65 protein-coding genes (2 of these 65 cut by a window edge) are annotated in these 57,671 nt (G+C 27.0%); 30 read left to right on the top strand and 35 right to left on the bottom strand.

Annotation, left to right across the window (positions count from 1 at the left end; translation table 11 throughout):
• On the bottom strand, positions 1-1,242 hold the 5' portion of the coding sequence (locus ABVS04_RS08125) for a PLP-dependent aminotransferase family protein (protein ID WP_368030191.1). 135 nt of this gene lie to the left of the window's left edge; only the first 1,242 of its 1,377 coding nucleotides appear in the window; the start codon lies at positions 1,240-1,242; its stop codon lies beyond the left edge, outside the window.
• A gap of 90 nt (positions 1,243-1,332) precedes the next feature.
• Here ABVS04_RS08125 and ABVS04_RS08130 point away from each other — a divergent pair, with 90 nt between their 5' ends.
• Complete coding sequence (locus ABVS04_RS08130) at positions 1,333-1,932, top strand: pyridoxamine 5'-phosphate oxidase family protein (protein WP_368030192.1); 600 nt, start codon at positions 1,333-1,335, stop codon at positions 1,930-1,932.
• Positions 1,933-1,939: 7 nt separating this feature from the next.
• On the opposite strand, the gene ABVS04_RS08135 is transcribed toward ABVS04_RS08130, so the two are convergent.
• Positions 1,940-2,806: a LysR substrate-binding domain-containing protein gene (locus tag ABVS04_RS08135; RefSeq protein ID WP_368030193.1), complete on the bottom strand. Its 867-nt coding sequence runs from the start codon at positions 2,804-2,806 to the stop codon at positions 1,940-1,942.
• Between the two features lie 109 nt (positions 2,807-2,915).
• Between ABVS04_RS08135 and ABVS04_RS08140 the strand changes: the two genes are divergently transcribed.
• Positions 2,916-3,917, top strand: a complete 1,002-nt coding sequence (locus tag ABVS04_RS08140; RefSeq protein ID WP_368030194.1) for a YeiH family protein — start codon at positions 2,916-2,918, stop codon at positions 3,915-3,917.
• Between the two features lie 36 nt (positions 3,918-3,953).
• On the opposite strand, the gene ABVS04_RS08145 is transcribed toward ABVS04_RS08140, so the two are convergent.
• The 4 genes from ABVS04_RS08145 to ABVS04_RS08160 all read right to left on the bottom strand — a co-directional run bounded on the left by ABVS04_RS08145 (position 3,954) and on the right by ABVS04_RS08160 (position 7,212).
• Positions 3,954-4,688, bottom strand: a complete 735-nt coding sequence (locus tag ABVS04_RS08145; RefSeq protein ID WP_368030195.1) for a DsbC family protein — start codon at positions 4,686-4,688, stop codon at positions 3,954-3,956.
• A 66-nt stretch (positions 4,689-4,754) separates the two neighbouring features.
• Positions 4,755-5,903, bottom strand: a complete 1,149-nt coding sequence (locus tag ABVS04_RS08150) for a DUF3095 domain-containing protein (RefSeq protein ID WP_368030196.1) — start codon at positions 5,901-5,903, stop codon at positions 4,755-4,757.
• Positions 5,904-5,906: 3 nt separating this feature from the next.
• Positions 5,907-6,806, bottom strand: coding sequence for an AEC family transporter (locus ABVS04_RS08155; RefSeq protein ID WP_368030197.1), 900 nt, complete (start codon positions 6,804-6,806; stop codon positions 5,907-5,909).
• Between the two features lie 28 nt (positions 6,807-6,834).
• Positions 6,835-7,212, bottom strand: coding sequence for a winged helix-turn-helix transcriptional regulator (locus ABVS04_RS08160; RefSeq protein ID WP_368030198.1), 378 nt, complete (start codon positions 7,210-7,212; stop codon positions 6,835-6,837).
• Between the two features lie 128 nt (positions 7,213-7,340).
• Between ABVS04_RS08160 and ABVS04_RS08165 the strand changes: the two genes are divergently transcribed.
• From ABVS04_RS08165 to ABVS04_RS08190, 6 genes are all read left to right on the top strand, one after another.
• The gene (locus ABVS04_RS08165; RefSeq protein ID WP_368030199.1) at positions 7,341-8,369 is read left to right on the top strand and encodes an NADH:flavin oxidoreductase/NADH oxidase; all 1,029 of its coding nucleotides are present in this window, start codon (positions 7,341-7,343) and stop codon (positions 8,367-8,369) included.
• A gap of 22 nt (positions 8,370-8,391) precedes the next feature.
• Positions 8,392-8,973: an NAD(P)H-dependent oxidoreductase gene (locus ABVS04_RS08170; RefSeq protein WP_368030200.1), complete on the top strand. Its 582-nt coding sequence runs from the start codon at positions 8,392-8,394 to the stop codon at positions 8,971-8,973.
• 15 nt (positions 8,974-8,988) lie between these two features.
• The gene (locus tag ABVS04_RS08175) at positions 8,989-9,738 is read left to right on the top strand and encodes a nitroreductase family protein (RefSeq protein WP_368030201.1); all 750 of its coding nucleotides are present in this window, start codon (positions 8,989-8,991) and stop codon (positions 9,736-9,738) included.
• Positions 9,739-9,756: 18 nt separating this feature from the next.
• Complete coding sequence (locus ABVS04_RS08180) at positions 9,757-10,050, top strand: putative quinol monooxygenase (protein ID WP_368030202.1); 294 nt, start codon at positions 9,757-9,759, stop codon at positions 10,048-10,050.
• Between the two features lie 15 nt (positions 10,051-10,065).
• Complete coding sequence (locus ABVS04_RS08185; protein WP_368030203.1) at positions 10,066-10,695, top strand: NAD(P)H-dependent oxidoreductase; 630 nt, start codon at positions 10,066-10,068, stop codon at positions 10,693-10,695.
• A gap of 122 nt (positions 10,696-10,817) precedes the next feature.
• Entirely contained in the window at positions 10,818-11,432 is a 615-nt protein-coding gene (locus ABVS04_RS08190) for an NAD(P)H-dependent oxidoreductase (protein ID WP_368030204.1), read from the top strand.
• 29 nt (positions 11,433-11,461) lie between these two features.
• Here ABVS04_RS08190 and ABVS04_RS08195 read toward each other — a convergent pair whose 3' ends face one another.
• The 18 genes from ABVS04_RS08195 to ABVS04_RS08280 all read right to left on the bottom strand — a co-directional run bounded on the left by ABVS04_RS08195 (position 11,462) and on the right by ABVS04_RS08280 (position 28,066).
• Positions 11,462-12,373, bottom strand: coding sequence for an NAD(P)-binding protein (locus ABVS04_RS08195; RefSeq protein WP_368030205.1), 912 nt, complete (start codon positions 12,371-12,373; stop codon positions 11,462-11,464).
• 10 nt (positions 12,374-12,383) lie between these two features.
• Positions 12,384-13,871 (bottom strand): ABC1 kinase family protein, encoded by a 1,488-nt coding sequence (locus tag ABVS04_RS08200; protein ID WP_368030206.1) that lies wholly within the window; start codon positions 13,869-13,871, stop codon positions 12,384-12,386.
• Positions 13,872-13,936: 65 nt separating this feature from the next.
• Positions 13,937-14,200 (bottom strand): hypothetical protein, encoded by a 264-nt coding sequence (locus ABVS04_RS08205; protein WP_368030207.1) that lies wholly within the window; start codon positions 14,198-14,200, stop codon positions 13,937-13,939.
• 77 nt (positions 14,201-14,277) lie between these two features.
• On the bottom strand, positions 14,278-14,586 hold the full coding sequence (locus ABVS04_RS08210; protein ID WP_368030209.1) for a TIGR03643 family protein: 309 nt from the start codon (positions 14,584-14,586) through the stop codon (positions 14,278-14,280).
• Between the two features lie 2 nt (positions 14,587-14,588).
• Positions 14,589-15,110, bottom strand: coding sequence for a lipocalin family protein (locus ABVS04_RS08215; RefSeq protein ID WP_368030210.1), 522 nt, complete (start codon positions 15,108-15,110; stop codon positions 14,589-14,591).
• Positions 15,111-15,177: 67 nt separating this feature from the next.
• Positions 15,178-15,906, bottom strand: coding sequence for a TIGR03915 family putative DNA repair protein (locus tag ABVS04_RS08220; protein WP_368030211.1), 729 nt, complete (start codon positions 15,904-15,906; stop codon positions 15,178-15,180).
• Complete coding sequence (locus tag ABVS04_RS08225; protein WP_368030212.1) at positions 15,903-17,138, bottom strand: putative DNA modification/repair radical SAM protein; 1,236 nt, start codon at positions 17,136-17,138, stop codon at positions 15,903-15,905. Before ABVS04_RS08225 ends, ABVS04_RS08220 begins: the two co-directional genes overlap by 4 nt.
• A 43-nt stretch (positions 17,139-17,181) precedes the next feature.
• The gene (locus tag ABVS04_RS08230; RefSeq protein ID WP_368030213.1) at positions 17,182-18,579 is read right to left on the bottom strand and encodes a cryptochrome/photolyase family protein; all 1,398 of its coding nucleotides are present in this window, start codon (positions 18,577-18,579) and stop codon (positions 17,182-17,184) included.
• Between the two features lie 109 nt (positions 18,580-18,688).
• Entirely contained in the window at positions 18,689-19,084 is a 396-nt protein-coding gene (locus tag ABVS04_RS08235) for a PAS domain-containing protein (RefSeq protein ID WP_368030214.1), read from the bottom strand.
• Between the two features lie 9 nt (positions 19,085-19,093).
• Positions 19,094-20,494 (bottom strand): methyl-accepting chemotaxis protein, encoded by a 1,401-nt coding sequence (locus ABVS04_RS08240; RefSeq protein ID WP_368030215.1) that lies wholly within the window; start codon positions 20,492-20,494, stop codon positions 19,094-19,096.
• A 134-nt stretch (positions 20,495-20,628) separates the two neighbouring features.
• Positions 20,629-21,684 carry an EAL domain-containing protein gene (locus ABVS04_RS08245; protein WP_368030216.1) on the bottom strand — a complete coding sequence of 352 codons (1,056 nt, stop codon included), beginning with the start codon at positions 21,682-21,684 and terminating at the stop codon, positions 20,629-20,631.
• Between the two features lie 2 nt (positions 21,685-21,686).
• Entirely contained in the window at positions 21,687-22,214 is a 528-nt protein-coding gene (locus tag ABVS04_RS08250) for a DUF3833 domain-containing protein (RefSeq protein WP_368030217.1), read from the bottom strand.
• On the bottom strand, positions 22,211-23,440 hold the full coding sequence (locus ABVS04_RS08255; RefSeq protein WP_368030218.1) for a class I SAM-dependent methyltransferase: 1,230 nt from the start codon (positions 23,438-23,440) through the stop codon (positions 22,211-22,213). Before ABVS04_RS08255 ends, ABVS04_RS08250 begins: the two co-directional genes overlap by 4 nt.
• Position 23,441: 1 nt before the next feature.
• Positions 23,442-24,194: a DUF1365 domain-containing protein gene (locus ABVS04_RS08260; protein WP_368030219.1), complete on the bottom strand. Its 753-nt coding sequence runs from the start codon at positions 24,192-24,194 to the stop codon at positions 23,442-23,444.
• The gene (locus ABVS04_RS08265; protein ID WP_368030220.1) at positions 24,191-25,429 is read right to left on the bottom strand and encodes an NAD(P)/FAD-dependent oxidoreductase; all 1,239 of its coding nucleotides are present in this window, start codon (positions 25,427-25,429) and stop codon (positions 24,191-24,193) included. Before ABVS04_RS08265 ends, ABVS04_RS08260 begins: the two co-directional genes overlap by 4 nt.
• A complete protein-coding gene (locus tag ABVS04_RS08270; RefSeq protein ID WP_368030221.1) occupies positions 25,426-25,938 on the bottom strand; it encodes a lipocalin family protein in 513 nt (170 codons plus the stop codon). Before ABVS04_RS08270 ends, ABVS04_RS08265 begins: the two co-directional genes overlap by 4 nt.
• Before the next feature lie 59 nt (positions 25,939-25,997).
• A complete protein-coding gene (locus ABVS04_RS08275) occupies positions 25,998-27,263 on the bottom strand; it encodes an MFS transporter (protein WP_368030222.1) in 1,266 nt (421 codons plus the stop codon).
• 44 nt (positions 27,264-27,307) lie between these two features.
• Complete coding sequence (locus ABVS04_RS08280) at positions 27,308-28,066, bottom strand: SDR family NAD(P)-dependent oxidoreductase (protein ID WP_368030223.1); 759 nt, start codon at positions 28,064-28,066, stop codon at positions 27,308-27,310.
• Positions 28,067-28,265: 199 nt separating this feature from the next.
• Here ABVS04_RS08280 and ABVS04_RS08285 point away from each other — a divergent pair, with 199 nt between their 5' ends.
• Together ABVS04_RS08285 and ABVS04_RS08290 are read left to right on the top strand one after the other, a co-directional pair.
• On the top strand, positions 28,266-29,762 hold the full coding sequence (locus ABVS04_RS08285; RefSeq protein WP_368030224.1) for a hypothetical protein: 1,497 nt from the start codon (positions 28,266-28,268) through the stop codon (positions 29,760-29,762).
• An 87-nt stretch (positions 29,763-29,849) separates the two neighbouring features.
• Entirely contained in the window at positions 29,850-31,442 is a 1,593-nt protein-coding gene (locus tag ABVS04_RS08290) for an ABC-F family ATP-binding cassette domain-containing protein (protein ID WP_368030225.1), read from the top strand.
• An 80-nt stretch (positions 31,443-31,522) separates the two neighbouring features.
• On the opposite strand, the gene ABVS04_RS08295 is transcribed toward ABVS04_RS08290, so the two are convergent.
• From ABVS04_RS08295 to ABVS04_RS08305, 3 genes are all read right to left on the bottom strand, one after another.
• Entirely contained in the window at positions 31,523-31,996 is a 474-nt protein-coding gene (locus ABVS04_RS08295) for an acyl-CoA thioesterase (RefSeq protein ID WP_368030226.1), read from the bottom strand.
• A 143-nt stretch (positions 31,997-32,139) separates the two neighbouring features.
• Positions 32,140-33,318, bottom strand: a complete 1,179-nt coding sequence (locus tag ABVS04_RS08300; protein WP_368030227.1) for a glutathionylspermidine synthase family protein — start codon at positions 33,316-33,318, stop codon at positions 32,140-32,142.
• A complete protein-coding gene (locus tag ABVS04_RS08305; protein WP_368030228.1) occupies positions 33,319-33,993 on the bottom strand; it encodes a UPF0323 family lipoprotein in 675 nt (224 codons plus the stop codon).
• Positions 33,994-34,257: 264 nt separating this feature from the next.
• Here ABVS04_RS08305 and ABVS04_RS08310 point away from each other — a divergent pair, with 264 nt between their 5' ends.
• Positions 34,258-35,130: a hypothetical protein gene (locus tag ABVS04_RS08310; RefSeq protein ID WP_368030229.1), complete on the top strand. Its 873-nt coding sequence runs from the start codon at positions 34,258-34,260 to the stop codon at positions 35,128-35,130.
• A gap of 30 nt (positions 35,131-35,160) precedes the next feature.
• Here ABVS04_RS08310 and ABVS04_RS08315 read toward each other — a convergent pair whose 3' ends face one another.
• The 3 genes from ABVS04_RS08315 to ABVS04_RS08325 are packed head-to-tail and all read right to left on the bottom strand — an operon-like array spanning position 35,161 to position 36,902.
• Entirely contained in the window at positions 35,161-35,964 is an 804-nt protein-coding gene (locus ABVS04_RS08315) for a shikimate dehydrogenase (RefSeq protein WP_368030230.1), read from the bottom strand.
• A gap of 13 nt (positions 35,965-35,977) precedes the next feature.
• Complete coding sequence (locus tag ABVS04_RS08320; protein ID WP_368030232.1) at positions 35,978-36,265, bottom strand: DUF3144 domain-containing protein; 288 nt, start codon at positions 36,263-36,265, stop codon at positions 35,978-35,980.
• Positions 36,266-36,290: 25 nt separating this feature from the next.
• The gene (locus ABVS04_RS08325; protein WP_368030233.1) at positions 36,291-36,902 is read right to left on the bottom strand and encodes a class I SAM-dependent methyltransferase; all 612 of its coding nucleotides are present in this window, start codon (positions 36,900-36,902) and stop codon (positions 36,291-36,293) included.
• Positions 36,903-36,974: 72 nt separating this feature from the next.
• Between ABVS04_RS08325 and pgeF the strand changes: the two genes are divergently transcribed.
• From pgeF to ABVS04_RS08365, 8 genes are all read left to right on the top strand, one after another.
• A complete protein-coding gene (gene pgeF, locus ABVS04_RS08330) occupies positions 36,975-37,670 on the top strand; it encodes a peptidoglycan editing factor PgeF (protein ID WP_368030234.1) in 696 nt (231 codons plus the stop codon).
• A 155-nt stretch (positions 37,671-37,825) separates the two neighbouring features.
• Positions 37,826-39,085: a malic enzyme-like NAD(P)-binding protein gene (locus tag ABVS04_RS08335; RefSeq protein WP_368030235.1), complete on the top strand. Its 1,260-nt coding sequence runs from the start codon at positions 37,826-37,828 to the stop codon at positions 39,083-39,085.
• A gap of 90 nt (positions 39,086-39,175) precedes the next feature.
• Positions 39,176-40,009 (top strand): formyltetrahydrofolate deformylase, encoded by an 834-nt coding sequence (purU, locus tag ABVS04_RS08340; RefSeq protein WP_368030236.1) that lies wholly within the window; start codon positions 39,176-39,178, stop codon positions 40,007-40,009.
• Positions 40,009-40,473 carry a tRNA (cytidine(34)-2'-O)-methyltransferase gene (locus tag ABVS04_RS08345; protein WP_368030237.1) on the top strand — a complete coding sequence of 155 codons (465 nt, stop codon included), beginning with the start codon at positions 40,009-40,011 and terminating at the stop codon, positions 40,471-40,473. Before purU ends, ABVS04_RS08345 begins: the two co-directional genes overlap by 1 nt.
• Entirely contained in the window at positions 40,473-40,733 is a 261-nt protein-coding gene (locus ABVS04_RS08350; RefSeq protein ID WP_368030238.1) for a hypothetical protein, read from the top strand. Before ABVS04_RS08345 ends, ABVS04_RS08350 begins: the two co-directional genes overlap by 1 nt.
• 73 nt (positions 40,734-40,806) lie before the next feature.
• Entirely contained in the window at positions 40,807-41,466 is a 660-nt protein-coding gene (locus ABVS04_RS08355) for a response regulator transcription factor (protein ID WP_368030239.1), read from the top strand.
• A complete protein-coding gene (locus ABVS04_RS08360) occupies positions 41,456-42,307 on the top strand; it encodes an ATP-binding protein (protein ID WP_368030240.1) in 852 nt (283 codons plus the stop codon). Before ABVS04_RS08355 ends, ABVS04_RS08360 begins: the two co-directional genes overlap by 11 nt.
• Positions 42,304-42,663 (top strand): hypothetical protein, encoded by a 360-nt coding sequence (locus ABVS04_RS08365; RefSeq protein ID WP_368030241.1) that lies wholly within the window; start codon positions 42,304-42,306, stop codon positions 42,661-42,663. The genes ABVS04_RS08360 and ABVS04_RS08365 overlap by 4 nt, the downstream gene beginning before the upstream one ends.
• Positions 42,664-42,683: 20 nt before the next feature.
• Here the strand turns inward: ABVS04_RS08365 and ABVS04_RS08370 are convergent, their stop codons facing one another.
• The 3 genes from ABVS04_RS08370 to ABVS04_RS08380 form a co-directional block, all read right to left on the bottom strand.
• Positions 42,684-43,112, bottom strand: a complete 429-nt coding sequence (locus tag ABVS04_RS08370; RefSeq protein ID WP_368030242.1) for a hypothetical protein — start codon at positions 43,110-43,112, stop codon at positions 42,684-42,686.
• 191 nt (positions 43,113-43,303) lie between these two features.
• Complete coding sequence (locus ABVS04_RS08375) at positions 43,304-43,732, bottom strand: hypothetical protein (RefSeq protein ID WP_368030243.1); 429 nt, start codon at positions 43,730-43,732, stop codon at positions 43,304-43,306.
• Positions 43,733-43,840: 108 nt separating this feature from the next.
• Complete coding sequence (locus ABVS04_RS08380; protein WP_368030244.1) at positions 43,841-45,001, bottom strand: hypothetical protein; 1,161 nt, start codon at positions 44,999-45,001, stop codon at positions 43,841-43,843.
• Positions 45,002-45,147: 146 nt separating this feature from the next.
• Here ABVS04_RS08380 and ABVS04_RS08385 point away from each other — a divergent pair, with 146 nt between their 5' ends.
• From ABVS04_RS08385 to ABVS04_RS08415, 7 genes are all read left to right on the top strand, one after another.
• Entirely contained in the window at positions 45,148-45,999 is an 852-nt protein-coding gene (locus ABVS04_RS08385; protein ID WP_368030245.1) for a hypothetical protein, read from the top strand.
• A 106-nt stretch (positions 46,000-46,105) separates the two neighbouring features.
• On the top strand, positions 46,106-46,810 hold the full coding sequence (locus tag ABVS04_RS08390; RefSeq protein WP_368030246.1) for a peroxiredoxin: 705 nt from the start codon (positions 46,106-46,108) through the stop codon (positions 46,808-46,810).
• Between the two features lie 173 nt (positions 46,811-46,983).
• On the top strand, positions 46,984-49,113 hold the full coding sequence (locus ABVS04_RS08395) for a TonB-dependent receptor (RefSeq protein ID WP_368030247.1): 2,130 nt from the start codon (positions 46,984-46,986) through the stop codon (positions 49,111-49,113).
• Positions 49,114-49,123: 10 nt separating this feature from the next.
• Positions 49,124-50,557, top strand: a complete 1,434-nt coding sequence (locus ABVS04_RS08400) for a 4Fe-4S binding protein (protein WP_368030248.1) — start codon at positions 49,124-49,126, stop codon at positions 50,555-50,557.
• A complete protein-coding gene (exbB, locus tag ABVS04_RS08405; protein WP_368030249.1) occupies positions 50,554-50,979 on the top strand; it encodes a TonB-system energizer ExbB in 426 nt (141 codons plus the stop codon). Before ABVS04_RS08400 ends, exbB begins: the two co-directional genes overlap by 4 nt.
• On the top strand, positions 50,960-51,337 hold the full coding sequence (gene exbD / locus ABVS04_RS08410; RefSeq protein ID WP_368030250.1) for a TonB system transport protein ExbD: 378 nt from the start codon (positions 50,960-50,962) through the stop codon (positions 51,335-51,337). The genes exbB and exbD overlap by 20 nt, the downstream gene beginning before the upstream one ends.
• Positions 51,334-52,161, top strand: coding sequence for an energy transducer TonB (locus ABVS04_RS08415; protein WP_368030251.1), 828 nt, complete (start codon positions 51,334-51,336; stop codon positions 52,159-52,161). Before exbD ends, ABVS04_RS08415 begins: the two co-directional genes overlap by 4 nt.
• A 26-nt stretch (positions 52,162-52,187) precedes the next feature.
• Here ABVS04_RS08415 and ABVS04_RS08420 read toward each other — a convergent pair whose 3' ends face one another.
• A complete protein-coding gene (locus ABVS04_RS08420) occupies positions 52,188-52,478 on the bottom strand; it encodes a hypothetical protein (protein ID WP_368030252.1) in 291 nt (96 codons plus the stop codon).
• 7 nt (positions 52,479-52,485) lie between these two features.
• Positions 52,486-52,761, bottom strand: coding sequence for a type II toxin-antitoxin system Phd/YefM family antitoxin (locus ABVS04_RS08425; protein WP_368030253.1), 276 nt, complete (start codon positions 52,759-52,761; stop codon positions 52,486-52,488).
• A 154-nt stretch (positions 52,762-52,915) separates the two neighbouring features.
• Here ABVS04_RS08425 and ABVS04_RS08430 point away from each other — a divergent pair, with 154 nt between their 5' ends.
• The 4 genes in view from ABVS04_RS08430 to ABVS04_RS08445 are tightly spaced (at most 30 nt apart) and all read left to right on the top strand, a layout consistent with a single transcriptional unit that may run on beyond the window.
• Positions 52,916-54,034 carry an exonuclease SbcCD subunit D gene (locus tag ABVS04_RS08430; protein WP_368030254.1) on the top strand — a complete coding sequence of 373 codons (1,119 nt, stop codon included), beginning with the start codon at positions 52,916-52,918 and terminating at the stop codon, positions 54,032-54,034.
• Positions 54,021-56,390, top strand: coding sequence for an AAA family ATPase (locus ABVS04_RS08435; protein WP_368030255.1), 2,370 nt, complete (start codon positions 54,021-54,023; stop codon positions 56,388-56,390). The genes ABVS04_RS08430 and ABVS04_RS08435 overlap by 14 nt, the downstream gene beginning before the upstream one ends.
• A 30-nt stretch (positions 56,391-56,420) precedes the next feature.
• Positions 56,421-57,311 (top strand): hypothetical protein, encoded by an 891-nt coding sequence (locus tag ABVS04_RS08440; protein ID WP_368030256.1) that lies wholly within the window; start codon positions 56,421-56,423, stop codon positions 57,309-57,311.
• A gap of 1 nt (position 57,312) precedes the next feature.
• Positions 57,313-57,671: the beginning of an RNA-directed DNA polymerase gene (locus tag ABVS04_RS08445; RefSeq protein WP_368030257.1), read on the top strand. It continues 1,384 nt past the right edge of the window; 359 of the gene's 1,743 nt are visible here — the first part of the coding sequence; the start codon lies at positions 57,313-57,315; its stop codon lies off the right edge, out of view.

Consider the following 57,671-nt stretch of genomic DNA (forward strand, 5'->3'; position numbering starts at 1 on the left):
TATTTTTTCTTTTAATGCTTCTTCTTTTAGTTTATTTAAGTCTAAATTTACAGTTGGCTTTATTAAGATTGATAATCCTCCTCCTTGAACCAGTATTTCCATAGTTTCTTTTAAATATTCTTTCAGTAAATCTCTCATAAGATTATGTTTTTTTCTATTTAATGTACGAATTTTTCTTAAATGTTTATCCCAATGTCCATCTTTTATAAAAAGCTCAAGTGTTTTTTGAGTAAATAATGAAACTTTTGAAAAATATGAATCAAAATATTTATCAACTTCTTGAAGTAAAAAAATGGGTAATACCATATATGAAACCCTAAGTGCAGGTGAAAGCGACTTTGAAAATGTTCCTAGATAAACTACTTTTTCATTGTCATCTAAACCTTGTAAGGAAGGTATTGGTCTATTAGAGTAAGAAAGTTCGCTATCATAATCATCTTCTAATATAATTCCATTTTGAGTGTTTGCCCATTCTAATAGTTTCAATCGATTTGATATAGGGATTGAAACTCCTGTTGGGTATTGATGAGATGGAGTTACATAAACAATTTTTGCTTTTGATTTATTAAGTTCATCTATGTTTATTCCATTTTCATTTATAGATATTTTATCTATTTCATATCCATAGTTTTCAAATACTTGGGAAGCCACATAATAACCAGGATTTTCTATGGCAAAAAGATTATTGTCATTTTTTAACATTTTTGCTAATAAGTTCATTGAATCACCAAATCCATTTGTAATTATTACTTGCTCTGCATGACATCTTACACCTCTCGATGAAATAAGATATTTTGCTATTTCTTCTTTTAATCCAAATTCACCTTTTCCATTGGTGTATGCTCCTAAATTAATAGACTCATCAATAGCTTTGTTAAAAACTCTTTTCCATAGTTTTAAAGGAAAAGAATTTTTTGAAAGCCTTGCTGGTGCAAAATCATATTTATAGTTTATCGTTTTTGTATTTTTTTGAATAATAATTGAGTTTTTAGAAGTAAATTCTTTATAAATGGTATCACAAACTATATATCCACTTTTTGGATAACTTTCTATATAACCCTCTGCATAAAGTTGAGTATATGCAGATTCAACAGTAGTTTTACTAAGATTGTAAAGTGAAGATACTTTTCTTATAGAAGGAAGTTTATCCCCAATATTTAGATTGTTTATTATGTCATTTTTTATTTCATTATAAAGTTGAATATGAAGTGGTATTTTATTATTTGCATCTATTATATACATAACTGTCCTTGTAAAATATTAAAAATTTGTCACTTGTAGTAAGTACAGATAAATGTTATATTAACACAAATAAATAAAAAGGTATTTAAAATGAAATCAGTTTTTCAAATAAGAGATTCAATAATTATAGATGATGTTTTATCAAGTGTTGAATATGGAACACTTGCTCTTTGTGTTGATAATACTCCTTATAGTATTCCACTTAATTTTGTTCATGATAAGGAAAGTATTTATTTTCATGGAAGTAAAAAAGGTAAAAAAATGCAAATGATATATGAAAATACAAATGCTTCTTTCAGTGTTGTTCAAAGTTATTCTATTATTCAATCATACTTTAGTTCAAATGACCTTTTAGCTTGTCCAGCAACTCATTTTTTTAAATCTATAATTATAAATGGTCAAATAGAAATAATTGATTCATATGAAGAGAAAGTAAAAGCTATGTCCTTATTAATGGAAAAACTTCAAAAAGAGGGTGGATATAAACCCTTTACTGATAAAGCCTATGAAAAAATGTTAAATGCTGTTGCTGTATATAAATTAAATAAAAAGAACTTAACTGCAAAGTTTAAATTTGGACAAAATCTATCAGATGAACGATTTGATATGGTAATTGAACATTTGAAAAAACGTAATACAAAAATAGATAATGCAACAATAGAAATGATGCTTAATCAAAGAATCTTATAGTTTTTTATTAAAACTTACTTTTTAAAAATTCAATAAAAGTTTCAAAGAGTAGGTTTTTTGATTTATCTTTGTGATAAACAATTTGAAGTTCTCTTTTAAATTCAAAGTTTTTTAACTTTATTTGAAAAAGTTGTTTTTGCTCTAACTCTTTTTTTACAGCATGTTTTGAGATCGCTGTTATGGTGTCTTTATTATCTATCAAAATAGTTTTAATCTCTTCAAAGTCTTGAAGTTCCATAAAAATACTTATGTCTTGCGCATATTTTCCAAGAGTGTTTATAAAAACTTCTCTTGTTCCTGAGCCAGTTTCTCGAAGTATCCATTTTTTATTTATTGTATCTATAAAGACTTCTTTGGGTGCATTTTTATCACTTGTTACAATTATTAGCTCATCATCACAAAGTTTTTGTTTTATTAGATTTGAGTTATTTATATCTATTTCTATTAATCCTATATCTAAATTAGAGTTTAAAATATTTTCAATAATTTTTGTGGAGTTTATAGTTGAAATATCAAATTTTACATCGCTGTATTTTGATAAAAATTCATAATAGATATCTGGCATTAAGTAGTTTGATATGGTTTTACTTGAAGCTATTTTCATATTTCCAGCAAGTTTATTTTTTTGAAATAATTTTTGACTATCTATGATTGCTAAATAGTGTGGGAGTGTTTTTTCTTTGAAAAATCTTCCTCTTTCATTTAATATTAGTTTTTTACCAACCCTATCAAATAGTTGTTCTTCTAATTTATTCTCTAAAGATTTTATAGCTAAGGATATTGCAGATTGGCTGATTTTAAGTTCAAGGGCTACTTGTGTTACTTGGGGATTATCACTTAATTTATAAAAAAAGTTTAATTCTTTTAGTGTCATACATCTATCCTTATTAATTTAATATATCATTATAATAAAAATAATATATTTTACAAATTAAAATCATAAGAATATACTGCTAAATATAAAAAACAAAAGGAAATTTAGTATGGTAGGTATAGTGATAGTTTTATTTTTCACACTTTTAGCAACATTAATATCAGATTTCTCTTTTTTTAAGAACTTAGCAATTAGTCCTTTGATTATTGGTATTTTACTTGGCATTCTTTATGCAAACAGTATTAAAAAGTACTTTCCTCAAAGTTTTGATAAAGGTATTGCTTTTTGCACAAAAACAGTTTTAAGAGCAGGAATTGTTTTATATGGATTTAGATTAACTTTCCAAAACTTAGAAGAAGTAGGGATAGCAGGAATATTAACAGCTTTTTTAATAGTTTCAAGTACTTTTATAATTGGATATTTTGTTGGAACAAAACTTTTAAAACTTGATAGAGAAATTACTATCTTAACAAGTGCCGGAAGTGCTATTTGTGGAGCTGCTGCTGTATTAGCAACCGAGAGTGTTTTAAAAAACCCAGCTTATAAAAGTGCAATTGCTGTTTCTACTGTTGTTGTTTTTGGAACTATCGCTATGTTTTTATATCCATTCTTATTTAAACTTGGGATTTTAGATTTAAGTGATGCAAATATGGGAATATACATAGGTGCAACTTTACATGAAGTGGCACATGTTGTTGGGGCTGGTCAATCTTTGGGAGAAGATGTATCTCAAAATGCAGTAATTGTAAAAATGATTAGAGTTATGATGTTGGCACCATTTTTAATAATACTAAGTATTTGGTTGCTAAAAACAGCTGCTAATAGTACAAATGAAGATGGCACAAAAAGTAAAATTGTAATTCCATGGTTTGCTGTTATGTTTATAGTAGTAGTTGGTTTTAATTCATTTGACTTATTATCACTTAAAATCGTTGAATCAATAAATTACTTAGATGGTTTTCTTTTAACAATAGCAATGACTGCATTAGGTATGCAAACAAGTTTTGATAAGTTTAAAAATGTTGGGCTAAAACCAATTTATTTAGCAAGTATATTGTTTATATGGTTGATTTTTGCAGGTTATATTGTAATTAGTTTTTTATTTTCTTAAGAAAAGAAGTATCTTTAAAAGATACCTCTTTTTAATTTATTTTACTTGAATTCCAAATTTTTCTAATAAATTTACCCAAACAACACTTTTCCCATCTTTATCAAAAATAGTTGGTGTTCCTTGTACGTTTAACTTCATTCCAATTTGAATTTGTTCTTCTAATGTTTTTTCAAGTTTTGCAAGCTCAGATTGAGTATATTTAGCATTTTTTGCTTTATCTAAATTATCTGTTCCACTAAACATTGCTTGAATTTTTTCAGAAGCTGTTTTTTGATTTAAGATATATAAAGATAAATCTTTTGCATTTTCATGTGATTCTAAAGGAAAGTAAAATACTCTAATTTTAACTTTATCTTCAATTTGGGGAAGATATTCTTCAAATTTTTTACAATATGGACATTCTGGATCTGTAAATAAGAAATACTCTTCTGTTCCTTTTCCATATACAAAAGCTTCTTTCCCTCTAACTCCTGTTAAATCAGCAGGTGCAGTAATTTTCATTCCATTACTTACATCAATCAAATCTCCAGAAAGGATAAGTTTTTTATCTTTTGTTAAATAAATTTCATCTGCATTCCCTTGTACATTGATATTTAGTATATACAAACTTCCGATATCATAAGCTTTTGTGATTTTAATTTGCGCTCTTTTTAACAATTCTAATTGTTCCATTTGAGCAATTTCATTTTTTGACACTTCTTTATTTGCAGCATTTAAAGCACTAGTAAAAAGAAGAGAACCAATTATTACTTTTTTTGTAAATTCAAACATTATAAGGATCCCTAATATTAATTTTTGCGTATTGTATCTAGTTTATATTTAGAGAGTGTGTATTATTTAGATAAATTTGATTCTATTTTTCAATTCTTTTGCGGCAAGTGCATATCCACCTTTTGAACTATCTACAAAATGTATGTGTTTGCCATGTCTTTGAAAGATTAAACAAGTCATTAACGCAGAGTTTGATTTGTGTATTCCATAAACTAAATTTTTATTTTGATACTCTTTTTCTAAGTATTTTTCTAATTCTATGCTTTGGTTTGTATTTGTTGAGATTACCATTCTTAGCATATCATCAAATTTTTCTGTATCTGTAGTTTTTAGAATTATATTTTTATATTCACCCCAATTTCCAATTGAGTATTTCATTAATATTAATCCTAAAAAATTTTCAATCATTAATCTTGAAATAGTAAAAAATTTAGAGATTATATTTTTTGAAAATATTGAAGCTTCAGTATTTAAAACTCTTGGATTAAAAGATAGATGAAGTTGATTTTTTGTTTTTAATGGATTCCTATCACTATGAATTCCTGCTATTTCTTCTATAATTTTTATGCAATTTGTATAAACTATATTATCATTTTCTTGATTGATACTTTTTATTAGAATAGAAATGGTTTCATCTTTTGGGGTTTTAATATCTTCCCAACGACACTCTAATCCTTCAAAATTTGCAGTATAATCATTTTTAAAACTATCTTCAATTTTATATTTTTCATATTCATTTTTTAATAATTCTTCTGCCAACTCTAAACCATTTCCTCTCACAATTGCTTGAATGTTTGAATCTACTTTTAACTTTGTAAGTTCTATAAAAGAGCCTTTTTCTTCGATAGTTTTTACACTAATTGCGGCAACTCTTAATTCTAAATCAAAAGCTTCTTTTGCTCTTTTTGAAGTTTCAAGTAAAACTTTCTTTGATTTTTCAAGTAAAGAAGGAGGTATAAGTAAACTAGCACCATCTCCACCAAAAATATATGGAAATTCTTCATCTCTATTGATGTTTAGTATTCCAATTATTGTAAGAGCTGCTATAAAATTTACTTGTTTGTACATTCCTTGCTCGATTGATTTTGTAGAATCTTTGATATCTGAAACTAAAATATACCAATCGTTAGGAATCTTTGAGTAATTACTATTTTCCATGATTTTTGAGAAGTCTGTTATTTCTTTTAAGTTCTTGTAAAAATCATTTGAACTCATTTTTTATCCTATTATTTTAAATAAAACTGCTGTAGTGAAAAAAGAAATAATTATACCATAACCAACAATCGAAGTACTTAATCTTGGAGCTAATCCTGTCATTGAAGCAATTACTCCAGCAGTTATCATAGATGCCATTCCTGCTTCCATAATAGATACAATAGCAGCTTGATTGTTCCAATTAAACAACTTACAAATTAAAATAGCAATGGTAGGAGCCATTATAAGTTTTATCACTAATGCTACACTAAAGGGTTTTATCTCATCTTTTGGAAGTCTAAATTGTAATTGTAAACCAACAGCTACAAGAGCTAGAGGAACTATAGTATTAGCAAAATTACTTAAAACTTTTGTAATAGTATCATTAAATTCAACACCCATTAAAAATAGTGCAACTATCAAAGATATAAATGGTGGAAAGGTTAATATTTTAAAAATAATAATTTTAAAACCAGTTTTACTTTTATTAGAATAGTAAGAAGCAATAAAAGTTCCATAAGTAGCAACTGCAATTGAATTACCTAACTGATCATAAACAAGGACATAAGGAAGGGAACTCTCTCCCATAAATGCATTTATGATAGGAATACCTAAAAAAGATGAATTACTTAAAGTAGCAACAAGCATAAGAGAACCTGTAACTTCTTTTGAAAATGAAAAGAATTTTGATAAAAATAAAACCAAAATAGCACTTATAATTATAACACTCCAAGATATTACAATAGGAATAATTGTATCAACTGAGAAGGTGAGTTTTGGGATTTGTAGTAATACCATTGCAGGAAGTGAAATATATATTACAAATTGGTTTAAAATAATAGGTGCTTCTTTTGAAAAGATATTTAATCTATTTATTCCGTAACCAATTGTTATTGCTAATAATATTAATACAAAATTATCCATGACTTACTTTTTATAGTTTAATTGCTAATTAATTTTTTAAGCAAGTTTCAGCTTCACAAGTGTTTTTACCTGAGATTTTTCCAAACTCTTCAACATAATTAATTCCCCATTTAAACATTTCTTGAAGAACTGGTTTTAATCTTTTTCCACAAGGAGTTAAACTATAAACAACTTTTGGAGGAACTTCTGCAAAAACTTCTCTGTGAATAATATTTTTTTCTTCTAATTCTTTTAATTTTACAGTTAATGTTTTTTGAGTTATTTCATTTATTGTTTCATGTAAATCTTTAAATCTTAATTCAGTATCTAATAAATGCCAAATAATTGCTAATTTCCATCTATCATTAAAAATATCAAGGGTTACTGCAACTGAGCATTTGTATTCTTTGTCGTTTATATAATACATATTTTTCCTTTTTGATTAAGGAATTATAGCATAAGTAAAATAAATATTTATTACTTACCTAAAATAAAGTAAGGTAAGATTAAGTTCATTAGGTTTATAATTTTCAAAATATTTTAAAGGCTTGCAAAATGTCACATTTATTTCAAAGTAAAAATATTGGAAAAGTTTCTTTAAAAAATAGTATCATCATGGCACCTATGTGTATGTACAAAAGTGATAATAGCGGAAAAATAAATACTTTTCATAAGTATCATTATGCATCAAAAGCTTTAGGTGGAGTTGGACTTATAATTGTAGAAGCAACTGCAATTGAACCAAGAGGACGAATTTCATCAAATGATTTAGGCCTTTGGAATGATGATCAAATAATGGCTCATAAAGAGTTAAATAAAGATTGTCACTTTTTTGGTACTAAAATGGGAATACAATTAGCCCATGCAGGACGAAAATGTACAGTAAAAGATTTAACTCCTATTGCTCCAAGTGCTATTGCATTTAGTGATGAGAAATCATTTAAAAAGCCTTTAGAAATGACTTTAGAAGATATACAAAATACAAAGAAATTATTTTTAGATATGGCTGTTAGAGCACAAAAAGCTAATTATGATGTTGTTGAATTACATGCAGCTCATGGTTATTTACTTTGTGAATTTTTATCGCCTCTTACAAATAAAAGAGATGATATTTATGGTGGAAGTATAGAAAATAGATGTAGATTAGTTCTTGAAATTGCAAAAGAATTAAAAGAAAAAGTTGACTTACCATTGATTGTAAGAATTAGTGCTAGTGAGTGGATGAAAGAAGGGTGGAATAATCAAGATTCAATTTATTTAAGTAAAAAGCTTGAAGAACTAGGAGTTGATGCTATTCATGTTTCATCAGGTGGTAATCAAGCTAATCCTGATAAAGCTTTAGAATTAAAACCTTTATATCAAAGTGATTTTGCAAAAGAGATAAAAGAAGCTATAAGTATTCCAGTTATTGCGGTTGGATTAATAACAACAGCTAAGCAAGGGGAGTTTTTACTAGAAAATTCTTACTGTGATTTTGTAGCTTATGGAAGAGAATTTTTAAGAAATCCAAACCTAGTTTTTCAATTAGCAAAAGATTTAGATGAAAAAAAAGAAATAAACGCTTCTTACCAAAGAGCATTTTAGTAAAAAATAAAGGATAAATTATATGAAAAAAGTTTTAATATTAAATGGTCACCAATATTATGATGTTGTAGCAAAGGGTGAGTTAACAAACCACTATATAGATTGTGCAAATAGATTTTTTGAAGAAAATGGTTTTGAAGTAAAAAATACCCATATTGAAAAAGGTTATACTATTCAAGAAGAAGTAGAAAAGTTCAAATGGGCTGATTATATTTTATTTCAATATCCAGTTTATTGGATGAGCCTTCCTTGGATTGCAAAAAAATATATAGATGAAACATTTACTCAAGGTGTTCATTACGAAAGTGATGGAAGAAGCAGAAGTGATGCTTCAAAACTATATGGAAGTGGTGGTTTAATGCAAGATAAAAAGTATATGTTATCTTTAACTTACAATTGCCCAGCATCTGCTTTTAGTAATAAAAATAGTTTATTTGATGGATTATCTTTAGATGAAGCCCATGTTGCTGTTCATAAAACATTCCAGTTTTGTGGATTAAAACCTTTAGAAACTTATGCTGTTCATGATATATTTAAAGGTGATTTAGATTTAAATTTAGAATTAGAAAATTTCAAAAGTGTACTAGCAAAGAATTTTTTATAAAGTATAAGGAAAATGATGAATCCAACTATTAAACAATTAAGTTCAAGAAAATCTATTAGACAATTTACAGGTGAAAGCGTAAGTAATGACGATCTTGAACTTATTTTTAAAACAGCACAAAGATGTCCAACATCAATAAATGGACAACAAATTTCACTTGTTTACACAAGAAATAAAGAGACAATAAAACAAATCGCACAACTTTGTGGTGGACAAGAACAAGTAGCAACAGCAGATGTTTTTATAACTATCGTTGTAGATTTTAATAGAACAATTTTTGCAGTTGAGCAAGCGGGTGAAAAACATCTTATTGACCAATCAGCAGAAGGTGTATTAGTGGGTGCTGTTGATGCTGGAATCATGCTAAATGCAATTCAAGTAAGTGCAGAAGCACTTGGATATGGTACAACTGCAATTGGTGCTGTTAGAAATAATCCTAAAGCTATGATTAAATTATTAGGTTTACCTGCTAAAACATTTCCAATAGTTGGAACTACAATTGGTATTGCTACAAAAGAGGCTAAAGAAGCTCCTTTGAAACCTAGAATCCCAATGGAAAGCTTTGCTTTTGAAAATACTTATAATGATAAAAAAGTAAAAGATGGCGTATTACAATATGAAAAAGAGATGAAGAAATATAGAGAAGATCATAATATGAACTATCTTCAGTCTTATTGCCAACAAACAGCACATTATTATAAAAATATATATTTTAGAAAAATTGCAGAAAATTATAAAAACCAAGGTTTTGAGTTTAAAGATTAAAATTAAAAAGGATGTAAAATGAGTAAAATAGTAATTGTAGCAAAATTAAAAATCAAAGAACAATTTAAAGATGAAGTTTATGCTGAATTGTTAGTACTTCATAAAAGTACTCATGAATTTGATGAGGGTTGTATTCAATATGAATTACATAAAGACTTAGAAGATGTAAATAGTTTCACATTTATTGAGACTTGGGAAAATGCAGAACTTTTAGAAGCTCATATGGCAACAGCTCATTTTGCTTCATTTGTTAAAACAATTGAAAACAAACTTGATGCTTTAGAAATTTCAAAATTAGAAAAATTAATTTAATAAAAGGATAAGAATATGGAAAAAACATTTATGGAAGCTATGGATTTTAGACATGCGTGTAAAGTATTTGATGAAACAAAAAAAATAACTGATGAAGATATGAAGTTCATACTTGAAGTTGGAAGAAAATCACCATCATCGTTTGGTATGGAGCCTTGGAAGTTTTTAGTTATTACAAATGAAGAGTTAAAAGCAAAAATTAGACCTGTTTGTTGGAATCAAGTTCAAGTTACTTCATGTTCTCATTTAGTAATTATCCTAGCTGCTATTGATGCTGTTAAACCATCATCTGGAGTTGTTGAAAGAAAATTCAAAAGAAGAGAAATGCCTCAAGAAAAACTTGATATGTATTTAGGTTTATATGCAGATCATTTAAAACAAACTTTATCAAGTGATGAAAATATCTATTCATGGACAGCAAAACAATCATATATTGCTTTAGGAAATATGATGACAGCAGCTGCTATTAAAGGTATTGATTCATGTCCTATTGAAGGTTTTGAAAAAGATAAATTAGATGAAATCTTAGGATTAAATTTAGCAAAATACCAAACTGCAGTTGTAGTGCCATTTGGTTATAGAATAAATGAACAATCATCTCAATTAAGAGAAAAATTTGAAGATATAGTTGAGTTTATTAGATAGTTAAAATAGCTATAATTTAAAAATAATTATTTAATTGTATGGCATAAAATAAAAAATATTTTTATCATTTGTTAAGAGAATAGAAGGTAAATTAAAATAAACTGACTTAAAGGGGAAATAATATGGAAAATTTATTAATGAATGTTTTAGATTTTAGTCATGCATGCGAGATATTTGACAATACAAAAAAAATTCCTGATGAAGATATAAATTTTATACTTAAAGCTGGAAAAAAATCCACTTCTTCATTTGGAATGAAACCTTGGAAATTTTTAGTTATTACAAATGAAGAATTAAAAGCAAAAATAAGTCCACTTTGTTCTGAAGAGGTTCAAATTAGTACTTGTTCTCATTTAGTTATTTTTCTAGCAGAAATTGAAAATTCAGATTCTGAATCAAAATCTTCTAAAAAAGGTTTTTCAGCAGAAAAATTAGAATTTTATACAGGAATTTATCCTAATCATCCAGAAGATAGCTGCCTAAGCAATGAAAATATGTATTCATGGCCAGCGAGACAAACATATCTAGCTTCAGGACATATGATGACAGCAGCTGCTATAAAAGGTATTGATTCTTGTTCTATTGAATCTTATGAAAAAGAAAATATTGAACAGATTTTAGGACTTGATACTTCAAAATTTCAAATAGCTTGTATACTTCCTTTCGGATATAGATTAAATGAACAATCATGTCTAAGAAAAGAAAGTTTAGATAATACTACGGAGTTTATAAAATAATATTTTCTTTTAAAATACTTCTAAATAATTTAGGAGTATTTTAAACTTCCTAATAATTCAGAGCTTAAAAGTGCTGCTTCCATATTTGAATGATTAAAATAATCTCCACAAATACCTAAATTTTTTTCATCATTTAAAAAGTAGGGCATATCTAAAGAAGTTTTTGCGAAGGCATATTTCCACAGATGTGGAATAATTGTAAATCTTTCAAATAATTCTTTTGTTTCATCATCAAAATTACTTAAAAAAATCTCGCAAATTTCCTCTTTTGTTTTCTCATTTACACAGTTTGCGAACTCTTTTGTAGAGTGAATTACGTATGAGCTGAAATCTTTATATAGATATTTTCTTGAGTTATTTATAATATTTTGTATATCTGGATTTTCATATAACATATTTTTATCTAGTTTTATATCCTCTTTTGAGTGTAAAATTAAAGAAAAAATAGAGTCATATTTTATATTTGACAATTTTTCTTTAAAATTATTTGGAAGTTCTATTTGCATTTGTAGTATTTGAGGTGCTGGAATGGTGATAAATAGTAAATCAAAATCTTTATAAATATTATGATTCTCATCTTCTAAAATCCATTTATTGTTTTCAAGTTGCGCTTTTGTTATTTTGCAGTTTTTGATTAAATCTTTTTCATTTATTAGAAATTTGCAAATCTGATTAATTCCATTTTTTGGAATAAATTCATCATATTTAGCTTTTACAACTCCATTACTTGATAAATCTAAACAGAACATTTTTAAATCATCTGTTATTGGAATCAAAGATGATGTTCCATGATCTATGAACTTATCTTCAATATACTTCGTACTAAGTCTTCCTCCAACTCCCCTTGATTTTTCAAAAATAGTAATATCTTCATATTTTTCTTTTAAATTATTATATAAATTACAGCCAGAAAAACCAGCTCCAATAATTGCTATTTTCATAAAAATTCCTTTATTTATAAATAAGTCTAATGATTGCTACAATAAAAAGAGCTAAAGCCATCTGCTTTAGTTCTTTATCATATAAAATCATAAATATTGATGTAAAGATTAGTCCGAATGATAAAATAATTGGTCTAACAAAATCTTTAATCTCTTTTGAAATAAATTCAAGCTGATTATTTGATACTTCGATTTGAAGCTCACCTTTACTTGCTTGTTTTATCACAGATTTTAAATCTTTTAGAGTAAATGGAATATCTTTTATTTCATCAACAATTGTTTCAATGATACTATCTTTAGCTCCTAAAGCCTTTGGAAGATTATCTTGTAATATTGGTAAAATATCTTTTATACCATTGAAGTTTTCAATATAAGTTGTTCCTAAACCTTCAATTATGGCACTAACTCTTAAAATATATATGGCATCACTTGGAAGTTTAAAAGGCATATTTCTAGTACCTTCTAATACATCAAAGGCAAGTTGTTGCATAGATTCACTACTTAGATTGTCATTTGAAAAAATATCAAACATCTTACTTGTAAACTCAGCTAATTCACTTGTAGGTGCCTCATAAGCAATAGTACCTAATCTTTTACTAGCACTTATATAAAGCTCGTAATCTTTCTCATTTGCAGCTTTAATAAGCTCAATAATTGCAATTCTAGAGCTATTTGGAACGGTTTTTACCATTCCAAAATCTAATAAGATTATCTCGCCTTCTTTAGTAATTAGTAAGTTTCCAGGATGTGGATCTGCGTGAAAATATCCATTTATCAACATTTGTGTTGTATAAAACCCAACAAGTGTTCCAATGATTTTTTTAAAATCAATATTCTCTTTTAGAATATTTTCTTTATCATCAAATCTATATCCCTCTTCAAAACTCATAACTAAAGCATCATCACAACACAAAGTAGGATAAGGAACAGGAAATCTTACTCCACTATCTTTGTATGTTTGAGAAAATTTTGTAAGATTTTGTAACTCTTGGTTTAGACTTACTTCTTGTAAAATCATCGAAGAAAACTCTTTTATCACAGCTTCTATTGAGTTTTTTGTATAGTGCGAAAATAGGGGATTAAATAAAAAATTGAAAAAGTTTATGATTTTTATATCAGCACTAACTCTTTTTTTAATACCTTTTCTTCGCAATTTCACAGCTACTTTTGTATCATCGTGTAAAATTCCCACATGAACTTGACCGATTGATGCACATGCAATTGCAGTTTTATCAAAGCTTTTGAATAAATTTTTGTTAAAAGCAATATTAAAAATCTCTTCAAACTCATCTTTATTCATAGGAGGAAGCTGATCGTGAAGCTGTTTTAATTCATCTAAGTAATCAGCTGAGAAAAAGTCAGCACGAGTAGCTAAAACTTGTGCAAGTTTTATAAAACTAGCTCCTAAAGTGATGATAGTATCTTTTAATTTTTTTGGTTTTAATGGTTTAATTCCAAAGAAACTTTCTTTTCTTTTGATAACCAAATAAATTGTCAATAAAAATAAAAAGACTTTATATACCCTTGAAAATGAGTATAAAGATAGATTTTTAAATAAATTATTTATTTTAAATCCTCTTTTAATTTTGCTAAATCTTCTTTAGTTGCAAGTCCTAACTCATCAATAATCTCTTTTATTGTTGATTTTAATTCAGCTTTGAACTTCTCATCACTCTCTTTACCTTTTTGCTCCAGCGACTCTAAAAAACTTTTTACATCTTTTGTATCAAGTTTTCCTTTTTCTTCGAGTTTTTTTAACTCATCTTCAATTTTATCTTTTAAAACTAAAGCCCCACCAAGTCCTGTAAAAATAAGTTCTTTTAACATGTTATTTCCTTCTTTTTATTTATTAATTTATTATATGCTGTTTTTTTATAGTTTTGTATGCTCTTTATGTCTTTTAATTACCATGGCCCTTGAAATCTAATAACTTTATGTAAAACTTTCTTTTTGTGTTTTGTAGTTCTTCCTTGAACTCTTTTTCTCCACATTTTAAAACTGCTTTTTTTCATCAAAGTTCGCATCTTTTTTTTCACTTGATTTTCAGTTAATCCATAAAGTTCAAAGATAGTATCAAAGGTAGTTCTATCTTGCCAAGCCATTTCGATTAGACGATTTAAATCCTCTTCTTGTAGCTGGCTTAAATCTTGTTTTTCTTTATTTTGTTTTTTTGTAAAATCTAATTTTACGCTATCTTTTTTTTCGTAATACATTATTATTCCTGCATTGTCCAAATTAATTTAGATATATCAAATCCTAAGCTTGGAAGTTTTTCCAAGATATCATTTTGAATTTTTAGTGGAAGTTTATTATCTCTTGCTAAAATCCATAAGTACTCACGACTTGGAGTTCCAACAACTGCATATTCATAATTTTCATCTAAGATTAAAACCCAATAATCCCCATAAAATGGTCTAAAAAAACTAACTTTTAGTTTGCTATTTGATTCATCAACTGCATAGGCTCTTCCCATTGCTTCTTTTTTTTCATTTGTTTGAATTTTTGTACACTTATTTATTACTTTTATAGTTTCTTCATCCATCATAGAATAGTTTGCACTAACATTTTTGCAATCTTTTTCAAAGAAATGTTCATATCTTGCTATTTCATACCAAGTCCCAAGATACTTGTTTAAATCAACTTTTTGCACAGTTGGAAGTGGTTCATATTTTGATGAACAAGCTGTAAATAAAAACATGATACAAATCAAAATAAAATTTTTAGATATTTTTTTCATTATAATTCCTCTTTTTTTTATTATATAAATAAATAAATCTTTTTGGTATGGCTTTAGTGTTATTTCATTAAAAAAATTCAGTCATATAAGTTCTATAAATCAAAGGGACAAGTTGAGTTTGAAGTTTTGGATTTATTCTTTCTTTTATGGTAACTCCTGTAAAAAAGCTTTTCCATAGTTTTTGAAATTTATCTTCATTTTGCGATTTGTTTGGTTCTTCAAAAAATGCTACTTCTTGTAAGCTATAGTTATCGTCTATTTTTATAAAAGCTAGTTTTCTATTTATATCGTGGATTATAAAATTTTGGTTATTAAATCTTTTTAAAAAGTGTTTAGCCAAAAAATATACCACATTAAATTTGCACTCAAGTTTTGCGTATAAACTCCCATCTTCTAACTCTTCAAATCTAATAAAAGCATACATTTTATGCACATTTTTAAATAACTCTTTTTCAAGACTGTTTAGATAAAAAACGCAAGAATTATTGATATTGTTTAGTTGTTTTGCATCTTTGAAACCTAATACTATATACTCTAAAAGTGCCATTTCAAAATCTTTTGAATCACACATAAAAATATTTAGTATTTTTTCAAGTATGTTTTTTGGGAATTTTGTGTTAATGGCTTTTAAAACTTTTTTATAGTTTTCTTCATCTGTTTTTATATCTTTTATTTCATCAAATATTATCTCATTTGGAAGGGTTTTATATATATTTGTAGGTTTTAATTTTTTATAATAAACCTCATAAATCAAAGATAAAAAGCCCTCAAAAGTACTATCGTAGAGTAATATCATAATTCACCTGTAATTGAACTTGTATCAAATAATGAAGGTTGTATTAGCTTTTTTGGTTCTGGTTTTATTAAAGCTAATCTTAGATTTTCCCTATAAAAAGGCACTTGTCTTTGGAACTCTTTATTACAAGTGATAAAATACATGGCTTTTTTTATTGAAATTTTTAGCTTCTTTAAATCATTAAAAGTTAATCTTTTAAATTTTCTTGCATTTATTATTTTCATTACACCTCTTGCTCCAATTCCTGGAATTCTTAGCAGCTCTTCCTTTGAAGCTGTATTTATTTCCATTGGGAAGTATTTAAGATTATTTAAAGCCCAAAAAGCTTTTGGGTCTAAATCTTCGTCTAAATTTGGAAATTCATCAGTTACTATTTCATCCCAAGAAAAATCATAGAATCTTAGTAACCAATCAGCTTGATACAGTCTATGCTCCCTTAAAAGTGGCGGTTTTGTGATGATTGAAGGCAGATTCTTATTGTCATTTACAGGAATATAAGCACTGTAATAAACCCTTTTTAACAAAGCCTTATCATAAAGTGCAGAGCTTAGTTTTAAAATATCTCTATCAGTTTCAGGGGTTGCACCAATGATTAGCTGTGTACTCATTCCTATTGGTTTTTGCTCTTTTGCTAGACTTAAATCCCTTGCAAATTTTAATGGTTGAAGTACTTTTTCTTTTGTTTTATTTGGAGCTAAAAGTTTTAGTGATTTATCACTTGGAAGCTCTATATTAGAACTTACTCTATTTGCTAGTTTTACTATTTGCTCAACTAACTCCATACTACTTCCTGGGATTAGTTTTACATGAATATAACCATTAAATTTATACTCATATCGTAAAATCTTCAAAGCTTTTAACATCAAAGTCATTGTATGATCTTCTGTTTTTACAATTCCTGAGCTTAAAAAAAGGCCTTCAATATAGTTTCTTTTATAAAAATTTATAGTAATGTCTGCTAGTTCTCTTGGACTAAAAACAGCCCTTGGAATGTCATTTGAAACACGATTTATACAATATGCACAATCATAAATGCAAATATTTGTAAGTAAAACTTTTAGAAGTGAAACACATCTTCCATCGGGTGTAAATGTATGACAAATTCCACTTGTATGAGTAGCTCCTATTTCACCTTTTTTAAAAGTGCTTTCAACTCCACTTGAGGAGCAAGATACATCATATTTTGCACTATTAGCAAGGATTTCCATTTTTTCATAAATATCTGTTTTCATATTTGTATTTTAATAAAAATAAAACCTTTCTTTTAAAAATATATCAATTTGCAATAAAAAGATTTTTTATAAATTCATCTGCTATTTTTAGATGATTTTCTAGTTTTTCTTTTTGTATTTTATTTAGTAGATTTATTTGCATTGCCATTCTTGGATTTTTTTCAAATTTAGGTGAATATTTAAATAAGAATCTCCAATATAAAGCATCAACAATCTCGGACCAAGATTCACTTCTTTTATAATCACTCATTTTTAAAATATAATTAGAACTTGCAATATATGGCTTAGTAGTAATACTTCCACCATCACTAAAACCACTCATTCCATATACATTTCCAATCATTACCCAATCATAAGCATCAATATAATATTTCATAAAAAACTCATAAACACTATTTGGTTTTATTTCAAGGAGTAAAAATAGATTCCCTAAAATCATAAGTCTTTCTATATGATGATTATAAGCACTATTATTTAGCTTTTTTATACAATCATCCAAAGGAGCAATACCACTTTTGGCTTTTAGTATTTTAGATGGGATTTCATTTTTAAATTCAAAAAAGTTAGAGTTTCTAATCTTTACACCATCATCTTGATAAATCTTTAGCATAAACTCCCTCCATCCGATAATCTGTCTTATAAAGCCTTCTTTTGCATTATAAGGGGCATTTGCGTTTATGATTTTTTCTATTAAATCCTTTAAATCAATAAGTCCTATATTCAAAGAACTTGAAATATTCGAGTGAAATAAAAAGTATTGTTTTGACTCTTTTGTAATAGCATCTTGATAATCACCAAAGTTTTCAAACTTCTCTTTTATAAAACTATCAAGTTGTATTTGTGCTTCATCAAAACTAGTTGGGTAATAAAAATCCTCATTTAAAATTCCTACAGTTTTAAACTTCTTACAATACTCTTTTGCCTCATTTATATATTTGTTATCAAAACTAAAAGTAGGGGGAATTTTAATCTCTTTTGGAAGTTTTTTTCTGTTTTCACTATCAAAGCTATATTTCCCATGAAGTGGCTTGCCGTTTTCCATAAAAATATTTTCTTCAACTCTTCTATTTTTGTAAAAGTTATGCATAAATTTATTTGAGTCATTTGGGTTTATAAAGTTTGGATTTTTTATTGTTGTGATATTTGAAAAGTTTTTATAAACTTTTTTTTCTAAATAATTATCAAAAAGTTCATATATAAATATCTCTTGATTTTTATATCTTTCAAGATAAGATTCATCTTCAAAATACTCAACTAAAATGTTGTTTTGTTTTAAATAACTTTCATAAAACTTCATACTAGCTCTATGAAGAATTAACTTTTGAATATGAAATTCATATTGAGTAAAAAACAGTGGCTCTTCAATTAAAAGTACTTTTTTGTCTTTTAGATTTGCAAGATTTTTAAATAATTGGTTTGGGTAAAGTATAAATATTTTCATAAAATTAGTTTATGATTTTTATTAGTTGTTTTGTAGGAATTATTTGTATTCTTAAAACTATTTATAATTTTTGAATATAAGTGAAAAAGATAATTTATCTTTTTCGCCTTTATTTTTCTTGTGCTACTAACTCTTTATAAATCGGTATATGTTCGTTGATTTCTTCTGTAGTAGCTTTTCTTCTACATGATAGAAAACCTTTTTTACCATCTGATGTAATTGTTGGAAACACTGTTGCAAAAACCCAATAATAGTTCCCTGATTTTGTGGCATTTTTAACATAACCACTCCATACTTGATCTTTTTTTACAGTATCCCAAAGGTCTTTAAATGCAGCTTTTGGCATATCTTTATGCCGAACTATGTTATGAGGTTTTCCTATTAATTCATCAACACTATATTCTGCTAGTTTACAAAAATCATCATTAGCAAAAATTATAATACCTTTTTCATCAGTTTCACTTACTAAAAAAGCAAAATCATCTAAAATTATTTCTTTTTCCATTATCTTATCCTACTTTACTTTTTTGCTTTTTGCATCATTTACTAAAACTTGTGCCATTAAGAGTGTTTCATCAGCAAATTTAGCTACACTGTTTGCTTCATTCGCATTTTCTTGAGTTACTTTATCTAGTATTGATACTGCATGATTTATTTGTTCTATTCCTGATAACTGTTCATTTGATGCAATACTTACATCTTGAATAATATTTATAGTTTGGGAAATAAGTTGATTTAAGTTGTTATATCCATCACTCATTTCATCTGAAATCTTTTTGCCTTCACTTGTTTTAAATGAAGCATTTTCAACTAGTTTTTTGATTTCATGTGCAGCTTGTGTACTTCTTGTTGCTAAATTTCTAACTTCTCCTGCAACAACTGCAAATCCACGTCCAGCTTCTCCTGCTGTTGCAGATTCAACAGCTGCATTTAGTGATAAAATATTTGTTTGAAATGCTATTTGATCAATTACTGTTATTGCTTCATTTATTGCTTTTACTTTTTGATTTATTTCATCCATAGCCAAAGCTGTTTGTTTAGCTAACTGTTCCCCTGAAATAACGGATTCTTTTACCATCTTACTTAAATCAGCCATTTTTATAGCATTTTGATTATTATTTTTTGTTATTGATGTAATTTCTTCTAAAGCAGCAGCAGTTTCTTCAAGTGAAGCTGCTTGTTCATTTGCCCTTACCGATAAATTTTCAACAGATTTATGCATTGATGTAGAATTGCTTTCTAATTGAGTTCCATTTTTTAAATTAAGTTTGGCATTATCATTTAACTCTTTACCTAATTTATTTATCTGTTCCATGGTTATTAGCATTTTCCCTTTTAGTATAGGGTTTATATTCATTTGATCTCGATAATCTTGATGGGTATATTTATCCATGATAGTAACTAGTTCTTCCATATTTTGGTTGGTAGTTTCTAGCATTTCATTAACAATTCTTTTTAGGGTACTTATCATAAAATTTTCAGAATCAGCATGTATTTTTGATGTATAGATTCCTTGAGAAACTTTATTTAATGCAATTACAACTTCACCCAAAACATGCATATCTTTTTTTCTCATTAAATCAAATTTATCAACATATAAATTTAATTCTTTTAAAATAAATCCAATATCATCATCTTTTATATATTGAGCTTTTTTTATTCTGTTTGTTTTATAAAAAGCAAAATCCATAAGTTCATCTATGTATCTTTTAAGTCTTTCTATACCACCTACGATTCTATTCATTGAATACACAGTTAAATAAGTAATAATTATTGCAAAAACAACATTTACAGTAATTATAGCAGTGACTGTATGATCACTTAATATCGCAACTATGCTTATAATTGCAAATCCCAATTGAGTTAGTACTAAATTTAGTAATAACCTTTTTTTTGTAGTTAAATTTAAGAGCATTTTAAAATTACCTTTTTCTGAACAGTTATTCACTATTATAATATAAAAATAATAAAAATGTTTCAAAAAAATACATAAAAAACATATATTTTAAAGTTTAAAACACTCTATAAAGCAGCTTATAAATTAATTTCCTAAATAAGCCTAATAATTTCAGCACTAGGTTTTGCAAAATAATAACCTTGCGCATAATCAACACCTATTTCTTTTACTTTCTCTAGCTCATATGGAGTCTCAACTCCTTCTGCTAGTATTTTTATTCCATTATCGAAACAAATTCCTTTTAGGGCTTTATATATCGATTGTTTCATTGAATCTTTATCTATGTTTTCGATGATATTTCTATCAACTTTTATAATGTCAGGTTTTATGTCAATAATCATATTTAAAGATGAATATCCTTCTCCCACATCATCAAGAGCAATTAAAAAACCTTCTTTTCTATAATAATTTAATATAGTTTTTAAATGTTCTTTATCTTTTACATTTTGAGTTTCTACAACTTCAAAAACTATATTTTTGGGATCAAATTCTAGTTGTTTTGCCCATTTTACAGTTGAAGCTAAACAAAATTCAGGATCATAAATAGATGTTGGAATAAAGTTTATAAATACCTTTGCATCTATTTTTTTAACAGCTGTTGTTTTAAGTGCAGTTTCTCGACACATTCTATCAAGTGTAAAATTCATATCATTTCTTGCAGATTTTGTAAATAAAACATCTGGATACATTAAATCACCATTTGGTAAAACCCCACGTGTTAGAGTTTTATAGGCAAATATTTTATTTGTTTGCATATCTATTATTGGTTGGAAGTAGGCTGTTAAACTATGGTTTTCAATGATATCAAAGAAATTCCTATCTTCAATAAAATGCAGATATCTATTTAGAGCCTTTGTAGATAATATGCTACTAAGAGTTAATTTATTATCTTCATTTTCAATAAATATTTTTATTTCATCTTTTTCTAAATCATGAAAATTTGTATTTAAATAATCAAAATTTTCTTCAAAAAATTCCCTTGGATTATCCACTTCAATAGATATGATATTTTCAACTTTTTTGCTTTTAAATCCAAGGTTTTTAAAAATTCTCGATGATTTAATTATTAACTCATTTATTTGAGTAATAAAATGAATTTCACTTTTTTTCTCACTTATATAAAATATATCTCTACATTTGCATGGCATTTTTAATCCTTAATGATTGTAATTACGAGTTCTCCAACAACAAAGCCAAATTTTTTCATTTTTGAATGATTTATTATAACACCATCTTCTTGTAAATGTAGCCAATCTTGAACCGCTATATCCAATGTTGAATCATTATAAGGAATTCTCATAATATAATCTAACATTACTGTATTTCCATTTGCAATCATTGGACTTTCACCAATTATATCATTTGCAGTTGCTATGAATTTTTTATCTGCTGTTGGTTTTAGAGTCCAAACTCTTTTCATCTCTTCACCATCGTTATAAACAAAATATTCATCAAGTGTTCCAATTCCATTTTTGTCCCAAGAGCCAATCATTTCTCCTTTAAATGTTCTTGTGATTTTTCCACTTCTATCTTTTACTAAACCATAAGCTCTTAATTTACCATTGAAATATTCTTGTGGAATAAATTCTGGATTTGTGTTATTAAAGTCTTCTATTTTCATGCCTGTACATCCTGTTAGTAGTATTGTTGTGAAAAATATGATAATTAAGTTTTTCATGCTATTAATCCTTTGTTTAAATCAATATTTTGATCTTTTGTAAACACTAATTGATGTAAATTTATATTTCTAGTAATAAATGCAGCTTCACAATAGTTTAGGTACATTTTCCACATTCTTATGAAATAATTATCAAATCCCAATTTTTTTACATCTTCTAATTTATTTTGGAAGTTTTCATGCCAAATATTAAGAGTTTTTGCATAATCTTCTGTAAACTCTTCAAGATGATTTAGATTTAATCTTGTATGTTTACTTGTGACTTCAAGTATTTTTGAAATACTAGGAAGGTGACCACCTGGAAAAACATATTTTTGAATAAAATCCGTTCCTTTTGAATAATCTTTATATCTTTGATCAGGCATTGTAATAACTTGTAAAACTAAAAGTCCATTTGGTTTAAGAAGCTCTTGGCATTTTTTAAAAAAGATATGAAAGTATTCTTTCCCCACGGCTTCAAACATCTCAATGGCAATAATTGCATCAAATGTTCCATTTAAATCCCTATAATCTTTTAGTAAAATATCTATTTTATCTTCAACACTATGCTCTTTGAATCTATCTTCACAAAGTTTTTTTTGCTCATTACTTAAGGTAACCGTTGTTACTTTACATTTTTTATCATTTGCTAGATGTAAAGCCATAGCTCCCCAGCCTGAACCTATCTCTAAAACATTTGAGTTTTCTCTAAGATTTAACTTACTTGATAATTTTTCTAATTTGTTTTTTTGAGCTGTATATAAGTCTTCATATTTATGATTAAAAACAGCACTTGAATACATCATTGTTTCATCAAGCATTAGTTTATAAAAATCATTAGATAAATCATAATGAGCAGATATGTTTTTTCTTGAATTTGTTTTTGAGTTTTTTCTCATAGTGTGTTTAATTTTATTGAAAATTGGCATTATATTTATAAATTTATTGTTTTTCTCATTTTCACTTGTAGTTCCTAAATATTTTGCATTTAAAAGAGCAAGTTCAATTAATTTTGTTAAATCAGATGTTTCAAAATCTTCATCTATATAACTCTCTGCAAAACCAATATCCCCATATAGCGCAACTCTATAAAAGAATTTACTGTTTTTTATTGTGATTGTTATTTTTTTATCTTCTTTTTTTTCGCCATATAATTTTTTATTTCCATCTGTATAGATAACTTCTAATGTTCCAACTTTTATTTTTGAAAAAAAGTTATCTCCAAATTTATTCCATAATCTTTGCATTTTAGTATCTCCTTTCTTTGTCTTGATCTCTTGGGGTATAAATTTTTAATCCTTTTATAAATAGTTTAACAGCCTGAAAATAAGTTCTTGTAACTACTAAAAAAGTACTAAACATATATTTGAAAAATATATTTAAACTACTTTTTTTATTAAAATCTTTTGCTTTTGAATTAAAAATAGCTGTTAATTTGTACTCATTATCTTCAAATAAATCTATTTTGAAAAATAGTTTATTTTCATCATATTTTAGTTGGAATTCATAAACTCCATCACTTTTAAAAAATGGAGAAACATACATGTCTTTTTTTACTTTTCCCGTATATGAATTTCCTTTTTTTTCTAAAAGGATTGGATAAACTACTCTTCCTTTATTGTAGTTGTGCACTTCTGCTAATAAATGAGTTGCTTGGTTGTTATTGTCAAAAACAATCAGTACACTAATTGGATTAAAAACAAAATTTAAAACTCTAGGAAGAGTGAAAAACCTCATATTATTAGTTTTTTTGATATTAAATTTTTCTAGTAACTCATCTACATTTTGTAAGAAATCATTAGATTTTCCAAAATGATCTTTTGCTTTAAAGCTTAAAAGATTTAATTTATTTATTGAAAATAAAATATTTTTTAAGCCTTCAAAATAATTTAAATTGATATCTAATAAATAAAAGTTATATTTAAATTCATGCACTTTTGGATGAAATCTTTTGTGGTAAATTGTTCCTTCATAAAATTTGTGATTTGTTAGATTTTTCATAATTGACAACCTAATGTTTTTCCTATTTCATTTGCAGATAATAGTCCATCTTCATGGAATCCATATCTCCAATAAGCCCCAGCATAAAAAGTGTTGTTATATCCACTAATTTCATTTTTTCTTTTTTGCATATTTATAGCTTCAAGATTAAATTGTGGATGATCGTAGGATATTCTTTCAATTACATGTTCTATATGTTGTATTTCATTTAATGATACAAAATAATCTTTTTTTGTTTTTAAATTTTGTAAAGTATTTATCCAGTAAGTTAAAGTAACTAAATCACTTTTTATATATGAATTTGTATAATTCCATGCTGCATACATTTTTTTATTTGGATATAAAATATTATTATCATTGTGTAAAATAGCGCTGTTTTCTTTGTATTTAAATGCGCTTAATATTTCAATCTCTTTTGATGTTGCATCATCTAATATTTTTAATGCATCAGGTGCATGCATAGCTAATACTACTTTATCATAAAAACTTTTTTCACCATTTTTATGTATCAAATAAACACCATTTTCAACTCTTCTTATTTTTATCACATCTGAGTTTAGAAATATTTTTCCAGAAATTTTCTCTTTTATTTTATTTACATAATTTATACTTCCATTGCTAATAGTTAGCCATTGATGATGAGAATCGATACCCAAAAGTCCATGGTTTTTAAAAAAAGTAAGAAAAGTACGAGCAGGAAAATCATTCATTTCATCACTTGGTGTTGACCAAATAGCAGCACCCATTGGAAGAAGATATCTCTCTTTAAAAGCTTTTGAATAAGAACTTATATATTCACCCAGTGACTTATCTAAAGTTCTGTTATTATAAAGTAGGTCACTATTTGCTCTTTCATTAAAATCTAAAATATCTTTTATCATTTTATAATGACTAAGAGAAAACAGATTTCTTTTTTGAGCAAACATTCCTTTTACAGAAGAGCCATTATAAGCTATGTTTTTAATCTTATCCCAAAAAGCAAAACTCATATCTGAGTTCTCAATTTTTACATCAAGTTGTTTAAATAATTTTGTCAAAAGTGGATATGTAGGCTCATTAAAAACTAAAAAACCAGTATCTACTCCAAAAGTTTTATTTTCATCATTAATAATAGTAGTTCTAGCATGACCTCCTAAACGATTCTCTTTTTCATATAAATCTACTTCATATTTTTGACTTAAAATATAAGCGCTTCCAAGACCGCTAATTCCAGCTCCTAATACTGCTATTTTCATTTATATCTTCCTTTTGGATCAAGTTTTGTAAATACTAATTTTGAAATATCCATCTTTTTTTCCAAGTCTTTTAAAATCATTGTTAATTCAGATTGGTCAATAGATGGAACTCTACTCATAATCCAAAGATTAGAGTAATCATCATTTGCTATGATGGCTGTTTCATAATTGTTTAAATATATTATTTTATAAGATGATGTAAATAGGTAAAAATAGGTCATATCTAGGTTTATATTATTTTTAAGTTGACTTATTTTTGCATCTCCATTGTATTGGATTAATTTACCATCAAGTTCATTTTCAAAGCATCTATTAAATACATCATACGAATCATCTTCTAAGATATATTCAACACTTGAAGCAACACAATTTTCTTGAAAAGAGTTGTAAGTCCTAGCTATCTCATACCATAAGCCTGAAAACTTTTTCTTATCAAATGAATTTACATCAAAGGAAGTGCTTGCAAATAGTGATGAAAAAATAATTAGTATTAATAAAATTGATTTCACAAGTACTCCTTCTTTGTATAGTGTAATTTATTATAAAAAAAGGGATGCTTGTAGTTGATTTATGTTAGTTTATATTTTGATAGAAAAATAATTGATATTAATTTTAGAAAAATAGGCACTATTGAGTATAAAACTATAATTACAATAATTGAGTTTTCGTTTATATTTTGTGTATCAAAAGAGGTAAATTCTAAAGCTATAAATGAAATAGCAACAGCTAAAGCCAATGAAAATTTTGTAATCATTGCCCAAAAACCAAATAAAATACCTGAAATATCGTTATTTATTTTTTTACTTTCTTGTGCTACATCAGCTTGGATAGAAGAGGGTAGTGCCATATCAGCACCTAAACTCATACCTGTTATTATACAAATAATGACAAAGTATAAAAAATCATTTTGTTGTAAAAAAGGCACAAAAAAGAAAGCTACACATGCTGTAATCATAGATAAAATCCATGTGGTTTTTTTTGATATTTTTATGGATAATTTAATCCATAATGGGAAAGTTAAAATTGCACTTAAAAAATAAATAATTAAAAAAAGGCCAGTCTTTTCTTCTAACTCTAATACAAATTTTACAAAAAACAAAAATAGGGTGGCAGGTAGTGCGTTTGCTAGATTATTTATTAGAAAAGCCAAAAATAGTTTTTTATGTTGAGGAAAACTTTCAAAGAAGAAATTTATTGATTTTAAAAATTCATTATTTGAAACTTTTGAAATATTATTTTTTGTGTTTTCAAAATGTTTTAATTTGAAGTAAAATATTATTGAAAAAATAGGAAAAATTATCATACAGGTATATAGTAATAACTCTAAGCTTTTTTTAGAATCATCTGCAACTAAAAAGATATAAGGAAATAATAAAGATATTAAAACACCAAGAACTATAAAAACTTCCCTTGAAAATGCTAATTTTGTATTATTTACTGAATTGTTGCTAATTTGTGAGTTTAAAGTAAGATAAGGAATCATTACAAAACTATAGGAAATATAAGTTATAAAGGAAAAGAAAAATAACCATAAAGAGTTGAAATAAATAGGTTTAATTAAAAAATATAAACCAAATAAAATAAAAAATGAAGAAACTAATATGATATTGAATTTATTGTGTTTATCAGTAAAATTGCCAATAAAAGGATCTAATATCATATCTAATAATCTAGCAATTAATAAAATAACTCCAACTGCACCAACACTTAAATTTACATATTCAACATAAAAAGTAGGCAGATAAATATATAAAGGGAATCCCAAAAAAGCAATAGGAATTCCTAATATTCCATAGGTAAGAATTTCATTGCTTTTTGGGTTATTATTATTCATTTAAATCTAATTTGTTATATATTTCACATATTTTTTAACTGTAATCATTTCAAAAACTTTTTTGTTATTAAAAAACTCAATTTATACGGAATAAGAGATATTAAACGTAAAAATTTTGACAAAATAAAAGGAAACGAAATTTCAAAACTATATGGTTTATTAAAATGCTCAAATATTTTTTTAGCAGCAATTTCAGGCTGTATTAATTGAGGCATGTCAAAATCATTTTTTGCAGTCAATCTTGTTTTTACAAAACCATGATTTATTATTTGTAAATAAATATTTTTTCGTAATAATTCAGGTTGAATTGACTGTGCAAGATTTACTAAAGCTGCTTTTGATGCACTATAAGCTCCACCATAAGGTAATCCAAAGTAGCTTGATAAACTTGCATTTAATATAACTCTTGATTCTTTTTTTTGTTTTTCTAAATAACTAGCTAGTGGTTTTAAAATTCTAACAGCACCTAAGTAGTTTGTATTTATCATCGATTCAAAGCTTGAAATATCCCATTGTTCTATATTCATAGAATCGTAAACTCCTGCATTGAAAAAACAAATATCTAAATCATTAAAAACAGTAAATGCTTCATCCACACATTTAGTAACATTTTCATTACTTGAAACATCAATGTCTAACAATTCTAATTTGTATGTATAAATTGATTTTAGTTGCAATAATTCTTCTGTATTCTTAGCATTTCTAGAACTTGCTATTACTTTATAATTACTTTGTAAGCAAAGTTTAACTAACTCTAAACCAATTCCAGAACTAGAACCAATAATCCAAATCTTTGTTTCCATGATAAAAACCTTTTATATGTAAGCTAGTTATGTACTAACTTAGTGCGATTATATGAGAATAAAAAGATTTTTGGTATGTTATATTTGTAGTTTAATAAAGAATAATTTGAAAAAAGAGATTTTAAATATATTTAAGGGTTAAGAAATAAAATGATAAAATGATAACTTAAAATTAATAAAAGTAATAAAAAGGTACCAGATGAATAATCTTGGAGAAATCGAAGCTTGGCTTAAAGAACATTCAATAAATAATTATATGATTTCTGAAGATTTGTACATTACTGTTCAAGGTAATGTTAACTTAAATGAGAGATTAAATGGTAAAAAACTACCAGTAAAATTTAAAATGGTAGATGGCTATTTTGACATAAGTAATAACAATCTTACTTCGCTTGAAGGTTGTCCTAAAGTAGTAACAAGAGATTTTAATTGCTCTAGAAATAAATTAGATTCATTATTTGAAGGCCCTTCTGAAGCTGGAGAATTTGATTGTTCTAATAATAAATTAAAAACTTTATCATATGCTCCTAAAGAAGTAAAAGGAAGCTTTAATTGTTCTTTTAACGAATTAACATCAATTAAAGGAAGCCCACGAACTATAAAAGGGCATTTTAACTGTTCTGATAATAGATTAATTAATTTAAAAGGTGGTCCTCAATATATAGATACGTATTTTGATTGTTCACATAATTTTATTGAAAGATTATCAGGAGGACCTGTTTCTGTCGGACAAGATTATATCTGTAATGGAAATAATTTGACAGATTTAGATAGCATTGCTGATGAAATTGGTTGGGATTTAATAACTGATATTAGATTAAATCATGTAACAAGCTCTTATAATGAAGAAGAAAAATATTGGAGATATAAAGGTAATGAAGTTATTGCTCATATTTATAAACCAATCGTTGCTTTAACAACTATTGATGAAATAAATAAATGGCTTAGAAAGCATGATATTAGAAGCTTTAGTATTTTAAAAGATAATTCAGTAGATGTCCATGGAGATGTAAAACTATCTGATAAACTTACTAGTTTAGTTAAATTACCACTTAATTTTAATGTTATTGAAGGTGATTTTGATATTAGTAATAATGAATTAACAACCCTTGAGGGAAGTCCTAAAAAAGTTACTGGAAGTTTCTTAGCACATAAAAATGAATTAACATCCCTAAAAGGTGGTCCTAAAGAAGTTGGTGGGAGTTTTATTATTTTACATAATAATGTTACATCATTACAAAATGCTCCATCTTTAGTTAAAGAGGATTTTATTTGTTCCCATAATCCATTAAGAGATTTAGAAGGTCTAAATAATGTAATAGGATATGTTTTTACAGGTGTCTATATTCCTAGATTAAAGTGCCAAAAATACAATTATAAGGGAATAACCACTTATAAATATCCTGGTGATTTAGTAATGAAGTATTTAGATCAAGAATATATTGCTTTAACAGATGAAGAAAAAACATTTGAAGCAACTAAAAAGAATTTAGAAAAAGTTGTTAAAAAAATGCTAAATGCTGGAACTTTAACAAAAGAAATGGTAACAGATGCTTTGATTAAAAACCTTACTAAATACCAATTAGATCAATTAAAAACAAAAGTTCTATGGATTAAATATCCTCCTAGTGATGAAAAAAGTGATGCTTTAACAGAAGATGATATTATGAAATTAGCTTTTGAACAAGAATTATAGGAAGAAAAATTAAGTCTTAACTATGATTTTTTTGATATAATCGCGAAATCAATACACAAATAAAAAATAAATGGAGATAATTGTAATATGGTTCAAACTGTCAATCTTAAAAAATCTTTTGGTCCAAGAGTTTTATTCCAAGACATAAATGTAAAATTAGATACTGGTAAAAGATATGGATTAATTGGTGCTAATGGTGCTGGTAAAACTACATTTTTAAAAATTTTAGCTGGACAAGAAGAAGCAACTGAAGGTGAAGTTCAAGTACAAAATGGTAAAAAAGTAGGAACTTTATCTCAAAATCAATTTGCATATGAAAATAATACAATTTTTGATGCAGTACTTTTAGGTAATAAAAAACTTCATGATGCTGTAAAAGAAAAAGAAGAACTTTACATGAGTCCTGAATTTACAGATGAAATAAATGATAGATTAGCAGAGCTTGAAATTATTTGTTGTGAAGAAGATCCAACTTATGAATATGATGTAAAAATCACTAGAATTTTAGAAGACTTAGGTTTTCCTGCTGCTACTCATCAAGATTTAATGAGTACATTAACAGGTGGAGATAAATTTAAAGTTTTATTAGCTCAAGTTTTATATCCAAAACCAGATGTTTTATTTTTAGATGAGCCTACAAATAACTTAGATATTGCAACTATTGGTTGGTTAGAAAATCAATTACAACACCACGATGGAACAATGGTTGTTATTTCTCATGATAGACACTTTTTAAATGCAGTTTGTACACATATTTTAGATGTTGACTTTAAACAAATTAGAGAATTTACAGGAACTTATGATGATTGGTATATCGCTTCAACAGTACTTGCTAAACAAAATGAAAAAGATGTGAACAGAAAACTAAAAGAGAAAGATGAACTTGAAAAATTCATTGCTAGATTTAGTGCAAATGCTTCAAAAGCAAAACAAGCAACTTCTAGACAAAAACAACTTGATAAGTTAGATGTTGGAGCAATTCAAGTATCAAGTAGAAGAGATCCTTCTATTATCTTTAAACAAAAAAGAGAAGTTGGAAAAGAGTTATTAACAGCTAAAAATATTTCTAAATCTTATGATGGTGAAGTTGTGTTAAATGATATTACTTTCACAGTTGAAAAAGGTGATAAAATAGCTTTAATTGGTACAAATGGTATTGGTAAAACTACACTTTGTGAAATTTTAGAAGGAAATATTAAAGCTGATAGTGGTGAAGTTTTATGGGGTGCAACTATTCAAAACTCATATTTTCCACAAAATACAACTGATTTAATTGAAGGTGATTTTACTTTATATGATTGGTTAAGAAATTGTGATAGAGATGCAGATATTTCTGAGATTAGAAACTGTCTAGGAAGAATGTTATTTAACGGTCAAGAGCAAGAAAAAAAAGTAACTTCTTGTAGTGGGGGTGAAAAACATAGAATGATGCTTTCTAAAATTATGTTAGAACAAGGAAACTTCTTAGTTTTAGATGAGCCTACAAATCACTTGGATCTTGAAGCTATTATTGCATTAGGAGAGGGATTACTTGAATATCCTGGTTCTGTAATTTGTGTATCTCACGATAGGGAATTATTAGATGCATTTGCAAATAGAATTATTGAAATCCAACCTGGTGGAACAATAGTTGACTTTAAAGGAAGTTATGAGGAGTATATTGAGTCTAAAGAGGCTTAATATATTTTACATAAAATTTTGAAATAAAAAAGGGGAAGATTTTAAAATCTTCCCCTTTTTTTATGTTAATGAAAAAAATATTATTTAGAATGTCTTGATGACATTCTGATTTCTCTTCTAGAAATAGCATCATTATATCTTCTTTTATCATCTTCTGTAACTAAATCTAATTTTGGAACAGGTGCTGGTTTACCTGCTTCATCAACTGAAATCATAGTGAAATAACAAACATTTGTATTTTTGATTGTATGATCTTTAATATCTTCTGAAATTACTTTAATACCAATTTCCATAGAAGTTCTTCCCGTGTAGTTAACAGATGCATGGAAAGTAACAAGAGAACCAATTTTAATAGGATCTTTAAATAAAACCATGTCAACTGATAATGTTACAGCATACATTCCTGTATATCTTGCTGCGCAAGCATATGCAACATGATCTAACATTTTTAAAATTTCACCACCGTGAACATTTTTACCAGAAAAGTTGGCTTTATCTGGTGTCATTAACATAGTCATTGTTAGAGATTTTTCTCTTTTTACTTCTTCGCTCATTTTTAAACCTTGTATTATAATTATTGAAATATCAACCATTATAAAACAATTTAGTAGTATAAACGTAGCAATTTATAAAAATAGTTTAATAGATTTAGAAAATATAGAAAAAAGTAACATTTTTCTATTTTTCTAAATAAGTATTATTTTATAATATGACCAACAAATTTTGACATATTGTTTAGAATTTTTTCACCTCTTCTAAATCCTAGTCCACAAGCTTCATAGGCAAAAAATACGCCAGCTTGATAAGAATTACCCTTAGAATCAGTAGGCAATTCTACATATTCTTGATAAATTGCTTTATGACCTTCATAATCACCAGAAGTTTCCACATCTATACTTCCATCACTATTTATGATTTTAGTATTAGCTCCTTCTCTTCCAAAGCATCTTTTTTCAACTTGTTTTTTATTTTCTAATGGTTCAAAAGATGTTTCTAAAAGTAATGGGTGATTTGGATATAAATCCCATAATATTTTCATAAAACCTTTTGATTGGAACATTAAAGTATAAGCAGGATTAAAAATAATTGCTTTTTTCTCTTTTATAATTTCTGTTAAAATCAATGCTAATTCACTCTCTTCAATAGCTATGTTTTCCCAAGGAATTAGTTTAAACCAAAATTCAAAACTCTCTTCATCTTTAAAAATACCATCATCACTAAATTGAACATTTTCAATAAATTCAAAATCAGTATTAAATCCAGCTTCACTTGCAATATGCTCTAAAAGTTTTGTAGTATTTATATCCTCACTAGAATTTGAAATTGAAGAAAATAGTATTTTCCAACCTAGAGTTGAATAATATTCTTCAAATTTTTCAATATCTGTGTCAAGGGTAATGATTCTTTTGAAGTTGTCTTTTAAAGCTTCATATAGGTTATTAAACTGACTAGCTTCATCTAAGCCATTTGCTTTCAGCATAGCCCATTGAATAATAGCTGTTTCAAAAAGTGAAGTTGGAGTATCTGCATTAAATTCAATTAGTTTTATAGGTTTTCCATCAATTCCACCTGCTAAATCAAACCTAGAATAGAGATGCCAGTGAACATCGTTTTCCCAAGACTCTTTTATCATTTCAACTAAATTAAATGGAATATTTATTTCATGAAAAAGATCATTATCAATCACATATTGACCAGCTTCGGCAAACATGTCATATAACTCATTACAAGCTTCATAATAAGTATTTGCTTCATCTTCATTAATAACTACAATTTCATCACTTACATAAGATGAATTATCAGCATCTGTATGCCATACAAATCCAATTGATTCTAAATAATCATCTGTTAATGGTTTTAATTTTTCTAATTTCATTTATCCCCCAAATCCTGAACTTTTTGAACCAAATGAAGAAGAACTCGATTTTGCTCCTGAATTAGAATTTCCTCCAAAGAAACCACTTTTTTTACTACTTGAGCTACTTGATCCTGTAGTTGCAGGAGTTTTTGAGAATGAACTTTGTGATTTACTATATGTTTGAGGTGATTTATATTGAGTTTGTCTTTGGTTTTGGAAATTTTGATTATTAAATAATTTATTACCAAGCCAAGATCCAATCATTGCACCTGCAATTGAAGATAATAATACTCCACCAAGACCCATTCCTCCGCTACTTACCTCTGCATTTGGATTTGTTAAAGGTGAAGTTCCTGCATCTATTTTTTTCTCTTCTTCCTTAACTAAAGCATCTATTTCTTCTTGACTTAAAATTCTCTCTGTTCCATCTGGTTTTCTTAAAACAACAGTTGTTTTTGAAGCTGGAAATTCATCTGCAATCTTATATTTACCATCGGCACTTTCTTCAACAATTACAAAGGCACCTTGCTTTTGGCTAGCATTTGTAAAAGCATCATTTTGTCCTTGATTTTGTTGTTCTTGATTGTTATTAGAACTATCTCCACAACCTATAAGTCCTATAACAAGTAAAGAACCTAATCCTCCAACCATTGCATAATCTGATATTTTTTTAATATGATTTTTCTTTTTCAATTTTTTAACCTTTTTTAAATATTCTCTTAAAATTTTTTATATTTTATTATGACTATTTTAGAAATCAAAGTATTATATCAAATTGATTTATAATAATCAAAAAATTATAAATTTCTTTTTTTATTCTATTAGAAATAAATTTTTAGTATAAATAATAATACAACTAATTAGCAAAAAATAACAATATTTTTATAAAATAATTAAATTACATTTACTTTATATTTACTTTGAAAGAGTATAATTTAAATTATAAAAGGAGATATCATGATAGATACAGCAAATATGGGAATTATGGCGAATTTCATTCAACCGACTTCTAATAACATTTCAACTCAGATGATATCGAAAAAAGATTCTGATGCTGATTCTTCTCTTAGTATTGAAGAAATGGGTGTTAGCAATGATATATTTTCGTCTTATGATACTGATTCAAGTGGCTTAATAAGTCAATCTGAATTAACAACAGCAATTGAGACTGCTATGTCTCAATTTGATGGATCAATGCCTTCTAAAGAAGATTTTCAGTCTATGCTTTCATCTTTCGGTTTTGAAGTACCATCTGGAAATGAAAGTAGTAGTTCAACATCTTTATCCTCTTCTCAATCGGATACAATTTCTTCAATTCTATCAGAATATGATGCAAGTAATTTAAGTCAAAGTGATGCACAAAGTATTGTAGCAGCCTTTGAAGATGCAGGAATTGAGCCTTCAGAAGAACTTGCAAATGCAATGTCTGAAGCGGGATTTAATGCAAAAGAAGTTGGAACATTGGCAGGTGTTGGTCCTCAAGGTGGAGGAGGTGCGCCAATGGCATCATCTGACTCTAGTGAAGTATATGATGATATGGATACAAATGAAGATGGTGTAGTTTCCATTGCGGAGCTTCAAGCTGCTTATAGTAGCAGTAGTATAGATTCAACATCATCATTAAGTTCAAATCAACAAAATGCTTTAGATAATTTAAGTGTTTTAATGAATGTAATAAAATCTAGTAATACAAGTGAAGATGGAACTTCTTCTATTGACACAAAAAGTTTTGATGGAATTTTGAAAGCTATTAATAATCAAAATAATAATAGTCAAATAAATACATATTTACAAAATACAACTTCTAGTTCACTTTTTGGCTACGCATAATTTGCGTAGCTAATAAGTAAATAAAACTTTTTATTCTCCTTTTAAACCTTGTCTCATAGCTTCAACTACACTATTATCGGCTTTTGTATTGGTAAAAAGCTCAAATGCCAAAACCCCTTGAAATAAAAGCATATCCTCTCCGTCTTTGATTTGAAGTTTATTTTCACTTGCAAGTACTAAAAATGATGTGATTTTCCCATATACACAGTCAAAAGCAAAAGATGCATTTTTTAGAACATTATCTAATAGCTCTTTCGGACATGGAAGTTCTTCATCTTTTAATCCAGCACTTGTAGAGTTTACTATTAAATCAAAGTTTTGAGTTTGGAATGTATCCCAAGTTGAGCATTTGATATTATGATTTCTAAAAAACTCAAGTTTTCCTTCGCTTCTATTTAAAACTGTTACTTCTATGTTTTTTGATTGTAAGGCTAGGGCAATGGCTTTTGCAGTTCCTCCTGCTCCTAAAAGTAATACATTTTTAACAGCTCCAAAGCTTTCTATTGCTTTTAGAAATCCAGGTGCATCTGTATTATAGGCTATAATTTTGCCATTTTCATTTATATAAGTATTTACAGCTTTTATTTCTTTTGCCAATCCTCTTACTTCATCTGCATTTTCATAGGCATACTCTTTATGGGGAACTGTAATATTTGCTCCACTATAGTTGTTTTGTAAAAAAACTTCTTTTATAGTACTTCCATTTTCTAGGTGGTGTTTCCCATAATCTCCATCAAAATTTATATGCTTTAGTCCTGCATTTTGCATTTGTGGTGATTTTGAGTGAGCTACTGGATTTCCAAATATAACAAAGTGTTTTTTAGCTTCAGACATTTATTCCCTTATTTTATAATTTGTTGTTTGAAAAATCAAAATTTTCTATATGATTATCTAAGTGTTCTTCTAATGCTAATTTATACTCTTTCATAAAGTATTCAACAACTTTTTGTTTTTCAGCTTTCATATCAGCTGATGTTTCAAATGAAGTTGCAGCCATCCAAGCACTAAATCTAGCAGATCCGTACATAAAAGATGCACTTATTTCACCTTGCGTTAGTTTTTGAGCTAATTGTTCATTTGCAAGTGCTATATGTGCATCTGCTCTTTTTAAAAATCCATTATTCTTTTCTTCCATTATTTTTCCTTTTTATTTAAATTTATTATTTAGAACGTGCTATTATCTGAAAAATAGGATATTCTTTATTATTTCTATAATCTGTGTAAACTATTTTATATTCAAGAAGTTCAAATCCATTTTCTATGATTAAATCACAAAGTTCATCTTTGTCATATCCGAAGTGTTCAACTCCTTCGTTTTTATGTTCATCATGAAATGTTCCATCTTCTTTCACTAAATCATTTATACATAAATATCCACCATTTTTAAGAGTACTTTTTGCTTTTTTTATAAACATTTCTGTATCTTTTATATGATGTAGTGTCATAGAAATAGCTAGTAAATCAAACTCATTTTGCGGTAAATCTTGTTCATTAATATTGTGTTGAACTGCACTTATATTTGTAAAACCTAACTCTTTTGCTTTTTCATTAAACTTTTCAACCATACCAATTGAATAGTCCATTCCAAGAACTGTATTTGTTTCATTGCTAAGTCCAAAACCTACAAGTCCCGTTCCACAACCATAATCAAGTATTTTAAAATCAGGTTTTAAATCTACAATTTCTATTATATTATCAACACTTGATTTTGCTGTTAAAACTCGTGAGGGCTTGCTCTCCCAATCTTTTGCCACATTATCAAATCTATTCATATTTTCTTATCCTTAAACAATAACTGATTAATATTTTGCTAAATTATAGCAAAAGCAAATAAAAGAGCAATTATGAATAATATTAAATACTATTTTAGTACAACAAACGATGGAAATTTGGCTTATCATGTAAATGATATAAAAGAAAATGTGGATAAAAATAGAGAAGCAGTTGCCGCTTTATTAGGTTATAAAGGTGAAGATTTAGTTTATATGAATCAAGTTCATGGAAATAATGTTCAAATAGTAACTAAAGATTCACCCAAACTAATAGATAATTGCGATGCAATAATTACAAATGATAAAGACCTACCTATTATGGTTATGGTGGCTGATTGTATTCCTATACTTATTTTCGATGAAATAAGGGGTGTAATTGCAGCTATTCATGCAGGAAGAAATTCAACTTTTCAAAAAATCACACAAATAACAGCGAATAAAATGATAAAAGAATTTAATTGTAATGTGGATAATATGAAAGTAATTATGGGACCAAGTATTCATAAATGTTGTTATGAAGTAAGCGATGAATTAGCTCAAATAGTAAAAACTTCATTTGGTGAAAAATTTTGTAATGGAAGACATATTGATTTGCATGGAATTAATATCATGCTTTTAGAAGAAATTGGAATTAAACATATTAGAGTTTCAGAAATTTGTACAAAATGTTCAGATGAGCCATTTTTCTCTTTTAGAAAAAATCCACAAACAGGACGTTTTGCAGGTATTATAAGTTTTAGTAATAATGAACAATTAAATTATAATTAAGTTTTATATTTAGTTTACTGGTTTTACATAATTTTTACATAACTTGCTTAATTTAATATTAATCTATTTTTTTTCTATAAAATTATATTTTTTAAGTTTCTTTTGGTTACTATTTTTCAAATTTATTTTAAAAGTAGAAATTTTAAAGGAAAAAAATGAGTACAAAAGTAACAAAAGAAGAAGCATTAGAGTATCATAGAGTACCAAACCCAGGAAAAGTTGCAATCGCAACAACTACTAATTTAGAGACACAAAGAGACCTAGCATTAGCGTATTCACCGGGTGTTGCCTTTCCTTGTGAAGAGATTCAAAAAAATCCAGAACTAGCATATGAATTTACATCAAAAAGAAATTTAGTTGCTGTTATTTCAAATGGTACAGCAGTACTTGGTCTTGGAAATATTGGAGCTCTTGCTTCTAAGCCTGTTATGGAAGGTAAAGCTGTATTATTTAAGAAGTTTGCAGCTGTTGATTCTTTTGATATTGAAGTTGATGAAACTGATATTGATAAATTTTGTGAAGTTGTAAAAGCTATTGCTCCTACATTTGGAGGAATTAATCTTGAAGACATAAAAGCTCCTGAGTGTTTTGAAATAGAAAGAAGATTAGTTGATGAGTTGCATATTCCTGTAATGCATGATGATCAACACGGAACTGCTATTATCACATCAGCTGCTTTAATTAATGCAGCTGAAATGATGGGCAAAAAAATTGAAGATTTAAAAGTAGTTGTTGTTGGTGCTGGAGCTTCTGCAATTGCTTGTTCTACAATGTATAAAGAGTTAGGTGTTAAAAACTTAATTATGTGTGATTCAAAAGGTGTTATACATAAAAATAGAACAGATTTAAATAAATATAAAAAAGAGTTTATTACATCATCTGATGCTCTTACTATGGAAGATGCATTTAAAGATGCAGATATGGTTTTAGGATTATCAAGACCAGGAACTTTTACTGTTGAACATATTGCACTTATGAGTGAAGAACCAATTGTATTTACTTTAGCAAATCCAACTCCTGAATTATTCCCTGAAGATGTAAAATCTGTAAGACCAAAAGCAATAGTAGGAACTGGAAGATCAGATTTTCCAAATCAAGTAAATAATGTACTTGGTTTTCCTTTTATTTTTAGAGGTGCTTTAGATGTACAAGCTAGAAAAATAAATATGCCTATGAAAATGGCAGCTGCATATGCTATTGCAAATCTTGCAAAAGAGCCTTTAACTGCTGATTTAAAAGCTTTATATGGTGATTTAACTTATGGAAGAGAATATATTATTCCAACTCCTTTTGATAAAAGACTAATGGTTGAAGTATCAGCAGCTGTTGCTAATGGTGCTGTTGAAACAGGAGTTGCAAGAGTAAAAGAGTTTGATTTAGAAGCTTATAGAGCAAAACTTGCATTAATGGTGTAGTTTTGAATCCTCTTTCAATTATCTATTAATTAATAAAATGCTATTATTCTCGCTAAATTTTTAACGAGAATAATAGAGAATAGGATAATGATGGAAGAGTATATACTTTTAATTGATACTGAAGATGCAAAAGGTTTGGTATACAATATCTCAAAAGTTCTTTTTGCAAATAACTTAAACATAGAGCAAAATGCCGAATATGTTGATCCTGACACAAAAAAATTCTTTATGCGAAGTATTATATCTGGAAAAGTTTCGCACAATATGTTGCTTAAAGAATTAAAAGAAGTTTTACCTTCTGGTGCTCAAATTAGATTAAACAAAAAAGAGAAAAAAGATGTTGTTATTTTAGCAACTAAAGAGTTTCATGTTTTAGGTGACTTATTAATTAGATATATTGCAGGTGAATTAAATGCAAATATAAAAGCAGTTATTGCAAATCATAATCATCTACAAGATCTAGTTGAGAAATTTAATATTCCATTTAAATGTATTAGTGCAGAAGGATTAAGTAGAGAAGAGCATGAAGATAAAATGATTGCTGAAATTTCAACTTATGAGCCTGAACTTATTGTTCTTGCAAAATATATGAGAATTTTAACTCCAAAATTTGTAGAGACTTTCCCTAAAAAAGTATTAAATATTCACCACTCATTTTTACCAGCATTTATTGGTGCAAACCCATATAAGCAAGCACATGAAAGAGGTGTTAAAATTATTGGAGCAACTGCTCATTATGTTACAAATGATTTGGATGAAGGTCCAATTATTTTTCAAGATGTGGTAAGAGTTGATCACTCATACTCTTGGGAAGATATGAGAAATGCAGGAAGAAATGTGGAAAAAATCGTTTTATCAAATGCTTTCGAATTATTGTTAAATGACAGAGTTTTTGTACATGGAAATAAAACGGTGATTTTATAATGTTTAACCTAGTTTTACATGAACCAAGAATGCCAGGAAATGTAGGAACTATTGGAAGACTTGCCTTTGCATTAAACTGTACTTTACATCTTATTAAACCTTATGGTTTTGGAGCTATTACTGAAAAAGAAGTGCGACGAGCAGGGCTTGATTATTGGTTTGAACTTGATGTTAGAGAGTATGATAATATAGAAGACTTTTGGGCAAAAAATCCTTTTAATGATAGACATTTCTTTGCAACAACTAAAACTAAACAAGTTTATTTTGAAGCGCAATTAAAAACTGGGGATTATTTTTATTTTGGAAGAGAAGATGCAGGACTTCCACAAATTATTTTAGATAAAAGTCCAAAAACTTGTATTACAATTCCCATGACAAATGAAGCTAGAAGTTTAAATATTGCAAACTCTGTTTCAATTATTGCTTATGAAGCATTAAGACAAAATTTCAAAGATTTTAAATAATGGCTTTAAAAAATATAGTCGTAGGTGGCTTTACAAAAGAGCAAAGAGAAAAAGAGCTTGAAAGAGTTAAAACAAAGTATGAAAAAAAAGGTTATAAGTTTTTGAAATACTTAGATAATGGAACTTTAAAATCTGTTGCTGTATTTGAAGTAAGTGCTTCTATTATAAGAAAAGAAAGATCAGCTCAATTACTTGTTTTAGGTTTTGGATTTCTTATAATTTCTGCAATATTATATTTTAAGTCTATGAATATTAATTAGACTTAAAATATATATTTAACAATTTATTAATACTTTTTGAATATAATCTTAACAATTACATAAGGATGATAGATTGTATAAAATTTTGCTTTTAGAAGATGATGAACTTTTTGCTTCAACAGTAGAAGACTTTCTTAGTGATGAAGGTTTTGATGTTGATATTGCTAGCGATGGTGAAGAGTGTCTAGAACTTAATTTTAAAAAAAATTATGACCTTTACATTTTTGATATAAATGTACCAAAAATAAATGGTTTAGATTTACTAAATCAGCTAAGAGAAAGTCAAGATAGTACTCCTACAATTTTTTTAACTTCCTATAAAGATAAAGACACCTTACATGATGCTTTCTTAAAAGGCTGTGATGATTATTTGAAAAAACCAGTTGATTTAGATGAGTTGATTTTACGAATAAAAGCACTTTTAAAAAGAAATAAAAAACAGTTTGACACTATACAATTATCAGATACTTTAACTTTTAATCCTAGTTCTAAAAGAGTTTTTGAAAATGGAGTTGATTTAAATCTTCCTATTAAAGTATTGGAGTTAATGGAACTTTTTGTTGAAAATAGGGGAGATATAGTTACTAAAAATATGATTATTTCCAAATTATGGGCGACAAGTGAAGATTATAGTGAAGGTTCAATTAGGGTTTATATAAATCAAATAAAAAAACTATTTGATAAAGATTCTATTATAAATATTAAAGGTATAGGATATAAAATTGAATTCTAAGAAAAAAGATTTTTTAATATCTATTTCTATTGTTTTTACTTTTACCCTTATAATTATTCTTTATTTAAACTACTTTTTTATCTCAAAGTTCGGATTAAACCAAGAAAATTTTATTTATATAATTATTCCTTTGTTAATTGTTGGATTAGCTATATTTTTAAGCTTTTCTATTTCAATTTTAAAGCCACTTTTTAAAAGTGATGAGAAACTAGAACTTAGTATAAAAGAAACCATCCACGAGCTTAATATCCCTGTTTCAACTATTAAAATGAATACTCAACTTTTAGAAAAAACAATATCTGATGAAAAGAGTTTAAAAAGACTAGATAGAATAAAACAAGCTAGTAATAATCTTTTAAAATTATATGAAAATATGGAATATAATATTAAAAAAGAGATTGATAAAATAGATAAACAAGAGTTTTATTTAGATGAAATTATAAATGCCTCTTGTGAAAAATTTGATGATATTAAAAAAAATACAAAAATTACAGTAGATGTAACAAATATAAAGCTATATACAGATTTAAATGGTTTTGAAAAGACTATTGATAATTTAATCTCAAATGCAATTAAATACAATGTAAAAGATAAGCCAATAGTAAAAATCACTTATAAAGATGGAATTTTATCTATTTTTAATAAGGGTGAAAAAATAGATACAAAAAATCTTTTTATTATTTTTGATAAATATTTTCAAGAAGACTCCTCGAAAGATGGCTTTGGCTTAGGACTTTCTATGGTAAAAGAGTTTTGTGATAAAAATAAAATTAGTATAAATATTGATACATTAGATGAAGGAAATAGATTTAATTTAAATCTAAAAAATATTATAAAATGAAAGAATCAATAATCTTATATTATGATGAGATTTGCCCTTTTTGCAATAATTATGCTCATCTTCTAAAATTAAAAGAAGAGTTTATAATAGAGTTAAAAGATATAAATAATAGTAAAGATGAAATAGTATTTTTTTCAAAAGATATAAATATAGAAGATGGTTTTATTGTAGTTTATAAAAATACCTATTATCAAGGAGCTAGAGCTTTACAGTTTTTAGATTCTATTGTAGAAAAAAATAGTTTTTTAGGAAAGTTACACTTTTTATTTAAATATAATAATTTCTTTTCAAACACGCTTTATAGAATATTATTAATTTTGCGTAAGATTATATTTTTTATTTTGAGAAAGAAGTAAGAGAAAACTCTTGCTTCTTTTTAGTAACTTAGATTTTGATAATCTTTGTTTAATAAACTACTTGCAACTTCAGCAGGTTTAGCAACTGTGATACCTTCAAGTAATACTGATTCATCTTTAGAGGCATTTGGTAAATATAAAGGACAAACTTTAACCTTAGCCCCTTGTTTCATAAGTGCTTGAAGCATCATTTTTGGAGATTTGTCTTGTGGTTTTAAAATAGGACTTTCCATTCCCTTTACAGCCAAATCACCAGCTTTTGAACAAAGAGTCATATTTACTTCTTTATTTTGTTTTAATGTCATCATTGATAAAACCATTCCCATCATTTGAGTTTGAGCATCTTCTGAAGTTATAATTACATTTAATCCTTTTGCAGTATTTTCACTTGCCATTGATGCAGTTGATAACAATAATGATGATAATAAAACTAGTAAACCTTTCTTCATATTATATTTCCTTATATTTAATTGTTTTATATTATTAATAAAACTTATGAAGTATAGATAAAATAAACTTATATTTTAATAAATTAATCTTATATTTAAAGAAGAGAATAAATGAAAGTTAATAAAAAAGATTTTGAGAAAAGTGAAAGAATTTTAAAAGAAGTAAGAAAGGTTTCTTACTTCTTCATTTTTTAATAGCTTAAGTTTTGATAATCTTTATTTAGAAGTTTACTTGCCCCATCTACTGGAGTTGCAATTGTAATACCTTCTAATAATTCTGCCTTATCATTTGAAGAATTTGGTAGATATATTGGGCAAAGGTCTACTTTTGCACCTTGTTTTATAAGTGCTTGAAGCATCATTTTAGGAGATTTATCCATAGGTTTTAAGATTGGACTTTCCATATCTTTTACAGCTAAATCACCAGCTTTTGAACATAAAGTCATATTTACTTCTTTTTTTTGTTTTAATGTAGCCATTGACAATGCCATCCCCATCATTTGAGTTTGCGCATCACCTGAAGTTATAATTACATTTAATCCTTTTGCAGAATTTTCACTAGCAATTGATGCTGTTGATAATATTATTATTGATGATAAAACTAATAAACTTTTTTTCATATTGTATTTCCTTTTATTTGAGTATTTTATATTATAGATAGAAAAACTTATAATTATATAAATTATAAGTTTTATAATTTAAAAAGAGAAGTTAATGCTTCTCTTTTTTTAGAAAGAAAACTTTTTATAAAGTTTGAAGAAGTAGATTATTGTTTTTATTTGAACATAAATAAATGGAAGCATAATTATAAAATATGCAATAGAATATTTTGCAATAATTCCATTAAATGTTAATCCAAAGTTTACAAAAAACATACCAAAAACGAAAAATGCAACTCCTGGACAAATAAGAGCAAATGAAATAGCTGATTTATCATTTGAATGAATATATTTTTCAAAATAACCCATTTTTTTCATAACCATATATCCTAAAATTCCAAATATAATTTGTAATGATAAAACAGTAGATGTAAATACAAAAAGTGATGATTTAGCCAACGGTGTTGCATAGTTATGCTCTAATCCAAAAGAAACTCTAACAAATGTAATTCCAAGTAGTGTTAATATAGGAATTAAAATCCAAATAGAAGGAGCAGCTTCTAAACCTAAACCTTTTTCAAACATATTTTTAAAACCAATTGTAAGTTTTATAAGCATTAATAAAATAGCAAGTGATGCAAAAAATAAAGCCCCAAATATACCAATAGAGTTTATAACCAAGTTATGACTCATAGCACCAGGTGCAGCAAATCCAACTGCAATCATAGAAAGAGCAAAAATAGAAATCATTTGAGATAGATTATTGTTTTTAGAAAAATCAAAATCACCTTTGATTAAAAGTCTAGAAAAATATTCAAAAAATATTTTTAATGCAAAATAACCAACAACCATAAATCCAATTAAAGCAAATGGAAATAAAAATTCAACAATTCCCCAAAGACCAGGTACAAATACAGCTCCCAAAACAAAACATACATTAATAGTCATAGCATAAGTTAAAGGAAGAGTCATAAGTGTAATTTGAGAATTTGAATTTATTAACTCTTGATAACTAGCTGTTTTTTTATATAAATTGTATTGTTTAGTATTCCAAATCAATAGTTTAAAATGCAAAAATGCAAAAGCAATAATAAAAACTAATGAAATAGAAACAACAAACGATAACCAATCACCTTTTAATAAAGCTGGCATTATAAAGTCATACGTAGCCATTGGAGTATTTGGATGTGGAACTAGAAACATTAGATACATAAAAAATGAAACACTTAAACCTCCTGCTCCCAAAGATGATAAAAAACACATGGGTGAGAATTTTTCTCTTAAAATCATATATAAATCCTTAATAATAATATTTTTTGTGATGTTACATAAAATTATATTAAAAACTTATGAAAGTATTATAATAATTAATTATATGCAACTAAGTTGCGTATAAGCATTTTTAGTTAAAATTCACAAAAAAATTAAGGAAATAAATGAAAAGAATATTTTTTACAACAGCATTTTTAGCTTCATGTTTATTAGCAAACAGTGAAATATCTACAAACTATACATATAAAGATTATGATAATTCTAAAACAAAAACTAATGGGAAAACACTAGATTACAGACTTTTACATAATTTTGAAAATTCTCAAATTGTAATTAATTATGAAGATAGTTTAACAAAAAGAGAAAACGAGATTACGAAGGCAAAATTAACTTCTCTTGAAGTTGAAAAATTAAGTATGAAATATCTTTATCATATTAGTGATGATCTATCTTTTAAAACTTCTTTTATAAATATAGAAGATAATTTAGCTCCAACAGATGATGGAAAAATTTATGGATTAGGACTTATTAAAAGTATGAACAGTTCTACTGAAATAAAAGTAGATACATATTTAAGTGATTATGATGATTTTAATGCAAATCAATATGATTTAATATTTGTAAAAAGATTTAAATTTAATGAAATAAATTTTATGGGACAAACAGGAATTAAATATATTGATATAAATGGAAGTAAATATGGAAACTATATTTTAAAAGATAATTATTATGCAAGCTACTTTTTAAATCTAAATGCAAATTATAATGGTTTTATATTTGGTCTTGGATTTATGGATGGTGATAGATTATTTGCAGTTCAAGATGATGGATTGAAAGTAGAGCATCATGCACTTGAACAAAGTAAAACATATATGATAAGTTTAGGTAAAAAGTTTAAAGATATTGATTTGATTAGTAGATATATTTATTCAAAATCAGATGAATTACCCGAAAATAGAGACAATGTTAGATCAAAATTTGTATCAATAGGATTTAATTATAAGTTTAACTTATGATAAATATATAAATTTATTTTATAATTAAGCAAAGTTTTATTTTTACTATAGTAGAATTCTTTTATCAAAGGAAAATATTTATCCTTTGTAAAATATAGGAGTTAATATGGCTTGCGATACAGGTTCAAAACCAATAGAAGAAAAAGAGATAGTAGTTAATAACGAAAATAATAATGAAATAAAAAAGGAAAATAATATGAGTTCAAGTTTAGTTTTAAGAAAAGCACCAGAGTTTAAAATGGAAGCGTATAACGCAAAAACAGGTCACTATCAATCAGTAAGTAGTGAAGATTATAAAGGTAAATGGTCTGTTGTTTGTTTTTACCCAGCTGACTTTACATTTGTTTGTCCAACTGAAATTGCAGCAATGAATGCAAAATATGATGAGTTCCAAGAGCTTGGTGTAGAAATTTTAGCTGTGTCAACTGATACTAAGTTTTCACATAAAAGATTTGTTGAAACTGAACCATTGTTAAAAGGTTTACAATTAACAATCGGTGCTGATACAACAGGTGCAGTTTCAAGAGCATTTGGTGTAATGATTGAAGAAGAGGGAATTGCACTAAGAGGAAGATTCTTAATTAATCCAGAAGGAACAGTAGTAGCACAAGAAGTACAAGCACCAATGGTAGGAAGAAATGTACATGAATTCTTAAGACAAGTAAGAGCTTGGCAACATGCAGAAAAAACAGGAGAAGTATGCCCAGCAGGATGGGTACCAGGTAAAAAAACACTTCCAGTTAATACAGATGTAGAACAAATGACAGGAAGAGTTGGAGATTATATTACTATCGAAGAGATAATGGCATAATTTTTAATAACCTTTTAATATAAATACTAACAAAATACTAACATTTTTAAATGAAAGCCCAAAGATTATTCTTTGGGCTTTTTTTATTTACACTTAACAAAACATTAACAATTAATTAATGAAAAATTAACAAAACTATTTTATTATCTTGAAAATTATTTTTAAGGAATGAAATGAAACTGAAGTATTCACTTTTTGCATTAATCGCTATAAATGCCAACTTATTATCAAGTGAAGTTGTAAATTTTGATCAGATGTCAATTACAGCTACAAAAGTTGAAACAGCCACAAAAGAAGTAACTCAAAGTATTGCAGTTGTTGATGAAAAAACAATTGAAGATAAAAATATCTTAAATATTCAACAAGCAATAGAAAATATTCCAGGTGTAATTGCAGAATCTTCTTCAAATTCTCCAAGTCCAAAATTGGTTATCAGAGGGGCTGGATTAAAAGCTAGATATGGTGTAAGAGAAATTATGGTTATGAAAGATGGAGTTCCAATGACTGATCCTGATTCTTTTACTAGATTTGATTATATTGATATGCAAGATGTTTCAAGTATTGAAGTTCAAAAAGGACCTGGATCTATAAATGCTGCTAATGCAACAGGTGGAGTAATTCAGCTTATTACAAAATCAGTTTTTGATGATTCTATTAATAGGGTAAAAGCTGGTATTGGAGATGATGGACAACAAAACTTTAATTTAAAAGTTGGGGATAAAATCAGTGAAAATGATTATGCTTCAGTAGCTTTTAGTAGTAGAAAAATAGATAACTCTTGGAGAGATAATAATGATTTTGATTCAAGTCAATTGAGTTTAAAACATGGTCATATCTTCAAAAATGATTCTACAATAGAGTCTGAAATCGCTTATACTAAATCAAATATGAATTTACCAGCATCAATGACAAAAACTGAATTTGAAGAGTTTAAACAAACAGGTGAACAACATAATACTTCTGATATTTGGCAAAATAGTGCAAGAGATTCTGAAATATTATCTTTAAATACAAAATATGAAAAAGAGTTTGGAAATTTTACATTTAAACCAAGATTTTATTTTAATACATGGGATCATTATCATCCTGTAACGGGAATGATAAATGATAGTGATGATAACAATGTATTTGGTACAGATTTAGAACTAGACAATAATCATAAACTTTTTTCAAATGATGCTACATTTGTAACTGGACTTACATGGAAAAAAGATCAAACAAAAGATGCAAAAAAATATACATATAAAGATTTAGATACCACAACAACTACATCTTGGGGTGGAGCTACGACAACTAGAATTAATAGAACTTTATCAAATGAAAAAGGTGATTTAGCAAGTCGTGAAGATACAGATACAACTTTATATGGTATTTATGCAATGGAGTCTTTTAAACCTACTGAAAAATTGTCAATTGATATTAGTTCTAGATTAGATAAATTAGATTTTAATATAAATTCAACAGATTATATAGCTTATAACTATAGTAATGATTCATATAATTATTTAACATCTGATGAAGAAACAAATATTGATAAATCTTACACATTATTATCAAATAAATTAGGGTTTTCTTATGCTTTAAGTGATACTACAAATATCTATACATCAATTGCTCGAGCAAATCAAGCCCCAACAACAAGCGAACTAGAAACAAATGAAAACTTGGATAAAACAACTAGTATTAACTATGAAATTGGATTAAAAAGTAGAGCAAATGAGTTTGCTTACGATTTAGCAATATATCAAAACAATGTAAAAGATGAAGTTGTTCAAATAATCAATTCAGATAGCCAAACAGATTATGCAAATGCAGGAGAAACCGAAAAAAGAGGTTTAGAGTTTAATTTAGCTTATAATCTTACAAAAAATCTTCAAACAGGTGGAGCATATGCATATAGTGATTATACATATAAATCATTTACAGAGACTTATTATAGTTCAAGTTTAAGAGCAATGACGCAAGCTTCAAGAGATGGTAATTATTTGCCATATATTCCTAAAAACTTATATTCAATATTTTTAGCATTGAATCTAGATAATGGATTCAAATCTAGAGTTACGGCAAAAACTTATGGCAGTTATTATATGGATAATGCAAATACTCAAAAATATGAAGGATATGACTTAATCACTGATTTAATGGTTGGTTATGAGAGAAAAAATCATAATATTCAGTTAAATATCAATAATGTATTTGATAAATATTATGCTATGGATGCTTCAAAAAGCACTTCAGGTGAAGAAACATATAAAGCAGCAGCTCCAAGAAGTACAATGCTTACATATTCTTATAAATTCTAAGGTTTAATAAATGGTAAATTTTGTTAATAGAGATAAAAATGATATTTTTGCAATGCCAATTTTGAGTCTAGTATTTAAAAATAGGGTGTTCTTAAGAACTGTACAAATAGTTGTATTTGCATTATTTTTATATGCAATTTATTTTGGATTTATAAATTATACTAAAGAGGAAAATTTATTTACAACTGGCCTTTTTTGGGGATTGTTTTGGCCTTTTTTTATGGTTGTAAGTTTAAGTACCTTTGGACGAATATTTTGTGGAGTTTGTCCCCATGGTTTTATTGGTAAATATATCACAAAATTTGGTTTAAAAAAGAAAGTACCAAAAAGCTTGGCAAATCCTTTTATTGGAGTATTTTTACTATTTATTGGTTGGTGGGGCACTTATTATATGTATCCTGAGTTTTTTAAAACTCCTTATGTAACAGCTTTATTATTTGCAATTATGACTTTAGTGGCGGTTGTTTTTTATTATATTTATGATGAAATGGCTTATTGTAAGTATGTTTGTCCAATTGGAACTATGACAAAAGTTTTTTCAAAAGTTAGTTTTACTAAACTTGAAACATATAGTGAACATTGTCAATCTTGTAAGACTTTTGAGTGTGCAAGTGCTTGTTCTTATGGTTTGAAACCTTTTACTTTTGCTAAAAAGAACTCTATGGAAGATTGTACTTTATGTATGGATTGCAGTAGTGTTTGCCAGAGTGTTGCTTTTAAATTTAAAAAACCTTCAAATGTATTATTAAATAAATTTAAACCTTCAAAAGCTGAAGTTTGGGCTTTGATTTTTATAACTGCTGCTATTAGTATAACTATGGGATTTCACCATGCCTTAGGAAGAAGTGCTATTGTAGAAGAATTCTTTTGGAGTAAAACTGCTAGATATTTTGAGTTATTTATAAACTTTGGTAGCATTGATACTATTGGATTATTTGCTTTTTTATATGCTGTTGTTATTACAGTGTTTTTAAGTGTTATTGGAATGTTTATAGCTTCAAAGATTATGAATGTTACTTTTGAAAAAACATTTTATACTCTTGGATATGCTTTTGTACCACTATTTATAATTGGTGGATTATCTCATATTGGAGAGTTTTTCTTTTACTCTTATGCTTCAAATATCGTAAATGGTTTTAATCAAGCTTTTGCTTTAGGAATGGAAACTATGCAGCCACTTGCTAATAGAAGGGACGAGTGGGTTCATATATTTAAAGCTTTTACTCATATTGGATATATTTGGGCATTTATTTTAATGATTATTAGATTTAAACTAATAGATAGTAAAAAATCTTTAAAAGTTTTAGCATTTCCTTTTGCTTCAGCTTTGATTATCTTTTATATGGGTTTAAATTTTTACACAGGATATGTATTTAAAACTTATGGTGCAAGTAGTGGTGAACATAATCATGGTTCACATCAAATGAAAATGGAAAATAAATGAGTATAGAACTACTAAAAAATTTAGTTGATTACGGAGTTATAGCATTGCTTATATTTATGAGTTTTATCTCATTTTGGTTTTTTATAGAAAGGGTGATTTTTTATAAAAAAATGGATGTAAAAAGCTATAAAAACAAAAAGTCTTTAGATATTGCACTTACCAGACATCTAACTATCATAGGAACAATTGCTTCTAATTCTCCTTATATTGGACTACTTGGAACTGTAATGGCTATTATGCTGACTTTCATGACCATGAGTAATGGTGATATTGAAGCTGCAAAAATCATGAGTTCTTTAGCACTTGCACTAAAAGCAACTGCTGTTGGGCTTGTGGTGGCTATTGTATCTCAGATTTTTTATAATATTCTTGGACGTTATGCTGAAGTTTTAGAGTGTGAATATGAAACTGAAGAAGTATGATTCAATAAATGTAATACCTTTTATTGATGTATTACTTGTACTTTTGACCATTGTTTTAATGACATCAACTTTTATATCAAAGGGTATTATTCCAATATCTTTACCAAAGGCTTCAAATGCTGATAATATAAAGGTAAATAAAGAAGTAATAATTTTTATAAAAGAAGATGGAACACTTTTATGTAATAATGATATAGAGGGTTTAGACAATATAAAAGAGCATATTTTACAATTTCCTAAAGATACCCCAATTCATATCAATAGTGATAAAAATGCAAAATTCGATATTTTTGTATCTGTTTTAGATATGTTAAAACAATACGAATACTCAAGTATCTCAATAGTGACTAAAAAATGAGTAGATATTTTTTCTCATTTTTTATTGCTTTTGGAATTTATGTTATATTTTATATGGGAATTTTTTATTTCCTAAAAAACAATAAAATAATTTTAGATAAGCCAACTGTAAATCAAAATATATCTTTAAATCATATTGAAATGAAAGCTATGGAAAAAAAAATTGTAGAAGATAAAATAGTAGAAAATAGTATACAAGAAGAAATAAAAGAGAAAATAGAGGAAACTCCTAAAGAAGAAAATGTAGAAAAAACAGAGGTTAAAGAAGCTTTAGAAGAAGTAATTAAAGAAGAAAAAATAGCAGAAATTGCAAAGCCTGAAATAAAAAAAGAGCTAAAAAAAGAAACAAAAGAAAAAGTCATAAAAAAAGTTCAAAAGAAAGAAATAGTAGAAAAAAAACAGATCACAAAAAAAGAGACAAAAGAGATAAAAGATTCAGAAAATCCCAAAAAAGAATCTATTGTTAAAGAACAAACAGCACAAAAACATATACAAAGTGAAGAAATAGTTAAAACTCAAATAAATGATACTCCAAAAATAGATGATAAAAAAGTATATTTAGACAAGCATTTAATACAAATCAGAAACCTAATAAATCAAAATATTAAATACCCAGTACGAGCAAGAAAATTATCAATCCAAGGTGTAGTTCTAGTAAAGTTTAAAATCACACAAAATGGTGATATTGAAAATATAACTATACTAGATGGACATAAGTTTTTACAAAATGCCACAATAGAAGCTATAAACGAAGCTTCAAAATCTTTTCCTAAAACAAATCAAACTATAGAGATACAAATACCAATTGAGTATAAATTAATATAAGTGGTTCTTGTAGATAGTTTGAAGATTTATTTGTATATATCACCTCTAAAGCCTATATCTTCAATAATAGCTTCAATAATAATTTCATTATCAATAGTTTGTATAATGATTCTGACATTACCTTTTCTGATTCTATAATAGTTCCCTATATATCCTTGAAGATATTTGTAATCGATATTTTGTTCAATATTATAAAATCTACTTTTAATAAATTTTATAACTAGTTCATCCACATCTTTTTCAGTAAGTTTGTCACTGTTTTTATCCAGAAATTTTTTTGATTTCTTTAAATAGGTGAGTTTAATTTCTTTTTTCATTTTTTATCTAAATATTAATTGAAATAGTTTTTGAGTGAGATACTTCTAAATCTTCCTTAGACCTTTGTTCTAATATTTGTTTGATTTGATTTTCTTCGAAGCTATCATAAACCATTTGAAGTCTTTCGTATTCTTCTATATCTAGGATTACGGCTTCTAATTTATTGTTTTTAGATATGGCAAATTTATCTTTTGTGTGGTTTGTAATACTACTTAGAATATTTGAAAAACCTCTAGCAACATCACTTGCAGATATGATTTCATCTCTTTTATAAGCTATCATACAATTTCCTTAAATACATAAAATTTTATGTATTATATTGTGTATAATTGAAAAAATAGCTTAAAAATATATTTATAATTAAATTATTAAGCTTGTTAAACTATTTAAATAGTTTGCTATAATATTTGATAAAATAAAATAAAAAGATATTAATTTGAAAATTCTACACTTTAGCGATACTCACTTAGGTTTTAATGACCTAGATATAATAAACAATGAAAATATAAACCAAAGAGAAGCAGATTTTTACGATGCTTTTTCTCAAATAGTTGAACAAATCAAAGAAATAAAACCTGATTATATTATTCATACAGGAGATTTGTTTCACCGTTCAAGTCCTAGCAATAGAGCTATTACTTATGCTCTTGAGAAGTTTAAAGAAATAGAGTTTTTAAATATTCCCTTTGTACTAATAGCTGGAAATCACTCAACTCCAAGGACAAACCTCAGCTCACCCATTTTAAAAATTTTTGAGAACTTTAAAAATATCTATGTTTCATATAACCAAGAGTATAAAAAAATAGAGTTTGATGATGTGGTGTTTCATACTCTTCCACATATGAACGACGATACACAAGCCTTAAAACAAATAGAATCATGTGAAGCAAATATAACAGATAATAAAAGAAATATTATGATGATGCATTGTAGTGTTGGTGCTTGGTATTTGATGCAAGAGTTTGGAGAGTGGGTATATCCATCTAACAAAGAGTATATATTTGAAAAGATGGATTATGTGGCTCTTGGACACTGGCATGGCTTTGGCGCTGTTGGTAAGTATGAAAATGTTTATTATAGTGGAAGTAGTGAGCGAACAAGTCTAAATGACAAACGAAACTCAAAGGGTTTTATACTAGCTACTTTTGAAGAGAAGTTAAATATAGAGTATAAAGAGATAAGAATACGTGCCATTAGACAAAAGCAGATTGATTGCCAAGATTATGACCTTAGTGTAGAAAGTCTTGATATTAGCGATTGCCTTGATGCTATAGTAGAAGTAAAACTAAAAAATCTAACTCCACTTAGTTCTATTGATATATCAAATAAACAAATCAAAGATATATTTCCAAGGGCTATGAGTGTAAGTATCAAAAGAGAGTTTATAAAAGATGCCTCAACATCAGATATTCAAAACCTAGAAGCCATATCACTAGAAGAGTATTTCTTAGAGCATATAAAAGATGATAGTAAAGAAATAGAGTATGAAAGACTAAAATCAAAAGTACAAGAACTATTTTCAAAATATGAGGAGTTAAGTTATGATACTAACTAATCTAAAACTAGAAAACTTCAAAAAGTATAAACATTTTGAAATAGCCTTTGAATCAGGACTTATAGGAATCATAGGAAAAAACGGTGCTGGAAAATCTACTATTTTTGAAGCTATACTATTTGCTTTATATGGAGAGTTAAAAAGTAAAGGTGATAAAGAGGTAGTTAGAAACTCAACCGCAAGTATAAAAGATGTTGTTAGTGTAGAACTAGACTTTGAATTTGACCATATAGAGTATAAGGTAATAAGAGAGTTTAGAGGAAAAACTTTAAGTGCAAATGCAAAACTATATAAAAATACAGAACTTATAACAACAGGAGCAAAAGAAGTAACTACAAGTATCGTAAATCTAACTAAAATGAGTAAAGACGCTTTCATGCATACACTATTTGCTTCTCAAAAGGAACTAACAAGTTTAAGTAATAGTAAACCAGAAGATAGAAAGAAGATGATAAGAAAACTTCTAGGTCTTGAGAAAATTGATTTTGTAGAAAAAGAGCTAATAGAAAAAAGTCGAGAACTAAAACGAGAAATAGGGGCTTATGCTGAAGTTTTATTAAGTGCTGAAGATATAGGTATTAAAAAAGAGTATATAGTAGAATATACAAAACAAAGTGAGCTTTTACAAAAAGATATAAGTACAAGAACTATACTTTTAGATAGTAGTAAAACACAAGAACAAAGTATAAAACAAGAGTTAGAACTATATACAAAAACAAAAGATCAAAAACAAAACCTACACGCAAGATGTGAGCTTCTAAAAAACAGTATTAAATCTCACCAAGTAAATCAAGATAGGCTCTCACAAGAGCTAAATACACTATATACAAAGCAAACAGAGTTACATGGACTTCAAAGTGTTAAACAAGAGTATATAAGCTTACATGATAGTATAAAAGAACAAGAGAAACTAAAAGAACACCATATAAGAAAAGAGGGTTTACTTTTAGAGCAAAAGGAACTAAGAGAACAGTATAAAAAAGCAAAAGATACAATAAGCCTTTTAGAGTTTGAGTGTAAAGATTATAAAGCATTAGTAGAGAAAGAAAAAGAGCTTGAAGTAAAACTAGATAGTATAAAAGTATCACTAACTCAAAAAGAAACAGAAGAGAGAAGGCTACTTCAAGAAATAGCAGGAGAGCAAAAGCTAATAGCTGATATTTCAAAGAAGATAGAAAACATCACAAATCTAGGACGAGAGTCAAATTGTCCCACATGTACAAGACCACTTTTAGATGAGTATGATAATGTAATACTATCATTAGAGCATATAGTAAAAACAACAAAAGAAGAGAAGATAAATCAAGCTTCAAAGAACCTAGAGCAAATACAAAAAGAAAAAGAACAAATCCAAGAGACTCAAAAAACATATATAAAAGAACACATAGAATTAGCAAAAAGTATAAATCTATTAGATAGTAAGAAAAAGGATTTATTAGAGTTAAAAGAGCATTTTGAAAAAGTAGAGCAAAAAGGTCTAAAAAACAAAGTAGAACTAGCAAAACTAGAAATCTACACATACGATAGCACTATACATACACAACAGTTAGAAAAACAAAAAGAGCTAAAAACAAAATACGAATATGTACTAAGTCTTGAGACAATGCTAAAAAGAGTAGATAGTATAAAAGAAGAACTACAAACTTCAATACAAAACCAAGACAAATACAACCTAGAACTTCTACAAAAAGACCTAGAATTCCAAGCTATAAACTACGATGAGGTAAAACACCAAGAAAAAATAAAACAATACGATGAGCTACAAGCTCAAAAAGATAGCCTAACAGCTGTTATAAATGAACTAAAAGTAAAAATAGCCACAATCCAAGGTCAAATCAAAACTATCCAAGAGAGCCTAAATAACAACGAAATACAGCTATCAAAAGTTCAAACAAAAAAAGATGACCTAAACGACTATGAAAAAATCAAAATAAGCCTAGCCGAGTTCAAAACAAAACTAAACTCAAAAGTAGCTCCAAGAATTTCAGACATAGCCTCAACTATGTATGCCCAAATCACAAAAGGCAAATACCAACACATAGAAGTATCAAATGACTTTGACTTTTATATCTACGATGAAGGCAAAAAATACCCAATCGAAAGATTTAGTGGTGGTGAAATCGACCTAGCAAATTTGGTTTTAAGAATCGCAATATCAAAAACACTCAGCGAACTAAGTGGCGCAAGTAGCGTAGAATTCCTAGCCTTTGACGAAGTATTCGGAAGCCAAGATGAAGCAAGACGAATGGAAATCCTAGAAGCCTTCCATACTATAAAAGAACAATATAGACAAATATTTCTAATAAGCCATGAAATGGAGATTAAAGAGATGTTTGAGCGGGTTGTGGAAGTATGAAAGTAGAAAATTTAAAAAAAAGAGATAAAAATGATACCAAATAAATTATGGAATAATGAAATTCTTTATCAATCTGAGAATCTTCTAGAAACATATAAAAATGAATTAATATCTTTAGGCATGTTAGAATATGCACAATTATTTAAAGGTGATACAAGTGGAGCAATAGGTGGAGAGAATGAAGAAGAAACTATAAAACATTTCTCAGAACGTTTTTTAACGTCATCTGCAAGAATGCAGTTTTTAGTTCTTGATCCTAAAAAATATTTTTCACAAATTTCAAAAGATTTACATTCAACTTTTTCAAGTGGTAATATTTCTATTTTAGATATTCCTTCTGGTACTGGAGCAGGAGTATTATCTTTATTATTTAATATTAGTGAATTGAGAAATTCAACAAAATTGCCTAGATTACCACTTAATATTAGTATTTTTGCAGGAGATTATTCTGAATCGGCATTAAATATTTATTGTAATATTTTGGAAAGTGCCAAATTAAAATTAGAAAGAGAATTAATTTATATAAAATATGACAGACAAATTTGGGATGCATCAGATATTAAATCAACGACATCATTAATGAAAAAATGGCTAAAAAATGAAGAAAAATATGAAGAATTTTATATTTTAATGTCAGCTTTTAGTGGAGTGGGAAGTGACAAATATAAAACATTTGCAGGAGTATTTGATTTTATACAAAATTTTGTAAGTGATTTACATTGTACAACAATACTTATTGAACCTAATACTCATAAGGCAAAAAGTTTCTTGGCAGAATTTGCAAAATCAGCAAAAAAATGGATTAAATGGCTTATCAGAAAAGAAGAAACAACGAATGATGAAAGATTTCAATGGAAAGACTCTGTAACTAATAATATTGCAAAGAGTGGTGTACTAGTTAATCAGTACTCGAGAGTTTAAAATGAGTAATTTATATAATAATATTGCACTACGTGCTCTAAATCAAACAAAAACACTAAACCCAATAACTTATTTATGTATTAGGTGTTTTTTTGAAAATCTATCAAATAAAACTTCTGAAAATGGACTTTTTGAAGATATTTTAAAAAGAAAATTAAGTGTTAGAAAAAATTGGAGTATAAAAGAAAATAAACTTTATAAAGAAAAAGAAAAAAATGAGTTTATATATCGAGATATATTATCTTTATCACCATTTGGAGTTATTAGTGAATCTTATTTAATGAGAGAAATTGTTGATAATGAATGTTTTGAAAATAAAGATTATGTATATAGTTATTTATTGCCAAATAATAAAAAATC

Source organism: Arcobacter sp. s6, from assembly GCF_040884245.1.
Taxonomy (GTDB): Bacteria; Campylobacterota; Campylobacteria; order Campylobacterales; family Arcobacteraceae; genus Aliarcobacter.

Excerpts from the sequence above, each read along its gene's own strand:
- ABVS04_RS08205 (WP_368030207.1), bottom strand. The coding sequence starts at position 14,200 with ATGTTAAAAGAACTTATTTTTACAGGACTTGGTGGGGCTTTAGTTTTA.
- ABVS04_RS08275 (WP_368030222.1), bottom strand. The coding sequence starts at position 27,263 with ATGAATAATAATAACCCAAAAAGCAATGAAATTCTTACCTATGGAATA.
- ABVS04_RS08300 (WP_368030227.1), bottom strand. The coding sequence starts at position 33,318 with ATGAAATTAGAAAAATTAAAACCATTAACAGATGATTATTTAGAATCA.
- ABVS04_RS08350 (WP_368030238.1), top strand. The coding sequence starts at position 40,473 with ATGGCTTTAAAAAATATAGTCGTAGGTGGCTTTACAAAAGAGCAAAGA.
- ABVS04_RS08140 (WP_368030194.1), top strand. The coding sequence starts at position 2,916 with ATGGTAGGTATAGTGATAGTTTTATTTTTCACACTTTTAGCAACATTA.
- ABVS04_RS08290 (WP_368030225.1), top strand. The coding sequence starts at position 29,850 with ATGGTTCAAACTGTCAATCTTAAAAAATCTTTTGGTCCAAGAGTTTTA.
- ABVS04_RS08180 (WP_368030202.1), top strand. The coding sequence starts at position 9,757 with ATGAGTAAAATAGTAATTGTAGCAAAATTAAAAATCAAAGAACAATTT.
- ABVS04_RS08235 (WP_368030214.1), bottom strand. The coding sequence starts at position 19,084 with ATGGAAAAAGAAATAATTTTAGATGATTTTGCTTTTTTAGTAAGTGAA.
- ABVS04_RS08385 (WP_368030245.1), top strand. The coding sequence starts at position 45,148 with ATGAAAAGAATATTTTTTACAACAGCATTTTTAGCTTCATGTTTATTA.
- ABVS04_RS08130 (WP_368030192.1), top strand. The coding sequence starts at position 1,333 with ATGAAATCAGTTTTTCAAATAAGAGATTCAATAATTATAGATGATGTT.
- ABVS04_RS08190 (WP_368030204.1), top strand. The coding sequence starts at position 10,818 with ATGGAAAATTTATTAATGAATGTTTTAGATTTTAGTCATGCATGCGAG.
- ABVS04_RS08320 (WP_368030232.1), bottom strand. The coding sequence starts at position 36,265 with ATGGAAGAAAAGAATAATGGATTTTTAAAAAGAGCAGATGCACATATA.
- ABVS04_RS08375 (WP_368030243.1), bottom strand. The coding sequence starts at position 43,732 with ATGAAAAAAAGTTTATTAGTTTTATCATCAATAATAATATTATCAACA.
- ABVS04_RS08365 (WP_368030241.1), top strand. The coding sequence starts at position 42,304 with ATGAAAGAATCAATAATCTTATATTATGATGAGATTTGCCCTTTTTGC.
- purU (WP_368030236.1), top strand. The coding sequence starts at position 39,176 with ATGGAAGAGTATATACTTTTAATTGATACTGAAGATGCAAAAGGTTTG.
- ABVS04_RS08435 (WP_368030255.1), top strand. The coding sequence starts at position 54,021 with ATGATACTAACTAATCTAAAACTAGAAAACTTCAAAAAGTATAAACAT.
- ABVS04_RS08150 (WP_368030196.1), bottom strand. The coding sequence starts at position 5,903 with ATGAGTTCAAATGATTTTTACAAGAACTTAAAAGAAATAACAGACTTC.
- ABVS04_RS08165 (WP_368030199.1), top strand. The coding sequence starts at position 7,341 with ATGTCACATTTATTTCAAAGTAAAAATATTGGAAAAGTTTCTTTAAAA.
- ABVS04_RS08145 (WP_368030195.1), bottom strand. The coding sequence starts at position 4,688 with ATGTTTGAATTTACAAAAAAAGTAATAATTGGTTCTCTTCTTTTTACT.
- ABVS04_RS08390 (WP_368030246.1), top strand. The coding sequence starts at position 46,106 with ATGGCTTGCGATACAGGTTCAAAACCAATAGAAGAAAAAGAGATAGTA.
- ABVS04_RS08315 (WP_368030230.1), bottom strand. The coding sequence starts at position 35,964 with ATGTCTGAAGCTAAAAAACACTTTGTTATATTTGGAAATCCAGTAGCT.
- ABVS04_RS08420 (WP_368030252.1), bottom strand. The coding sequence starts at position 52,478 with ATGAAAAAAGAAATTAAACTCACCTATTTAAAGAAATCAAAAAAATTT.
- ABVS04_RS08380 (WP_368030244.1), bottom strand. The coding sequence starts at position 45,001 with ATGATTTTAAGAGAAAAATTCTCACCCATGTGTTTTTTATCATCTTTG.
- ABVS04_RS08325 (WP_368030233.1), bottom strand. The coding sequence starts at position 36,902 with ATGAATAGATTTGATAATGTGGCAAAAGATTGGGAGAGCAAGCCCTCA.
- ABVS04_RS08440 (WP_368030256.1), top strand. The coding sequence starts at position 56,421 with ATGATACCAAATAAATTATGGAATAATGAAATTCTTTATCAATCTGAG.
- ABVS04_RS08215 (WP_368030210.1), bottom strand. The coding sequence starts at position 15,110 with ATGAAAAAAATATCTAAAAATTTTATTTTGATTTGTATCATGTTTTTA.
- ABVS04_RS08400 (WP_368030248.1), top strand. The coding sequence starts at position 49,124 with ATGGTAAATTTTGTTAATAGAGATAAAAATGATATTTTTGCAATGCCA.
- ABVS04_RS08415 (WP_368030251.1), top strand. The coding sequence starts at position 51,334 with ATGAGTAGATATTTTTTCTCATTTTTTATTGCTTTTGGAATTTATGTT.
- ABVS04_RS08160 (WP_368030198.1), bottom strand. The coding sequence starts at position 7,212 with ATGTATTATATAAACGACAAAGAATACAAATGCTCAGTTGCAGTAACC.
- ABVS04_RS08425 (WP_368030253.1), bottom strand. The coding sequence starts at position 52,761 with ATGATAGCTTATAAAAGAGATGAAATCATATCTGCAAGTGATGTTGCT.
- ABVS04_RS08135 (WP_368030193.1), bottom strand. The coding sequence starts at position 2,806 with ATGACACTAAAAGAATTAAACTTTTTTTATAAATTAAGTGATAATCCC.
- exbB (WP_368030249.1), top strand. The coding sequence starts at position 50,554 with ATGAGTATAGAACTACTAAAAAATTTAGTTGATTACGGAGTTATAGCA.
- ABVS04_RS08210 (WP_368030209.1), bottom strand. The coding sequence starts at position 14,586 with ATGTATTACGAAAAAAAAGATAGCGTAAAATTAGATTTTACAAAAAAA.
- ABVS04_RS08240 (WP_368030215.1), bottom strand. The coding sequence starts at position 20,494 with ATGCTCTTAAATTTAACTACAAAAAAAAGGTTATTACTAAATTTAGTA.
- ABVS04_RS08230 (WP_368030213.1), bottom strand. The coding sequence starts at position 18,579 with ATGAAAATATTTATACTTTACCCAAACCAATTATTTAAAAATCTTGCA.
- ABVS04_RS08335 (WP_368030235.1), top strand. The coding sequence starts at position 37,826 with ATGAGTACAAAAGTAACAAAAGAAGAAGCATTAGAGTATCATAGAGTA.
- ABVS04_RS08370 (WP_368030242.1), bottom strand. The coding sequence starts at position 43,112 with ATGAAGAAAGGTTTACTAGTTTTATTATCATCATTATTGTTATCAACT.
- ABVS04_RS08185 (WP_368030203.1), top strand. The coding sequence starts at position 10,066 with ATGGAAAAAACATTTATGGAAGCTATGGATTTTAGACATGCGTGTAAA.
- ABVS04_RS08255 (WP_368030218.1), bottom strand. The coding sequence starts at position 23,440 with ATGCAAAGATTATGGAATAAATTTGGAGATAACTTTTTTTCAAAAATA.
- ABVS04_RS08260 (WP_368030219.1), bottom strand. The coding sequence starts at position 24,194 with ATGAAAAATCTAACAAATCACAAATTTTATGAAGGAACAATTTACCAC.
- ABVS04_RS08155 (WP_368030197.1), bottom strand. The coding sequence starts at position 6,806 with ATGGATAATTTTGTATTAATATTATTAGCAATAACAATTGGTTACGGA.
- pgeF (WP_368030234.1), top strand. The coding sequence starts at position 36,975 with ATGAATAATATTAAATACTATTTTAGTACAACAAACGATGGAAATTTG.
- ABVS04_RS08395 (WP_368030247.1), top strand. The coding sequence starts at position 46,984 with ATGAAACTGAAGTATTCACTTTTTGCATTAATCGCTATAAATGCCAAC.
- ABVS04_RS08310 (WP_368030229.1), top strand. The coding sequence starts at position 34,258 with ATGATAGATACAGCAAATATGGGAATTATGGCGAATTTCATTCAACCG.
- ABVS04_RS08225 (WP_368030212.1), bottom strand. The coding sequence starts at position 17,138 with ATGAAAACAGATATTTATGAAAAAATGGAAATCCTTGCTAATAGTGCA.
- ABVS04_RS08195 (WP_368030205.1), bottom strand. The coding sequence starts at position 12,373 with ATGAAAATAGCAATTATTGGAGCTGGTTTTTCTGGCTGTAATTTATAT.
- ABVS04_RS08175 (WP_368030201.1), top strand. The coding sequence starts at position 8,989 with ATGAATCCAACTATTAAACAATTAAGTTCAAGAAAATCTATTAGACAA.
- exbD (WP_368030250.1), top strand. The coding sequence starts at position 50,960 with ATGAAACTGAAGAAGTATGATTCAATAAATGTAATACCTTTTATTGAT.
- ABVS04_RS08170 (WP_368030200.1), top strand. The coding sequence starts at position 8,392 with ATGAAAAAAGTTTTAATATTAAATGGTCACCAATATTATGATGTTGTA.
- ABVS04_RS08285 (WP_368030224.1), top strand. The coding sequence starts at position 28,266 with ATGAATAATCTTGGAGAAATCGAAGCTTGGCTTAAAGAACATTCAATA.
- ABVS04_RS08345 (WP_368030237.1), top strand. The coding sequence starts at position 40,009 with ATGTTTAACCTAGTTTTACATGAACCAAGAATGCCAGGAAATGTAGGA.
- ABVS04_RS08250 (WP_368030217.1), bottom strand. The coding sequence starts at position 22,214 with ATGAAAAACTTAATTATCATATTTTTCACAACAATACTACTAACAGGA.
- ABVS04_RS08245 (WP_368030216.1), bottom strand. The coding sequence starts at position 21,684 with ATGCCATGCAAATGTAGAGATATATTTTATATAAGTGAGAAAAAAAGT.
- ABVS04_RS08280 (WP_368030223.1), bottom strand. The coding sequence starts at position 28,066 with ATGGAAACAAAGATTTGGATTATTGGTTCTAGTTCTGGAATTGGTTTA.
- ABVS04_RS08295 (WP_368030226.1), bottom strand. The coding sequence starts at position 31,996 with ATGAGCGAAGAAGTAAAAAGAGAAAAATCTCTAACAATGACTATGTTA.
- ABVS04_RS08220 (WP_368030211.1), bottom strand. The coding sequence starts at position 15,906 with ATGATATTACTCTACGATAGTACTTTTGAGGGCTTTTTATCTTTGATT.
- ABVS04_RS08265 (WP_368030220.1), bottom strand. The coding sequence starts at position 25,429 with ATGAAAATAGCAGTATTAGGAGCTGGAATTAGCGGTCTTGGAAGCGCT.